51 protein-coding genes and 1 tRNA gene are annotated in these 54616 nt (G+C 69.5%); 25 read left to right on the top strand and 27 right to left on the bottom strand.

What is annotated here, in order from left to right:
* Positions 1–97: 97 nt before the first annotated feature.
* The 5 genes from ACFXI3_RS33155 to ACFXI3_RS33135 are packed head-to-tail and all read right to left on the bottom strand — an operon-like array spanning position 98 to position 4637.
* Positions 98–763 (bottom strand): GntR family transcriptional regulator, encoded by a 666-nt coding sequence (locus ACFXI3_RS33155; RefSeq protein WP_378404920.1) that lies wholly within the window; start codon positions 761–763, stop codon positions 98–100.
* A 39-nt stretch (positions 764–802) separates the two neighbouring features.
* Positions 803–1969, bottom strand: coding sequence for an NAD(P)/FAD-dependent oxidoreductase (locus ACFXI3_RS33150; protein WP_378404918.1), 1167 nt, complete (start codon positions 1967–1969; stop codon positions 803–805).
* A 32-nt stretch (positions 1970–2001) separates the two neighbouring features.
* Positions 2002–2787: an amino acid ABC transporter ATP-binding protein gene (locus ACFXI3_RS33145; protein ID WP_378404916.1), complete on the bottom strand. Its 786-nt coding sequence runs from the start codon at positions 2785–2787 to the stop codon at positions 2002–2004.
* Entirely contained in the window at positions 2784–3677 is an 894-nt protein-coding gene (locus ACFXI3_RS33140; RefSeq protein ID WP_378404914.1) for an amino acid ABC transporter permease, read from the bottom strand. The genes ACFXI3_RS33145 and ACFXI3_RS33140 overlap by 4 nt, the downstream gene beginning before the upstream one ends.
* Before the next feature lie 36 nt (positions 3678–3713).
* Entirely contained in the window at positions 3714–4637 is a 924-nt protein-coding gene (locus ACFXI3_RS33135) for an ABC transporter substrate-binding protein (RefSeq protein WP_378404912.1), read from the bottom strand.
* 224 nt (positions 4638–4861) lie between these two features.
* Here ACFXI3_RS33135 and ACFXI3_RS33130 point away from each other — a divergent pair, with 224 nt between their 5' ends.
* The 4 genes from ACFXI3_RS33130 to ACFXI3_RS33115 all read left to right on the top strand — a co-directional run bounded on the left by ACFXI3_RS33130 (position 4862) and on the right by ACFXI3_RS33115 (position 9467).
* On the top strand, positions 4862–5659 hold the full coding sequence (locus ACFXI3_RS33130; RefSeq protein WP_378404910.1) for a GAF domain-containing protein: 798 nt from the start codon (positions 4862–4864) through the stop codon (positions 5657–5659).
* Positions 5656–6726 carry a hypothetical protein gene (locus ACFXI3_RS33125; protein WP_378404908.1) on the top strand — a complete coding sequence of 357 codons (1071 nt, stop codon included), beginning with the start codon at positions 5656–5658 and terminating at the stop codon, positions 6724–6726. Before ACFXI3_RS33130 ends, ACFXI3_RS33125 begins: the two co-directional genes overlap by 4 nt.
* Complete coding sequence (locus ACFXI3_RS33120) at positions 6726–8123, top strand: RAD55 family ATPase (protein ID WP_378404906.1); 1398 nt, start codon at positions 6726–6728, stop codon at positions 8121–8123. The genes ACFXI3_RS33125 and ACFXI3_RS33120 overlap by 1 nt, the downstream gene beginning before the upstream one ends.
* A gap of 489 nt (positions 8124–8612) precedes the next feature.
* Complete coding sequence (locus ACFXI3_RS33115) at positions 8613–9467, top strand: hypothetical protein (protein ID WP_378404904.1); 855 nt, start codon at positions 8613–8615, stop codon at positions 9465–9467.
* Between the two features lie 10 nt (positions 9468–9477).
* On the opposite strand, the gene ACFXI3_RS33110 is transcribed toward ACFXI3_RS33115, so the two are convergent.
* Positions 9478–10383, bottom strand: coding sequence for a helix-turn-helix transcriptional regulator (locus tag ACFXI3_RS33110; RefSeq protein WP_378404903.1), 906 nt, complete (start codon positions 10381–10383; stop codon positions 9478–9480).
* A 136-nt stretch (positions 10384–10519) separates the two neighbouring features.
* Between ACFXI3_RS33110 and ACFXI3_RS33105 the strand changes: the two genes are divergently transcribed.
* From ACFXI3_RS33105 to ACFXI3_RS33090, 4 genes are all read left to right on the top strand, one after another.
* Positions 10520–11458 (top strand): aldo/keto reductase, encoded by a 939-nt coding sequence (locus ACFXI3_RS33105; RefSeq protein ID WP_378404901.1) that lies wholly within the window; start codon positions 10520–10522, stop codon positions 11456–11458.
* 91 nt (positions 11459–11549) lie between these two features.
* Positions 11550–11762, top strand: coding sequence for a hypothetical protein (locus ACFXI3_RS33100; RefSeq protein ID WP_378404899.1), 213 nt, complete (start codon positions 11550–11552; stop codon positions 11760–11762).
* A 75-nt stretch (positions 11763–11837) separates the two neighbouring features.
* Positions 11838–12899, top strand: coding sequence for a serine hydrolase domain-containing protein (locus tag ACFXI3_RS33095; protein ID WP_378404897.1), 1062 nt, complete (start codon positions 11838–11840; stop codon positions 12897–12899).
* A 137-nt stretch (positions 12900–13036) separates the two neighbouring features.
* Positions 13037–14260, top strand: a complete 1224-nt coding sequence (locus ACFXI3_RS33090) for an LppP/LprE family lipoprotein (RefSeq protein ID WP_378404896.1) — start codon at positions 13037–13039, stop codon at positions 14258–14260.
* 86 nt (positions 14261–14346) lie between these two features.
* Here ACFXI3_RS33090 and ACFXI3_RS33085 read toward each other — a convergent pair whose 3' ends face one another.
* The 5 genes from ACFXI3_RS33085 to ACFXI3_RS33065 all read right to left on the bottom strand — a co-directional run bounded on the left by ACFXI3_RS33085 (position 14347) and on the right by ACFXI3_RS33065 (position 18096).
* On the bottom strand, positions 14347–14967 hold the full coding sequence (locus ACFXI3_RS33085; protein WP_378404894.1) for a cupredoxin family copper-binding protein: 621 nt from the start codon (positions 14965–14967) through the stop codon (positions 14347–14349).
* Complete coding sequence (locus ACFXI3_RS33080; protein ID WP_378404892.1) at positions 14964–15464, bottom strand: hypothetical protein; 501 nt, start codon at positions 15462–15464, stop codon at positions 14964–14966. Before ACFXI3_RS33080 ends, ACFXI3_RS33085 begins: the two co-directional genes overlap by 4 nt.
* Before the next feature lie 70 nt (positions 15465–15534).
* Positions 15535–16536 carry a plastocyanin/azurin family copper-binding protein gene (locus ACFXI3_RS33075; RefSeq protein ID WP_378404891.1) on the bottom strand — a complete coding sequence of 334 codons (1002 nt, stop codon included), beginning with the start codon at positions 16534–16536 and terminating at the stop codon, positions 15535–15537.
* A 29-nt stretch (positions 16537–16565) separates the two neighbouring features.
* Complete coding sequence (locus ACFXI3_RS33070; RefSeq protein ID WP_378404889.1) at positions 16566–17480, bottom strand: copper resistance D family protein; 915 nt, start codon at positions 17478–17480, stop codon at positions 16566–16568.
* 4 nt (positions 17481–17484) lie between these two features.
* Positions 17485–18096: a hypothetical protein gene (locus ACFXI3_RS33065; protein WP_378404887.1), complete on the bottom strand. Its 612-nt coding sequence runs from the start codon at positions 18094–18096 to the stop codon at positions 17485–17487.
* Positions 18097–18200: 104 nt separating this feature from the next.
* On the opposite strand from ACFXI3_RS33065, the gene ACFXI3_RS33060 reads away from it, so the two are divergent.
* Both ACFXI3_RS33060 and ACFXI3_RS33055 read left to right on the top strand, forming a co-directional pair.
* Complete coding sequence (locus ACFXI3_RS33060; RefSeq protein ID WP_378404885.1) at positions 18201–18971, top strand: copper resistance protein CopC; 771 nt, start codon at positions 18201–18203, stop codon at positions 18969–18971.
* Between the two features lie 157 nt (positions 18972–19128).
* Positions 19129–19980, top strand: a complete 852-nt coding sequence (locus ACFXI3_RS33055) for a formate/nitrite transporter family protein (protein WP_378404883.1) — start codon at positions 19129–19131, stop codon at positions 19978–19980.
* Positions 19981–20046: 66 nt separating this feature from the next.
* Here the strand turns inward: ACFXI3_RS33055 and ACFXI3_RS33050 are convergent, their stop codons facing one another.
* Together ACFXI3_RS33050 and ACFXI3_RS33045 are read right to left on the bottom strand one after the other, a co-directional pair.
* Positions 20047–21417, bottom strand: a complete 1371-nt coding sequence (locus tag ACFXI3_RS33050; RefSeq protein WP_378404881.1) for an MFS transporter — start codon at positions 21415–21417, stop codon at positions 20047–20049.
* Between the two features lie 141 nt (positions 21418–21558).
* The gene (locus ACFXI3_RS33045; RefSeq protein ID WP_344284347.1) at positions 21559–22218 is read right to left on the bottom strand and encodes a TetR/AcrR family transcriptional regulator; all 660 of its coding nucleotides are present in this window, start codon (positions 22216–22218) and stop codon (positions 21559–21561) included.
* A 121-nt stretch (positions 22219–22339) separates the two neighbouring features.
* Between ACFXI3_RS33045 and ACFXI3_RS33040 the strand changes: the two genes are divergently transcribed.
* Together ACFXI3_RS33040 and ACFXI3_RS33035 are read left to right on the top strand one after the other, a co-directional pair.
* Entirely contained in the window at positions 22340–23239 is a 900-nt protein-coding gene (locus tag ACFXI3_RS33040; RefSeq protein ID WP_378404879.1) for a shikimate dehydrogenase, read from the top strand.
* On the top strand, positions 23229–25031 hold the full coding sequence (locus ACFXI3_RS33035) for a TIM barrel protein (RefSeq protein ID WP_378404877.1): 1803 nt from the start codon (positions 23229–23231) through the stop codon (positions 25029–25031). The genes ACFXI3_RS33040 and ACFXI3_RS33035 overlap by 11 nt, the downstream gene beginning before the upstream one ends.
* A 92-nt stretch (positions 25032–25123) precedes the next feature.
* On the opposite strand, the gene ACFXI3_RS33030 is transcribed toward ACFXI3_RS33035, so the two are convergent.
* Positions 25124–25990, bottom strand: a complete 867-nt coding sequence (locus ACFXI3_RS33030) for a LysR family transcriptional regulator (RefSeq protein ID WP_378404875.1) — start codon at positions 25988–25990, stop codon at positions 25124–25126.
* Between the two features lie 76 nt (positions 25991–26066).
* On the opposite strand from ACFXI3_RS33030, the gene ACFXI3_RS33025 reads away from it, so the two are divergent.
* Positions 26067–27245 (top strand): MFS transporter, encoded by a 1179-nt coding sequence (locus ACFXI3_RS33025; protein ID WP_378404874.1) that lies wholly within the window; start codon positions 26067–26069, stop codon positions 27243–27245.
* A 6-nt stretch (positions 27246–27251) separates the two neighbouring features.
* Here ACFXI3_RS33025 and ACFXI3_RS33020 read toward each other — a convergent pair whose 3' ends face one another.
* The 3 genes from ACFXI3_RS33020 to ACFXI3_RS33010 all read right to left on the bottom strand — a co-directional run bounded on the left by ACFXI3_RS33020 (position 27252) and on the right by ACFXI3_RS33010 (position 30559).
* Complete coding sequence (locus tag ACFXI3_RS33020; protein ID WP_378404872.1) at positions 27252–28865, bottom strand: DHA2 family efflux MFS transporter permease subunit; 1614 nt, start codon at positions 28863–28865, stop codon at positions 27252–27254.
* A 256-nt stretch (positions 28866–29121) separates the two neighbouring features.
* Positions 29122–29943, bottom strand: a complete 822-nt coding sequence (locus ACFXI3_RS33015; RefSeq protein WP_378404870.1) for a hydrolase — start codon at positions 29941–29943, stop codon at positions 29122–29124.
* Positions 29944–30169: 226 nt separating this feature from the next.
* Positions 30170–30559: a nuclear transport factor 2 family protein gene (locus tag ACFXI3_RS33010; RefSeq protein ID WP_378404868.1), complete on the bottom strand. Its 390-nt coding sequence runs from the start codon at positions 30557–30559 to the stop codon at positions 30170–30172.
* A gap of 68 nt (positions 30560–30627) precedes the next feature.
* On the opposite strand from ACFXI3_RS33010, the gene ACFXI3_RS33005 reads away from it, so the two are divergent.
* Both ACFXI3_RS33005 and ACFXI3_RS33000 read left to right on the top strand, forming a co-directional pair.
* Positions 30628–31203, top strand: a complete 576-nt coding sequence (locus tag ACFXI3_RS33005) for a PadR family transcriptional regulator (RefSeq protein WP_344284325.1) — start codon at positions 30628–30630, stop codon at positions 31201–31203.
* 84 nt (positions 31204–31287) lie between these two features.
* Positions 31288–32115 carry a DUF1932 domain-containing protein gene (locus tag ACFXI3_RS33000; protein ID WP_378404866.1) on the top strand — a complete coding sequence of 276 codons (828 nt, stop codon included), beginning with the start codon at positions 31288–31290 and terminating at the stop codon, positions 32113–32115.
* Between the two features lie 337 nt (positions 32116–32452).
* On the opposite strand, the gene ACFXI3_RS32995 is transcribed toward ACFXI3_RS33000, so the two are convergent.
* On the bottom strand, positions 32453–33424 hold the full coding sequence (locus ACFXI3_RS32995; protein ID WP_378404864.1) for an amidohydrolase family protein: 972 nt from the start codon (positions 33422–33424) through the stop codon (positions 32453–32455).
* Between the two features lie 25 nt (positions 33425–33449).
* A complete protein-coding gene (locus ACFXI3_RS32990; protein ID WP_378404862.1) occupies positions 33450–34061 on the bottom strand; it encodes a TetR/AcrR family transcriptional regulator in 612 nt (203 codons plus the stop codon).
* 172 nt (positions 34062–34233) lie between these two features.
* Here ACFXI3_RS32990 and ACFXI3_RS32985 point away from each other — a divergent pair, with 172 nt between their 5' ends.
* The 4 genes from ACFXI3_RS32985 to ACFXI3_RS32970 are packed head-to-tail and all read left to right on the top strand — an operon-like array spanning position 34234 to position 38828.
* Complete coding sequence (locus ACFXI3_RS32985) at positions 34234–35112, top strand: alpha/beta fold hydrolase (protein WP_378404860.1); 879 nt, start codon at positions 34234–34236, stop codon at positions 35110–35112.
* The gene (locus ACFXI3_RS32980; RefSeq protein WP_378404858.1) at positions 35109–36143 is read left to right on the top strand and encodes a VOC family protein; all 1035 of its coding nucleotides are present in this window, start codon (positions 35109–35111) and stop codon (positions 36141–36143) included. Before ACFXI3_RS32985 ends, ACFXI3_RS32980 begins: the two co-directional genes overlap by 4 nt.
* 30 nt (positions 36144–36173) lie before the next feature.
* On the top strand, positions 36174–37736 hold the full coding sequence (locus ACFXI3_RS32975) for a bifunctional 3-(3-hydroxy-phenyl)propionate/3-hydroxycinnamic acid hydroxylase (RefSeq protein WP_378404856.1): 1563 nt from the start codon (positions 36174–36176) through the stop codon (positions 37734–37736).
* Positions 37737–37754: 18 nt separating this feature from the next.
* The gene (locus ACFXI3_RS32970; protein WP_378404854.1) at positions 37755–38828 is read left to right on the top strand and encodes an amidohydrolase family protein; all 1074 of its coding nucleotides are present in this window, start codon (positions 37755–37757) and stop codon (positions 38826–38828) included.
* Position 38829: 1 nt separating this feature from the next.
* Here ACFXI3_RS32970 and ACFXI3_RS32965 read toward each other — a convergent pair whose 3' ends face one another.
* On the bottom strand, positions 38830–39489 hold the full coding sequence (locus ACFXI3_RS32965; protein WP_378404852.1) for a TetR/AcrR family transcriptional regulator: 660 nt from the start codon (positions 39487–39489) through the stop codon (positions 38830–38832).
* A gap of 109 nt (positions 39490–39598) precedes the next feature.
* Between ACFXI3_RS32965 and ACFXI3_RS32960 the strand changes: the two genes are divergently transcribed.
* Positions 39599–42310: an MMPL family transporter gene (locus tag ACFXI3_RS32960; protein ID WP_378404850.1), complete on the top strand. Its 2712-nt coding sequence runs from the start codon at positions 39599–39601 to the stop codon at positions 42308–42310.
* Complete coding sequence (locus tag ACFXI3_RS32955; protein WP_378404848.1) at positions 42310–44277, top strand: YhgE/Pip family protein; 1968 nt, start codon at positions 42310–42312, stop codon at positions 44275–44277. The genes ACFXI3_RS32960 and ACFXI3_RS32955 overlap by 1 nt, the downstream gene beginning before the upstream one ends.
* A gap of 415 nt (positions 44278–44692) precedes the next feature.
* Here the strand turns inward: ACFXI3_RS32955 and ACFXI3_RS32950 are convergent.
* Positions 44693–44766 (bottom strand) — tRNA-Ile (locus tag ACFXI3_RS32950).
* A 154-nt stretch (positions 44767–44920) separates the two neighbouring features.
* Here ACFXI3_RS32950 and ACFXI3_RS32945 point away from each other — a divergent pair.
* On the top strand, positions 44921–45181 hold the full coding sequence (locus ACFXI3_RS32945; protein ID WP_344284188.1) for a hypothetical protein: 261 nt from the start codon (positions 44921–44923) through the stop codon (positions 45179–45181).
* 17 nt (positions 45182–45198) lie between these two features.
* Here the strand turns inward: ACFXI3_RS32945 and ACFXI3_RS32940 are convergent, their stop codons facing one another.
* A complete protein-coding gene (locus ACFXI3_RS32940; RefSeq protein ID WP_378404846.1) occupies positions 45199–45807 on the bottom strand; it encodes a TetR/AcrR family transcriptional regulator in 609 nt (202 codons plus the stop codon).
* A gap of 45 nt (positions 45808–45852) precedes the next feature.
* On the opposite strand from ACFXI3_RS32940, the gene ACFXI3_RS32935 reads away from it, so the two are divergent.
* Complete coding sequence (locus tag ACFXI3_RS32935) at positions 45853–46302, top strand: SRPBCC family protein (RefSeq protein ID WP_378404844.1); 450 nt, start codon at positions 45853–45855, stop codon at positions 46300–46302.
* 52 nt (positions 46303–46354) lie between these two features.
* Here ACFXI3_RS32935 and infA read toward each other — a convergent pair whose 3' ends face one another.
* The 4 genes from infA to ACFXI3_RS32915 all read right to left on the bottom strand — a co-directional run bounded on the left by infA (position 46355) and on the right by ACFXI3_RS32915 (position 49099).
* Complete coding sequence (gene infA, locus ACFXI3_RS32930; protein ID WP_344284179.1) at positions 46355–46576, bottom strand: translation initiation factor IF-1; 222 nt, start codon at positions 46574–46576, stop codon at positions 46355–46357.
* A complete protein-coding gene (locus tag ACFXI3_RS32925; protein WP_378404842.1) occupies positions 46566–47351 on the bottom strand; it encodes a GNAT family N-acetyltransferase in 786 nt (261 codons plus the stop codon). The genes infA and ACFXI3_RS32925 overlap by 11 nt, the downstream gene beginning before the upstream one ends.
* A 180-nt stretch (positions 47352–47531) precedes the next feature.
* Positions 47532–48464 carry an NADP-dependent oxidoreductase gene (locus ACFXI3_RS32920; RefSeq protein WP_378404840.1) on the bottom strand — a complete coding sequence of 311 codons (933 nt, stop codon included), beginning with the start codon at positions 48462–48464 and terminating at the stop codon, positions 47532–47534.
* Entirely contained in the window at positions 48464–49099 is a 636-nt protein-coding gene (locus tag ACFXI3_RS32915) for a DsbA family protein (protein WP_378404838.1), read from the bottom strand. The genes ACFXI3_RS32920 and ACFXI3_RS32915 overlap by 1 nt, the downstream gene beginning before the upstream one ends.
* Positions 49100–49195: 96 nt before the next feature.
* Between ACFXI3_RS32915 and soxR the strand changes: the two genes are divergently transcribed.
* Positions 49196–49648, top strand: a complete 453-nt coding sequence (soxR, locus tag ACFXI3_RS32910; protein ID WP_344284167.1) for a redox-sensitive transcriptional activator SoxR — start codon at positions 49196–49198, stop codon at positions 49646–49648.
* Positions 49649–49918: 270 nt separating this feature from the next.
* Here the strand turns inward: soxR and ACFXI3_RS32905 are convergent, their stop codons facing one another.
* Complete coding sequence (locus ACFXI3_RS32905) at positions 49919–52171, bottom strand: ATP-binding cassette domain-containing protein (RefSeq protein WP_378404836.1); 2253 nt, start codon at positions 52169–52171, stop codon at positions 49919–49921.
* A 470-nt stretch (positions 52172–52641) separates the two neighbouring features.
* Here ACFXI3_RS32905 and ACFXI3_RS32900 point away from each other — a divergent pair, with 470 nt between their 5' ends.
* A complete protein-coding gene (locus tag ACFXI3_RS32900) occupies positions 52642–53748 on the top strand; it encodes an aldo/keto reductase (RefSeq protein WP_378404834.1) in 1107 nt (368 codons plus the stop codon).
* The last annotated feature ends 868 nt before the right edge of the window (positions 53749–54616 follow it).

Genomic DNA, 54616 nt, shown 5'->3' with positions numbered 1-54616 from the left:
CCCGCCTTGACAAGCACCCCCAGACCGTCAGCACAATCAAGCTTCGGGGTGCCCCACGCAACCACCACGGCAAGGTCGCCGCCAGGCGACGAGCCGCCTACCCACCAGCAGCCTCCGCCGCCACAACCTCCTCCGCATCCTCAAGCCGAGCAGCCAAATTAGCCCGAGCCCTCCCCACTTCCCCCGCCACCAGCAACTCCGCGAACTCCTTGTGCACAGCCAACCGTTCCTTGAGGTTCTCCCGAACCAACGCCTCCTGCTGCTCGGTAGCCGTGATCACCAACCGCAGCTTCTCCATCAAATGCCGATGCGCGTCAGTCAAATGCCGCGACCCCAGCAGCTCCACAACCTCGACATGACACCGAATATCAGCCTGCACAAACCCGGTCACATCATGCGCGTGGACAGTCTTCTCCAACTCCCGCACCGCATCGGCGACCCGCTCCAGCTGCTCAGCCGAAGCATGCGCGGCCGCCTCCACCCCGCCGAGCTCCAGGAACCGCCGAGCCCGATAGATGTCCCGGACTTCCTCAGGACTCAACGTGGTCACCTGAAGCACCCGAGTAGCCGGATGCCGGGTAAGCAAACCGTCGATCAGCAAGGTATTGAGCGCCTGCCGGATCGTCGCCCGCGAGGCCCCGAGATCCTCGGCGACCGCGTCCTCGGTCACCGGCGTCCCCGGGCTCAGCTCCCCGCCGAGAATGCGCTCCCGCAAAATCGCCGCACTCTTCTCGGCGACTGTCTCCCGCTGAATTCGGCCCATACCCCCCGGTTCCCTTCTCGAACAAACGTAGATTCGATCCTACTGCTCACCCGGCCGGCGAGGCGGCTGTGCGGGGGCGTGCCGGACCCCGGACGCGAGCAGCCGATCCGGCCGAAACTCCGCGAGCAGGTCCTGAACCACGCCGTCGTACACCTCCGCGGCCACCAAATCGCCCAGCAACGGCGCGAGCGTCACCCCGCTGTGCGTAGCGACCACGTAAAGCCACGGGCGGGAAGGCACCGGCCCGGCGACAGTAAGCCCGTCCGAGGGAAGCGCCCGCTGCCCGACGCGCAACTCCGACACCGTCGCGGCCCGGCTGTGCCGCAGCACGCCCGCGAGCCGGTCGAGCAGTTCCTCGGCAAGCGGCGAATCCGTCGCAGGGACAGCCCGGGGATCCGCGGTCTGATCCAGGTCGAGCGCCTGCAACTGCAACCGCCCCGCGCCGTCCGGACGGACGTTGAGCCGCGACGTAGTGAGCAATCCGGACAACGCCACCGGCACCGGACTGGTGACCGCGAGGTATCCGACCGTCGCATCCCCGGGACGGGTGAACGTCTCCATCGCCAGCGGAATCTCCGCCTGCGCCAGCAGCTCCCCGGTCCACCGCCCGACACAGCTGACCACCCGATCGCAGCCGAGCGCCGTGCCGTCGGCGAGGCGCAGCACCGGCCGTCCGGCGTCGAAATCGAACGCCTTCACCTGCGCCCCGCTGACCACCTGCACGCCAAGGTCCTCGGCCGCCGTGAGCAGATGAGCCAGGTAGAGCTGCGGGTAGCAATGCGCTTCGCTGGGGAAGTAAACGATCGGGCCGGCGTCGAGCGGAACCAGCAAGTCCGGGACAAGCTGCCGCGCACGTTCCGCGGTGACCTGTTCGACCGCGTAGCCGTGACCGGTCAACCGGGCCATCCGCTGTTCCAGCTCGGCCGCATGTGCCGGGTCGGTCGCGACCTCGAGGTGCCCGCCGGTGTTGAGCCAGCCGCCGCCGGTGGCTTCGGCGAGACGCCGGTGCGCCTCCATGCCCGCGAGGTTGAGGTCGTAGTAGGCCTGGGGTTCCTTCTTGTTCGCGTTGACCCAGGCATAGCTGGTCGACGACGTGCCCGCGCCGGGCACGTGCTGGTCCACGACGGTGACCCGGGCGCCGCGGCGGGCGAGCTCGGTGGCGACGGACAGGCCGATCACCCCGGCCCCGATGACGACGATCTGCACGGAACGCAGCCCCTTTCCAGGCGCGGAGGAATTCACAGGACTTTCCCGAGAAATGCTTTCGTCCGCGGATGTCGCGGATCCGTCAGCACCTGTGCCGGATTTCCGCTCTCGACCACGACCCCGCCGTCGATGAACACCGCGTGGTCGGCGACCTCCCGCGCGAAGCCGATCTCGTGAGTGACCACGACCATCGTCATGCCCGAGCGGGCGAGGTCCTTCATCACGTCGAGGACCTCGCCGACGAGTTCCGGGTCGAGCGCGGACGTCGGTTCGTCGAACAGCATCAGTTTCGGTCGCATGGCAAGGGCTCGCGCGATCGCGACCCGTTGCTGCTGGCCGCCCGAGAGCGCGCTGGGATACGACAAGGCCTTGTCGGCGAGCCCGACCCGGTCGAGCAATTCCAGCGCCCGTTTCCGGACGGCTTCCCGTTTCTCCCGCCGGACGCCGACCGGAGCCTCCATGACGTTCTGCAACGCGGTCATGTGCGCGAAAAGGTTGAACCGCTGGAACACCATGCCGATCTCGGCACGCCGCCGCTGGACCGCGGAAGGCGGCAGTTCGTGCAGCCGTCCGTTGCGCTCGCTGTAGCCGACCAGTTGGCCGTCGACGTACAGGCGGCCCGCGCTCAGCGTTTCCAGATGATTGATCAGCCGGAGAAAGGTGGATTTCCCGGATCCCGAAGGCCCCAGCAGCGTCATCACCTCGCCGCGGCGCACTTCGAGATCAATTCCCTTCAACACGGCGGCGGAACCGAAACTCTTGCAGACGTTCACCGCCTCGACCATCGGTGCTTCGCGGCTCGTCTCGACGGCGGTCATCGGCCCGCCGAAGGGATCTCAACCGCCGCGCGCCGGGACACGGCCCGCTCGCTGCGATTGAACCGGCGTTCCAGGAAATGCTGGCCGACGTTGAGCACCGACGTCATCAGCAGATACCACAGCGACGCGGTGATCAGCAGCGGAATAGTCTTGAAGTTCGTGGAATAGACGAGCTGCGCCGAGTACAGCAATTCCGGGAAGGCCAGCACGCTCACCAGGGACGTCGTTTTGAGCATGGTGATCACCTGGTTGCCGGTCGGCGGGATGATCACCCGCATCGCCTGCGGCAGCACGACGCGGCGCAAGGTGCGCAGCCGCGACATGCCGAGCGCCTGCGCCGCCTCGGTCTGGCCGCGATCGACCGACAGGATCCCCGCCCGGACGACCTCGGCCATGTAGGCGCCCTCGTTCAATCCCAGCCCCAGAATCGCCGCGATGAACGGCGTGATCAGGACATTGGTCGGCGCGGACACGAACTGCGGCCCGAACGGGATGCCGATCCCGAGCCGCGGGTACAGCGCCGAGGCATAGCCCCAGAACAGCAACTGGACGAACACCGGCGTGCCACGGAAGAACCAGATGTAAAGGGAGGCAAAGCCTTTCATCGCCGGATTCGCCGACAGCCGCAACACCGCGAGCACGACGCCGAGCACGATCCCGATCGCCATCGCGATCACCGTCAGCTCGATCGTTTTCCCCAGCCCGGCGAGGATTTCGCCGGACCCGAGGTAGTTCCCGACGACGTCCCAGCCGAAGTTCTTGTTGGTGAGCAGGGTGTGGACGAACATCGCCGCCAGCACCGCCGCGACCGCGTAGGTGACCCAGCGCCCGGGACGGCGCAGCGGCACTACCGGTTCTTCCTGGATCCGTGGCGCACTTATCGCTGTCATGTTCCCGTTTCCCTTCCGGGGTCGACGATTTCGCGGCTACGACTGCGCGCCGTTGATCTCCGACTTGTCGATCGCGATCTTCTCCAGGTTCCACTTCTTCAGAATCGCCTGGTAAGTGCCGTTCTTGAGCAGCACTCCGATCGCCTCGTGCACCGGTTCCACCAGCTTGCTCCCCTTGGGAAAGGCGACCCCGCCCGGATTCGGATTGCGGAAGAACGGCCCGGCGGTCTCGAAAACGTCCTTCTGCCGCGCCGCGACCTCCAGCAGCGGCGGAGCGTCCTCCATGACGCCGTCGATGCGCCCGCTCTGCAGCGCGAGCTGCGCCTGCGGCCCGTTCTGGTAGACCTCGACCTTCGCGGCCTGCTTCCCGGCAGCCGCGCACTTCGCCGCCTGCGACGGCAGGAAACTGGTCTGCTGCAGGGATCCCCGGATCACGCCGACGCGCGCGCCGCACACCTGGTCGGCCTTGAGCTGCGCCGGATTCCCGGATTTCACCAGCACCAGCGTGCCGTTCCAGTAGTAGGTGGCCAGGTCGATCGTGCGCTCGCGTTCTTTGGTGTCACCGATCGACGACATCGCGAGGTCGACCTTGTTCGACGTCAGCGACGGAATGATCGCGTCGAACGATGTGTTGACGAATTCCACCCGGACCCCCAGCACGCCGCCGATCGCGTTCGCCAGATCCGGGTCGAGCCCCACGACGTTGCCCGCCTGAACCGATTCGAACGGCGGATACGTCTCGTCCATCGCCACCCGGAGCGCCCCCGCGCTCCGGATCTCCGCGGGAAGCTTGGCCGCCAGCGCCGCGTCCTTGGTGACCGCCGGAATGGCGACCTCCGAAGACGACGCCGCCGGCCCGGCCGCGTCCCCGCCTGCCGAAGAACTCGCTCCGCACCCCGTCAGAGCAGCGCAAACAGCGACAGCGCCAGTGACGAGCAGGGCGACTCCACGTCGGTTCATACTGTCTCCTTGTCATTCTGTCTCACTGTCTGACAGGAGACTCTCCATGACGGGACCCCACGGGTCAAGAAGCAAAAAGTCGATCTGGGAACGCGGGATTCGCGCCGGAGACCGGTTCGAGGGCCGGAAGCCTCCCATTCCCGGGCACTGTTCCTCTGGCCACGATGGACGCCCGCTTCTAGCGTCGCGGTTCGTGCAATCCTCCGGAAGGAGTGACGCCGACTGTGGTGATCGAGCAGGAGCTGGCCAAGATCTACGAAGCGATCCGGACCCGCGCGCTGGCCGAGGGTTCGCCGGTGTCGTTGCGGCATGTCGCCCAGGTGTGCCGGGACGTGCTGGCGGCCGACGGGGTCGGGGTGCGGCTGGCCGACCGGCTCGGTCTCGGCGAACCCGCCTACGCCACCGACCCGCGCGCCGAACGGCTGCTCGAACTCCAAGTGACGGTGGGAGAAGGTCCGGGGCTGACGGCGCTGCGGCGCAGGTTCGCGGTGCTGTCCGCGGATCTGGACGAGCCGCGGCGTTTCCGGCAGTGGCCGATGTTCGCGCCCGCCGCGGTCGAGGAGGGACTGCGCGCGGTGTTCGCGTTCCCGCTGACCACCGGGGCGGCGTCGCTGGGGGTGCTGGAGTTCTACCGCGAGGCCGGGCGGTCCCTGTCCGACGCCGAACTCGACCTGGCGCTCACGATGGTCCAGATCATGACCGGCCATCTGCTCGCCCGGGTGGCGCTCGCGTCGTCGGGCGAGGCGGAGGCCATGGTCGACGAGGGGCTTTACCGCCGCTGGCGCGCCGTGCACAGCGCCACGGGAAGGGTTGCGGCGCAACTGGGCTGCCCGGTCACCGAGGCGTTGCTGCGGTTGCGGGCCTACGCGTATGTCAGCGGCCAGCGGTTGTCCAAGGCGGCCGACGACGTGAACGCGGGCGTGCTGCAGCTGCCCCCCGATCATCCGTCGTGGCGCCGCGACGACGACCGCGGGGACGAAGGCACCGGCCAGGACGGCGAAAGCGGGAGGCGGACGGAATGAACGAACTGAGCGGCGAGTGGGTCCCGATCCTGCTGGAGGCGGCCCGGACGGTGACCGCCCGGCGGGCCGGGCTGGACGCGGCCTACCTGCTCACCGGCATCTGCACCCGATTGCCCGGCGTGGACGAGGCGATCGTGCTGCTGCCCGACGGCCGCGGCCGCGGGATCCCGCTCGCCGGGACCGACTGGCCGCTGTTCGACGATCTGCTCGCTTTCCGGGCCGACGAGGACCTGTGCGGGGCGGCCGGGGAAGACGAAGAGAAAGCCACCGTTCACCTCGACCTCGCCGGTCAGGGCGGCCGGTGGCCAGGACTCGCGCGGTTCGCCGCCGCACACGGGATCGTCGCCGTGCACACGGTCCCGATGGAGGCGTTCGGCGCGGTCGTCGGAACGGTCGTGCTGACCAGCCGCGAGCAGCGGACGCTGTCCGCCGGAGAAATCGCGTTCGTACGAGGCTGCGCCGGGATCGCCGCGGCGGGCCTGCTGGCCGACGCCGTCGCCGAAACCCTGCCGTCCGCCGTCCTCCGGCTGACGCGCCACACCGCGCAGCAGGACCAGATCGCGGTCTGGCAGGCCGTCGGAATGCTCGCCACCCGCCGCGGCGTGGACCTCGCCGCGGCGGAGGCGATGCTGCGCGCGCACGCCCGGGGCCTGGCCGAGCCGCTCGTGCACAGCGCCGAGCGAGTGGCGGGCGGCGGCGCGGACGAGGTCGCCGGTCCCGGGCACGACACCCGGATCCTGGTGGTGGACCCGGACCGCTTCACGGTCAGCTGTTTGTCGGACGCATTGCGCGCGGCCGGATTCGACGTCACCGCAGTCGTTTCCGCGGCAGCGGCGCCAACCGCGGCTCCTCCTCCCGTGGCGATCATCGACCAGACGGCCGCAGGCGCGAGCGACTTGATCCGGTCGCTCTCCGAAGGACCGGGCACGCAGGTGATCGTGATCTCGCCGGCGGCGGTCCGGCAGACGCCGCCCGCCTCCGCCCGGCTGCTGCCCAAACCGGTCCACCCGTCGCAGGTACTGGCCCTGGTGCGCGATCTGCACCCCGCCGCCCGGCGAGCCGCGTGATGAAGCAGCGACTGGCCAGCGGTTGCGAACGGCTGGACACGATCCTGGGCGGCGGGCTGATCGACCCGTCGATCACGCTGCTGGCGGGAGCACCCGGGTCCGGCAAGACCGTGCTGGCCCAGCAGTACGCCTTCGCCAACGCCGACCCCGCCCGTCCCGTGGTGTACTTCAGCACCCTCACCGAGCCACTGACCAAGATCACCCAGTTCCTCGACGGTCTCGCGTTCTGCGCGCCGGACCGGATCGGGACCTCGGTGCTGTTCGAGGACCTCGGCGACGTGGTGACCGAGGGCGGGCTGAACGCCGGCCTCGCCCGGCTCGCCGAGGTCGCGACCCGCACCCGGTGCGGGATCCTGGTCGTCGACAGCATCAAAGCCCTTCGCTACGCCGCCCTGGACCAGGCCGCCTACACGCGGTTCCTCTACGAACTCGCCGGACGGCTCAGCGCGCTGGCGACCAGCACCCTGTGGCTCGCCGAATACGACAGCGCCGAACTGGCGTCCTCGGCGGAATTCACCATCGCCGACGCCACCATCGCGCTGTCCACCCAGGCCACCGGCCAGCGCACCAACCGCGCCCTGCAGGTGCTCAAGCTCCGCGGCAGCACGTTTCTGCCGGGCTGGCACACTTACCGGATTTCCGAAGACGGGCTGGACGCCTTTCCCCGGCTCAGCGATCCCGGCGACGGCGACGGCACCGTCGACCCGGCGAGCACCGCACGCGCGAGCTCGGGCATTCCCGGCCTCGACGCCATGCTGGGCGGTGGATTCTGGCCCGGTTCGAGCACCATCGTGGCCGGGCCGCCCGGCTCCGGGAAGACCGTGATCGGCCTGCACTTCGCGTTCCACGGCACGGAACTGGGCCAGCACAGCACTTTCACGACGCTGCAGGAAAACCCGCTCCAGCTCAACCGGGCCATCCGCAGCCTGGGCTGGGACCCGAGGTCCGAGGCCGTCGCGCTGCGCTGCGAATCCCCCAACGACATCTACATCGACCAGTGGTTCTACGACCTGCTGGACTCGCTGACCGCGAGCCAGACCCGCAGGCTGGTCATCGACAGCCTCACCGACCTCGCCGCGGCGTGCGACGACGACCAGCGGTTCAACGAGTTCCTGCACTCCCTGCTGGGCCGGTGCTCCCAGGTGGGCATCACGACGCTGCTCACCCTGGAGATCCCGGACCTGTACGGGCAGGCGGGCCTGTCCGGCACCGGGATCTCGCACCTGTCCGACAACGTGATCCTGCTGCAGTACCAGCGCACCGGGGCGCGCATCGACCGGGCGCTGACCGTGCTGAAAACCCGGGCCAGCCCGAACCTGCCCTACACCACCGCGTTCGAGGTCACCGGCCAGGGAATCGTCATGGACGGCAGGCCTGATCTGTCCGTGGCGCCTTAAGGCCGGTCGGCCTCGTCCGGCTGTGCGAGGGGTTCGGCCAGGTCCAGTTCGAGCCGGACGTTCGCGGGAATCCCTTCCGCTGTTGGAGATTCCGGTGCCCTCGGCTAGCTGTGCGGTGCCTGCCCTGAAGCGACCCGCAGATCGGATGCGCTGCTTCCACACCCCGGCAGTTCCCGGAACAGCAACGCATTCCGGCGAGTTCGCCGGAGGCCGCACCGCCTCCTGGACCGACCGGCGCGCCGTTCCGGCAACGGCGCGGTCCCGCCGGGCTCCCACTCGGCCGGTGCGGTACCCGGAGCTGATCGACCAGGTGGAGCTGTTGCGCGGTATCGCGGAAGGCCGCGGGGGTTCGGCTGGATCTGGACGTGCTGATGCGGGTGGACCAACTGCTGGGCAGCTTCGTGCAGACCGATCAGCGGCTGGGCCGGTTAACTGAATCGTGACAGGCGGTGCCGCCAGCGGTAAACGGGCGCCGCGACGCTGGCGGGCATGAAAGCAGCCGAGAGCCGGAAGCGTTCGGTCAACCGGGAACTGGTCGAACTGGCGGCGTTGTTCTTCGCCACCGGGATCGCCGATCTGTTCGTCAGCACTCTCTCGAACAACCGCGTCGGGCCCGCGCTGCTGTTCGCGTTGGGCGGGCTGTTCATCGTCTCCGCCACCTTGCGGCACCGCTGGAGCCACCGGCGGCCGCGGCGCGCCGCCGTGCCCGAACCGGCCGACGCGACGGAATGGCGTCTCCGCGCGACCGTGCGCGACGTGCCGGGAAGCCTGGCCGCCCTCACCGCGACCCTGGCCGCGCACCGCTACGACATCGCGGCCATGCAAGTCCTCGCCGTGCCCGACGGCGCCGTCGACGAATTCCTCCTCCGCGCCCCGGACGGCACGACCGGAGCCGACCTCGCCGAAGCGGCCCGGTCCGGCGGCGGCGACCACGTCTGGGTCGTGCGAGCGGACGTGCACGAACTCGTCGACCTCCCGACCCGGATGCTCGCCCTCGCCGGACAGGCGGCCGCCCCGGGAGCCGATCTCGCCCAGCTGATCGGCACGCTGCTCGGCCCGTCCTGCACGGTCCGGCGGAAAACCGGCCGCCGCGGACGGGACGAGCGCTTGACCGGCACCACCATGCTGCTGCACGGCGGCGCCGGCGAACTCCTCGAAGCGCACCGTCCTTCGCTGCCGTTCACCCCCGCCGAATTCGCCCGGGCCCAAGCTCTCGTCCGCGTGTTCCGCCAGTCTGTCTCCCGCGCCGAGGACGCTCCCCCGTCCGATGCAGACCCCTTGCCGCGCACAGGAAATCCCGCACCGATCGGCTGTCTCGCGCCGGGCCGCCCCGACGAGCAGTGACCGCGACGGATCAGAGTGACCGAGGCGAGTCGCGAGTGGGTTCTGCCGCCTGGGATTGCGTGGCTGCCCAGCTGGCGAGGAGTTTGAGCCGGTCCTCCGATTCGGTGCCGGGTTCGGCGGTGTAGGTGATCAGGTCGTGCTTGGCAGGGCCAGACAGGGGCAGGTCCAGGGATTGAAAGGTCAGCTCCAGGCGGCCGACCTCAGGGTGCTGAAGCCGTTTGACGCCGTCGTGGCGGATCAGGACGTCGTGCGCGGCCCATTGCTCGCGGAACTCGGGGCTGAGGGTGCACAACTCGCCGACGAGTTCGCGCAGTGCCCGGTCGCGGGGCTCGCGCCCGGCCTCGGCGCGCAGGAGAGCGGCGGTGGCGTTGCCGGCGGCCTCCCAGTCGACGAAGAGGTAGTGCACGCCGGAGTCGAGGAAGATGTAGCGGGCGATGTTGGGGCGGCCGCGCTGGTCGACGGTGGCACTGTCGAACATCGGCGCGTAAAGGGCTCGGGCCAGCGGGTTGCTAGCGACGAGGTCGGTGCGGCCGTTGCGCACGAACGCCGAGGACATGGTCATGGAGTCGAGCAGCCACTGGACCCGGGGCAGCACCTCGACGTCCTTGCGCCGCGACGGCGCGCGGCTCGCGGACCTGGCCAGATCGAACAGGTAGGTGCGTTCGTCGTCGTCCAGCCGCAGCGCGCGGGCGACCGCATCGAGGACGGCGTCGGACACGCCGCCGATGTGCCCCTTCTCCAGCCGGGTGTACCACTCCGTGCTCACGCCGGCCAGTACCGCGACCTCCTCGCGGCGCAGCCCGGGGACCCGGCGCCGGGCGCTGGTCGGCAGCCCGGCCTCCGCCGGGGTGATCTTGGCGCGCCGGCTGGCCAGGAAGTGCCGGATTTCGCCGCGGTTTCCGGGCTGCTGCTCCATGCCTTCCACGGTAACCGCCGGTCGCGGCGCGAAGGGGGTCGAAGTCCTACCCCCGATAAGCACGCCCTTCTCCGGCGACGGCCGGCGCAGTCTCCTGAAGCTCGAACGATCCCAGTAGCGAATGGAGTCAGCGGACATGACGAGCAAGACGGTGGCACTGGGCACGTGGGCCTGGGGAGACAGCGGAGAGACGGGCGACGGCTATTTCGGCAGCCAGCTGACCGCGTCCGGCCTGCGAGAGGTCGTCGAGAAGGCACACGCGAACGGCTTCACCCTGTGGGACACCGCGGTGGTCTACGGCATGGGCCGATCCGAGACGGTCCTCGCTCAGGCGCTGAAAGGCTACGCCCGCAGCGAGTACCAGCTGTCGACGAAGTTCACCCCGCAGATCGCGGGCGACAGCGACAACTCGGTCGCGGACATGCTGGAGCAAAGCCTCGACCGGCTGGGCACGGACTACGTGGATCTGTACTGGATCCACAATCCCGCCGACGTGGCCCGCTGGACGCCGCTGCTGGTCCCGCTGCTGCGGAGCGGCCGGGTCAAGCAGGTCGGCGTCTCCAACCACAACCTGAAGGAGATCGCGCTCGCCGACCAGATCCTCGGCGAAGCCGGCTTCCGGGTGGAGGCGGTCCAGAACCACTACAGCCTCCTGTACCGGAGCTCCGAGCGCGCGGGCATTCTCGAACACTGCCGCGAGCACGACGTGCGGTTCTTCTCCTACATGGTCCTCGAGCAAGGGGCGCTGACCGGCAAGTACAGCCCCACCCGTCCGTTGCCGGCGGGCAGCAGCCGGGCGGCTGTGTACAACGACCTCCTGCCGCAACTGCAGGCACTCACGGACCGAATGGGAGCGATCGGCGCGGACCGGGGCGCGTCGGCCGCCGACGTCGCCACCGCGTGGGCCATCGCCAAGGGGACCACGCCGATCATCGGGGTCACGAAGGCGGGTTACCTCGACGGACTGGTCCGCGCTCAAGGCATCGCGCTCGCCGACGAAGAGATCGCGGAACTGGAGTCGCTGGCCGATGCCGCGGACGTCGACACGCGCGGCAGCTGGGAGCACGACATGTAGGGAATGCGGCTTCACGGTAGCGCTGGCGCTACCGTGAAGCCGGGGGCTGAAGGCATGTTGGCGGGCGCCGCCGGTTTCTAGTGTCGTCGGCATGGAAACTTCCCGCAGCCGCCAAGCCGGCGGCCCGGCCGTCACGACCCTGCTCGGCCTGTTCTTCGTCGCCGGCGCCGCCACGAACTCGATCGGCGGCTTCACCGGGCTGGACCCCATGTTCCGGATGACTTCCGGTGCGATCGCGGTGGCTTGCCTGCTGATCCTGATCGTGCGCCTCGTCTTGCGCCGCAAGGACGAGCGCCGGTGTTGACCAAGGCGCCAGCCGCGTTGCCGCTGTCGCGTTCAAGTCTTTGCCGTTGAATGCCAACACTGAACGAGGAAACCCATGATCACCGCTGTGCCCTTCGTCCTGACCGCCGCACTGCTCGCGCCCGCCGCACCGGCCGCGGCTGACCCCGTTCGCGCCGTCGCGCAAGAAACGGTCTCGGCAGGCGCGACCGGAGTGCAGATCCGAACAGTCCACAACGGACACTCTCGCACCGTGACCGCCGGAGTGTCCGAACTGGACTCCCGGCGGCCGGTCTCGCCGACCGGCCGGTTCCGGATCGGCAGCACGACCAAGTCCTTCGTGGCCACTGTGGTCTTGCAACTCGTCGCTGAACACCGGATCGGGCTCGACACCTCCGTCGAGAAATACCTTCCCGGGCTCCTGCCGCACGGCAACGAAATCACCGTGCGGATGCTCCTGCAGCACACCAGCGGCCTCTACAACTATCTCCGGACGATCTCGCTGACGGGCGCCGAACTGGAGAAAATCCGCTACCAGCACCATTCGCCGGAGTCGCTGGTGGCCATCGCGACCGCGCGGCCGCTCGATTTCCCGCCGGGCAGCGAATTCTCGTATTCCAATACCAATTACCTCGTGCTCGGCATGCTCATCGAGCGAACCACCGGACATGCCTGGGGCGACGAGGCGGTCAAGCGGATCCTGCGCCCGCTCGGCATGCACCAGACGGTGATCCCCGGCGACCGCACCCGGATTCCCGGTCCGCACGCACACGGATACCAAGAGATGAACGAGAAGCTCGTCGACGTCACCGAACTGAACCCCAGCATCGCCGGCGCCTCGGGCGAGATGATCTCCACCACCGCGGATCTGGACAAATTCGTCCACGCACTCGCGCTGGGCCGGCTGGTGCCCCCGGCGCTGCTGGGGCAGATGACCACCCCGCGATCGGCGGCCGAGGAGTACGGGCTGGGATTGCAGACCCGGACCACTCCGTGCGGGATCCCGGTTTTCGGGCACACCGGCGGGATTCCCGGGTACGGAACGATCGCCTTCACCAGCGCCGACGGGAAGCACCGGGTGGAGGCTTCGCTGACGCTCGGGCGCGGGCCCTCGAATGACGCCTTCTACTCGTTGATCGACAAGGTGATCTGCGCCTGAGCCAGGCAGGGGGCATCGGTCTCGCTGGCATCGATCCGCGTCTCGGAGAAGAGATCGAACGGAACGAGTATTTCAACGCTCGGTAACGCGATCCGGGATCCCGCCGTCTGTCTTGGTACAGACGAGGAGTTCACGCGATGACCGATTCCCCTTCCGGCGGCCCCGCGCCGTGGCCGGGCGCTCCGCCCGCCGCGTTCCCGTGCCCGTACTGCGCGCAACCGGTCCCGGCGGGCACGGTGCTGTGCTGGCGATGCGGCAACCGGCTGGTTCCGGCGGCCGCCCCGGGCGACACCGTCCGGCGGTTCGCCGCCGCGACCGGGCTCGCCACGGGCGGCGTGCTGGTCGGCGTGTCGCCGGTCCTGCCGTGGTTTCAGGCGGTGCTGCTGGGGAACGCGAGCCTGTTCGACGTCGCTGGCCTGGCGAGCAGCCGGACCGTGCCGCTCGTCTTTCTTCCGGTGGCTCTGGCGGTCTGCGGGGCCGCCGCGATCGTCGCGGCTGTCGTGCTGCGGGAGGGCGTCGCGGCCCGAGCGACGGGCTTCGTCCTGTTCGGCGTCTCCGGAATCCTGGGCGGACTGCTCCTCGTCGGTCTGCTGAGCGGTGTCGCCAGCGCCGGCGGCCTCCTGCGCATCGGGCTGGGCCCCTGGGTCAGCGTCGCCGGCGCGCTCTTGATGCTCGTCGGCGCGATGGTGCCGCAGCCCGCCGCCCGACCGCCGAGCGCTTCCGGCCACGCCGTCTTCTCCAGCATCGCCTGCACGGTCGCTATCGTGGTCGCCGCGCTGGGATTGACTGCCGCCACCGGCATCGACAGAGCGACCCATGCCACCGCGGACAGCACGACAGAACCAGCCCTGACCACTCCTTCGTCGTCGGAACCCGCTCTCCCGGCACCGTCCACCAGCGACCCGCAGCCCAGCACCTCGACCTCCACCGCGACTTCCACCACGACCGAGGAATCAGAGCCGCCGGCCGCCCCGCGCACCACCCTCGCCGACGCCGAAGCGGTCGTCCAGGCGAAGGGATACCGCCCCTATCCAGGCACCTCCTGGGAATCGGCCGACGGACTGCAGGTCATCCTCGCCACCATCGCCGAGTCGGGCGACGGCTACGCGAACCGGGCCTTCTTCTTCCACGACGGCAAATACCTCGGCACCGACACCTCGGTCGACAGCGCCGGCATCCAAGAGGCGTGGTCCACCGACACCACCGTCGCCCTCTCCTACGAGCTCTACAACGCCGAAGACCCGCTGTGCTGCCCGACCGCCAACACGGCGACGGTCCGCTACCACTGGACCGGAACCCGCCTCGTCCCCCTCGACGCGATACCGTCCTCCGACCCCACCGCAAGCCCGAGCCGCCGCTGACCGCCGAGCTCAGCCATGAGCAGGCCCGCCGGATCCAGAAAACCCTGCGGGATACCTGGTCAAGACCGGCCCATTTCCCACTGCTGTCAGGCTTTCCGCGAACTCAAGAGCAGCAGGCAGCCGATCGCGACCGCCGTCACGAGACCGGCGACGAGCAGCTTGGGATCGAGGCTGGTGGTCGCGGCAGCCTGAGCGACCGGCGGTACCGCAGCCGACGTCGAAGGGACCGCCGACTGGCTTGACGCCGCTGAAGTGACCACTGTGGACGGTGGAGTCGTAGCGGTCGGCACAACCGGAGGCGCTGCCACAGCGGTACGGCTGGGAGCGGCACGCGAAGCAGGTGCGGGAGAAGGGGTTCGAGGAGGCGGGGAGGCCGCAGGCTGGACGATGACCTGCGCTCGCATGTCCGGGTGCACCGAGCAGTAGTACGAGTAAGTACCGGGCGTGCGAAAGGTGTAGTTCCAGCTTTGCCCCTGGGACAGCTGCGGGCTGCGGAACGCGACGGGCGCGCTGGTGGTGACCACGTCGTGCGGAGCGGTGTCGTGCTGGATCCAGGTCACAGTGTCGCCGACGTGCACGGTCAGCGACGCGGGCGAGTAGGCGTAGTCCTGCATCATCACGGTCTGAGCCGCCGCGGCCGACGCCGTCACCGGAGCCGCGAGCGTAAGCAGGACCACGGCGGCAAACAGAGCGAGAAAGCGTTTCATTGAACGAACTCCCCGGCGAACTCGACGCGGATCGGCAGCCGGACGAGCAGTCGCGCGAACCGGCCGGAAGTCCTCAGTGGACGTCGTGGCGGCGGCAAGGTCCCGCGCAGCCACAGGATGACGCGATCCGGTCCGGCCTCGCGAAGGTCGCCGCCGAGCACCAGATCGCGCGATGAGTCTCCGAAGTCGAGCCGTCCGGCGAATTCGACCGGCGGGCGTTCGGCGATTTCCTCGCCGGTGAAGTGCACCTCGCCCAGTTCCCGGGTGACCATTGAGGACGGAAGCGGGAAGGCGGACCGGAAGGACGAGCCGTCGATTTCCGCGGTGAGGCCGCTGCCTTCCGGGTCGCGGGCGAACGTGGCCCGGCGGACGGTCAATCGCCCGCGCAGCACGGGGATTCCGAGCAGCCGCTGGGTCAGTTCCAGGACGCAGCAGTCGGGCCGGATCCGGTGGACGGCGGGGTCGGCCGAGGGCAGGAACCGGGTGTCAGTGGGCACGAAGTCCTCCGGGGATCGAGGTGGTCCGGGGCGGGCGCGGCGGCCCGCCCCGGACCGGGTCGGGCACGCCTCAGCAGGACGCCTGGTTCAGCAGCGGCGTCAGGACGCTTTCGAGCCAGACGGTGTGCGTCTTGATGTACTGGTCCAGATTCAGCAGGTCAGTGACCTGCTGGCCGGGCGACTCCTCGAGATGCGCGGCCTTGATGTGCGCGATGATCGGCGCGAGCGTGTCGGTGACGACCTTGTCGGCCGAACCGTCGAGGACGGGCTTGAGCACGCTTTCCAGCCACACCGTGTGCGTCTTGATGTACTGGTCCAGATTCAGCAGATCGGTGACCTGCTGGCCCGGCGATTCCTCCAGGTGCGCGGCTTTGACGTGGTCGAGGATCGGCTGCAGCACGCCCTTGGGCACGCAGTTTCCGGGCGGGGTGTCGGTGGGCATCGGCATCGTGTGCGTCGGGCTGGACGGCGCGGTCGGCGTCGAGGACGACGACGGCGGGGCGGTCGGCGAGGACGGCGGCGGCGCGGGCGCGCCTTGGACGGTCACGGTCGCCTTCATGTCGGGATGGATCGAACAGTAGTAGGAGTAGGTGCCCGCCTTGGTGAAGGTGTGCGAGAAGGTGCCGCCGGTCTGCATGGTCGGCGACGTGAATTTCTCCGGCCCGTCGGTGACGACGACGTTGTGCGGCGCGGAATCGTGATTGGTCCACGTCACGGTGTCGCCCGCGGAGATCGTCAAGCTGGCCGGGGAGAACTTGTACCCGCTCATCTCGACCGACTTGGCGGAGCCGGCCGCGGCGGGCGCGGCGCCTCCTTGCTGCCGCGCCAGCCCTTGGTAGAGCGGCACGGCGAGCGGGCTCTGCTTCGCCAGCGCCGCGAGATCGACCCGCGGCGAGGCAGGCGCGGCGACCGGAGCCGTCTGCTGTCCCGTGCGCAGGGTGGTGAGACTGACCAGGGCCAGCGCCAGTGCGACGACCGCGGCCGCGATCGGCCACCGGCGCCGGCGAGCCGCCTCGGGCGGGGCTTCCGGCCGCGCTCCGGCGGCGGCAGAGGTGGGTTCCGGGTTGTCCATCAAGGAGATTCCTTTCCGGGGTGGGACGTTCACCGGCCGGGACTGGCGGTGACGAGGAGGCTCGCCGCGAACAGCACCACGACGACGAGCGTGGCTTCCGCGGCGACGGAATAGACGAACGGACGGACCGCGCCGGCGTCTCCGCGCAGCACCACCGCGAAGTCGAGCCGCCGCGCGACCCAGCTCTTGCTCGCCTGCGCGAACAGCAGCACCACGGCGAGCACCGCGAGTTTCGTCAGCAGGATCCGGCCGTAGCCAGTGGTGAACACCCGCCCGACGTCGCCGAGCGTCTCGATCGCGAGCACGGCGCCCGCGACGATCACCAGAAGCACCGACGTGAGGGCGAGTTTCGAATAACGGGGAACGACTTCGGCGAGTTCGCCGGGATCGCGCCGGGACAGCACGCCGAACAGCAGCATCGCGAGCCCGCCGATCCAGGCGCAAATTCCCGCCAGGTGCCCGAAATCCGCGAGCTGGCTCAGCAGCGGATGCGCGCTCTCCGCGGAGTGCCCGGTCAGGCCGGTCGTGCGCAGCAGCCCGGCGGCGACCACTCCCGCGCCGACCCGCCAGCCCAGCGAAACCGCGGCGCGACGGCCGCGTTGCAGCACATCGGCGAGCACCACTCCGGCCAGCACCCATCCGAGCGCCTTGGCGAACCAGATCCGGCCGAACTGGCTGTCGAGGACCTGCGCGAGCAGATCCGGATCGAGCAGATCAGCCGGGGACCGCTGGGCCACCCACGCGCCCTGCAACCCGAGCCCGGCCACCGTCCCGGCGAATCCGAGCACCCAGCCCGCCACCAGCACCCCGCGCGCCCGGCGATGGTCCGCTCCCGCAGGCCACAGCAGCGCGAGAAAGAGCAGCCCGCCGACGAACAACGCGAGCCCGGAGTAGTCCACGCAGCGCGCGAGGACGTACCAGAATTTCGCGGAACCGAGGTCCATGGGCTCAGCCGCCGCTCGACGGAATCGCCGGAGGCGCCGCGGGTTGCGCCGGCGCTGCCGGGCAGGAACCGATGATCGTCGAGAGGAGCCCGTCCGGCCCGGTCACCGCGAGCCCGGTCGTGAGACCGCCGACGAGCGGCAGCCCGCTCACTGTGTCGAGCACCGGCTGGACTGCGCTGGGCTGGCACGTCGGCGTCTCCGTCGGCGGAGGAGTTCCGGTCGGGGTCTGCGGCGGTGTTTCCGGCGGGGCGGGCGGCATCGGATCACCGGTCGGCTGCAGGATGTCCCCGGTCGGCGGCGGGATTTCGCCGGACGGCACGTCGGCCACCGGTTCCGCCGGCGGAGGCGCGTCGACCGGCGGGATCCCGCCGCCGGGCATCGGCGGCATCGGCTGCACCGCACCAGGAGGAGGCAGTTCGCCATTGGGCAGAACCGGTTGCGGTGCGGGCGCTGCCTGTGCAGGAGGCTGATCCGGAGCGACCGGACTGCTCGCCGCTGTCGTCTTCAACCCGATTCCCGAGGCGTACCCCACCACGACCACGACCGCGCCCGCCAGACAGGCCGCGACCACCTGGTCCCGCCGCGATCCGCGTCCCACTGAAGCCACCACAAGCATTTCCTTCCCCGACGCCTGCCGCCGACCCGGCCGGATCACGACGGGGAGCACCACATCAAACCGCGCGTTTCGGCGGACGACTGAATCATGACAGGAACGTAAAATTGATCTCCGAACAACAATCGGCAAACAGTGAATTCGCCACCGCGACCAGCGGTGCGAACTATTTAACCTTCCCGTTTCGCATTCGACCCGCCGCCGACCACACAGCACCGAAACCATCTCGCTCCGACACCTGTCCCTCCAGCAAAGCAGGGTTCATGCGACCATCCTCCGGAATTTCCGGCCCCGTCCGCCGCCAGCCGAGCCGGCGCGCGCTTCTTGTGCGCGCCCTCGCGGTTATCGCGTTCAGTCTCTTGGCAACGTTTTTCCCCACCTCGGCAGCCGAGGCGCACAGCTTCGTGGAATCGAGCACCCCCGCGAAGGATTCCGAACTCTCCTCCGCCCCCGAGAAAATTGTGCTCACCTTCAACGAACCCCTGGACCGCGGTTTCACCGAATTGGCGGTACTCGGACCGGACGGCGCGACACATTGGGAGTCGGCAGCCGTCGCAGTCACCGGCCCGACCCTTTCCGCGCCCGTGAAACCGCTCGGCCCGGCCGGGAAATACACCGTGGAATACCGGGTCGTGTCAGCCGACGGGCATCCGGTCTCCGGCTCCTATTCCTTCACCCTCACCAAGGCAGGCCCCGGCGTCGCACCAGTCGCCGCTCCCCCGTCCGCGGCGCAGGCCCCGCACGCCGCACCGGCCGCCACCGCCAACGACGCGAGCGGCGGGATACCGGTCTGGGTCTGGATCGCCGCGGCCGCGGTGCTGCTGATCGCGGGCGGAATCGTCGCGGCGCGGATCAGCCGGGCTCCCGAACGGGATTGAGCGACTGTCCGAAATGGTCCTCGGCGCGGCAATTCACCCGCGCGGGCCGCGGACTGTGCGCACTCGGATACCCGTTGCTGATCACCGCGCTACCGGAGCGAAGAATCCGCGCGGTCGAATGCCCGGGTACCTGACCTCACCGGAAGGCTTTTCTCCCATGCCGATTCCCGTGTCCGATGCCCTCGACCTGCAAGCAGACGTCGCCGACGGGAAGATCGACGACCTGCGCCGCCCTGGCCGCTACCTGGTGAGTTCGATGCTCGCCGGGGCCTTCATCGGGGTGGCGGTCGTACTGCTGCTTTCCGCGACCGGGCCGCTCAACGCGGCGAGTTCCCCCTGGACCAAGGTGGTCCAGGGGCTGGTGTTCGGGATCGCCCTGACCGCCGTCGTGTTCGCCGGCGCGGAACTGTCCACCGGCAACATGATGACCATGGTCCAAGGAGTCCTGGTCCGGCGGCGCGGCGCCGGCGCGGCGGCCGCGGTCATCGTGGTGTCGTTCGTCGGCAACCTGCTCGGTTCGATCGTGTTCGCGTGGCTGGTCCACGAAGGCGGGGTGCTGTCGATCGGCGGTGCCGGAGGCCACGCCGGGCCGGGAGCGGCCCTGCTCGCGAGCCTGGTCAAGACGAAGGCCGCGGAGTCTGCCAGTGCGCTGTTCTTCCGCGGCGTGCTGTGCAACTTCCTGGTGTGTCTCGCGGTGTGGATGGCCGCGCGCACGAAGTCGGACGGGGCCAAGCTGGCGCTGATCTTCTGGTGCCTGCTGGCCTTCATCAGCTCCGGGTTCGAGCACGTGGTCGCCAACATGACGACGTTCTCGCTCGGCCTGATGGACGGCGTCCCCGGTGCGACCGTCAGCGAATTCGGCCGCAACCTGCTGTTCGTGGGCCTGGGCAACCTGGTCGGCGGCGGCCTCCTGGTCGGGGCCGCCTACTCCCTGCTGGGCAAGCGCTCCCGCCCGGAACGCCCCGCCACGGCGCCCGCCCCGGAAGAACTCGCCACGGCTGGCAGCTGACTGAGCCGACTCCGACGCTGCGGCAGACGACGGGTCTGTCGCAGCGTCGGCGTTTCCGGAAACGCGTCAAGCCGCCACTGCCCGGCTTTCGCCCGCCGCACGCGGCGCGCGATGGCCCAGTTCTTCAAGCGGCGTCCGGTAAGTCTCGCGCATGGTCAGCACCGCGAGCCCCGCGACCACTGCCGCTCCGGCAGTCAGACCGGCGACCGGCAGCCAGTTCTTCAGGTCCGCTCCGGCAAGCGCCGCGGCGATGGACGGCGCGAAACCGCCGAGCGCGAAGCCCAGCTGTGTGCCGACGGCGACCCCGGACATCCGCACCTTCGTGCCGAACTGCTCAGTCCACAAGGCATACCCGACCCCGCCGTAGGCGCTGTACACGACTCCCGACAGCAGGATCCCGAACACGAACACCAGCACGACGTTCGTCTGGCTGATCGACCAGATGAACGGCCAGATCAGCACCGCGACGCCCAGCGAGGCGACAGCGAAGACGGGTTTGCGGCCGAACCGGTCGCCCGCCTTGCCCCACAACGGAATGGCCGCCAGCGCCACTACGTTGCTCAGCATGATCATCCACAGCATCGAACTGCGGGACAGACCGATCGTGGTCGCTCCGTAGGTGAGCGAGTAGATGCTGACGATCGTGCTGGTGACCGAAATCAGCGCGCTCACCACGATCTTGAGCACGTCGGGCGTGTGGTGCCGCACAAGCACCAGCAGCGGCGCCTTGGGAACGGTGTTCTGCTTGCGCGCGGCGGCGAATTCCGGGCTTTCCTGCAGCGAACGCCGGATCCACCAGCCGGCGACGGTGACCAGCGCGCTGAGCAGGAACGGGATCCGCCAGCCCCACGACAGCAACGCGGAGGTCGGCATCGAGGACAGCGGGAGGAACACCGCGGTCGCCAGGATCAGGCCGAATTGCGTGCCCGCCAAGGTAAAACTGGTGAAGTAGGCGCGCTTGCCGGGCGGCGCGTGTTCCAGCGTGGCGGACCCGGCGCTGGACTGTTCGCCGGCGACCGCGAGCCCTTGGACGAGGCGCAGCGCGACCAGCAGGATCGGGGCGGCGACGCCGATCGTGCCGTACCCGGGCAGGACGCCGATCAGGAATGTCGCCGCACCCATGCCGAGCAGGGTCAGCAGCAGCACGCGCTTGCGGCCCAGCGTGTCGCCGAGATGCCCGAGGATGAACGAACCGACGGGACGGGCGACGTAGGCGACCCCGAAGGTCGCGAGCGACGCGATCGTCGCGGTCGCGGCGTTGCCGGCCGGGAAGAACACCTTCGGGAAGATCAGCGCCGCGGCGGTGCCGTAGATGAAGAAGTCGTAGTACTCCAGCGCGCTGCCGATCCACGAGGACACCGCGGCCTGGCGCGGGGTGCGGCGGGCGGCGCCGGGCGATGCGGGATCGTGCTCCTGGCGCGGGACAGCGTCGTCCACGTCAGCCTCCTTGATGACCGCGGCGGCGGTCGACGGGGTCCGTCCGGCCGGAATGGACCGGCTGGTTATGTACCGGATAGTGAGTTAGCCGCCGCAGGCGTGTCAAGTCTTTCGGTGCGATCCGGATGCGATCCGGTCCGGTCAGGCCCGCCCGACGTGCGCGGTCAGGTACTCGAGGACCAGGTCTCCCAGCATCCGCCGGTAGTGGTCGCGACGGGAGGGATCCAGCAGGTCACGGTCGAAAATGACCTGGAAGGTGTGCTGGTTCGCGGTCCGGAAGACGCAGAACGCGCTGATCATCATGTGGATGTCGAGCGCGTCGACGTCGTCGCGGAACAGGCCGGCGGCGCGGCCGCGCTCGAGGATGCCGGCGAGCACGTCGACCGCGGGCGCGGCGAGGCCGGACAGGATCGGCGAGGTGCGCAGGTGCCGCGCGTGGTGGATGTTCTCGATGCCGACCAGCCGGATGAACGCGGGATGCGATTCGTGGTGGTCGAAGGTCAGCTCGGCGAGCGCCCGCATGGCGCGCGCGGGGTCGAGGTGATCGACGTCGAGCTGCTGTTCCAGCGCCCGGATCCCCTGGTAGGCGCGCTCCAGGACGGCGACGTACAGCCCTTCTTTGCTGCCGAAGTAGTAGTAGAGCATCCGCTTGGTGGTCCGGGTGCGGGCGGCGATCTCGTCGACGCGGGCGCCGTCGTAGCCGCGGTCGGCGAACTCGCCGGTCGCGACGTCGAGGATCTCGGCGCGGGTGCGTTCGGCGTCGCGCTGCCGCTCCGGCGCGTCGGAGGGTTCAGCGCTCACGGGATCGTCCTCGCTGTTCGGCTCACGTGGCCGAGGATATCCGGCTGCCGCTTCCCTTTCGCGTTCGGACACGGTACAAGTAACTAAATAGTACATTCATTGACTGCGAGGAGCCGTGCGCATGTCCCCCGACCGCACCGTGCCCGGCCGGCTGCTGACCGGCCTCGTCGGGACCGGGATCGGCCCGTCGCTCTCCCCCGCGCTGCACGAGCGCGAGGCGCGCGAACTCGGCCTCGAGTGCACCTACACCCGGTTCGACCTCGACGTGCTCGGCGTTCCGGCCGACGCCGTCGGCGAACTGCTGGAACAGGCGCGCGCGGAGGGTCTGGCCGGGGTCAACGTCACGCATCCGTGCAAGCAGCTGGTGATCCCGCACCTGGACGAGCTGTCGCCGGACGCGGCGGCGATCGGCGCGGTCAACACCGTCGTGTTCGACGGCCAGCGGACGGTCGGACACAACACCGACTGGTCCGGGTTCCGCGACGGTTTCGTCGCCGGACTGCCGGACGCGCCGCTCCGCCGAGTCGTGCTGCTGGGCGCGGGCGGAGCGGGCGCGGCCGCCGCGCACGCGCTGCTGACGCTCGACGCTGAATCGCTAGCCGTACTCGACACCGACACCACCCGCGCGGTCCGGCTCGCCGACGATCTCGCCACGCGGTTCGGACCCGGCCGGGTCTGGGCCGGACGCGGTCTTGAGCGGGAACTTTCCGAAGCCGGTGGTTTGGTGCACGCGACCCCCGTCGGCATGGTCGGCCATCCCGGCTTGCCGCTGCCGATGTCGTTGCTGCGCAAGGAACTTTGGGTAGCCGAGATCGTCTACCGGCCGTTGGAAACCCCGCTACTGCGCGCCGCCCGCGCGCTCGGCTGCCGCACCCTCGACGGCGGCCCGATGGCCGTGCACCAAGCCGCCGCGGCGCTGAAACTGTTCTGCGGCCGCGAACCCGATCCGGCGCGGATGCTGCGCCACCTCACCGAACTGATCGGTGCCGAAACCCCGGGAGGCACCAGCCGTGTCGCGTGAACCCCGCACCGGAATCGCCACCGTCTGCCTCTCCGGAACGCTCGACGACAAGCTTCGCGCCGCCGCGGCGGCCGGATTCGACGGCGTCGAGATCTTCGAGCCCGACCTCGTCGCCTCCCCCCTGCCGCCCGGCGAAGTACGGCTGCGCTGCGCGGACCTCGGCCTGTCGATCGACCTCTATCAGCCCTTCCGCGACCTGGACTCCACCGACCCGGACCGGTTCGCGGCGAACCTGCGCCGCGCGGAACGCAAGTTCGACCTCATGGAAGAGCTCGGCGCCGACACCATCCTGGTCTGCTCCTCGGTGGCCGACGACGCGGTCGCCGACCTCGACCGGCTCGCCGAGCAGCTGCACGCCCTCGGCGAACGAGCCGGCGCCCGCGGGCTGCGGATCGCTTACGAGGCACTGGCTTGGGGCAAGGAAGTGTCCACTTACGACCGTTCCTGGGACGCCGTGCGCCGCGCCGATCACCCGGCGCTCGGCCTGTGCCTGGACAGCTTCCACATCCTCTCGCGCGGCTCGAACCCCGCCGCCATCGCCGACATCCCCGGGGACAAGCTGTTCTTCCTCCAACTCGCCGACGCGCCGCACCTGTCGATGGATGTGCTGCAGTGGAGCCGCCACCACCGGCTCTTCCCCGGACAAGGCGCGTTCGACCTGCCCGGCTTCCTCGCTCCGGTGCTCGCCGCCGGATACGCCGGACCGCTGTCGCTCGAAGTGTTCAACGACGTCTTCCGCCAAGCCGATCCGGACCGCGCCGCGATCGACGCACACCGGTCCCTGCTCGCGCTGGCCGAAGCGACCAGCCCCGTCGCGCAGCCCGCACCGGAAGTCCGCGGACCGGCCTTCGTCGAACTCTCCGCAGGCGACTCGCTGGCCCCGGTCCTGTCCGCACTCGGCTTCGCCCGCACCGGAATCCACCGCACGAAACCCGTGGAACGCTGGGAACAAGGCACCGCACGGATCCTCGTCAACCGCTCCGGCGGCCCGGCAGCCGTCGCCGCCCTCGCCGTCGAATCCGCCGACCCCGCTGCCGCCGCCCGCCGGGCCGTCCGGCTCGACGCGAAACGCCTGCCACGAGAACACGGCCCCGCCGAAGCGGATCTCGCCGCCGTCACCGCGCCGGACGGAACAGCGTTGTTCTTCTGCCGCACCGGAAACGACGACTGGACCGGCGATTTCGTGCCCACCGGCGAATCCGCCGACGGCATCGGGATCACCGGCATCGACCACATTGGACTAGCGCAGCCCTTCGACCACTTCGACGAAGCCGCCCTCTTCTACCGCACCGTACTCGGCCTAGAACCCGCCGCGACCGGCGAATTCGCCGCCCCCTTCGGCCTGGTCCGCAGCCGAGCCGTCGCCGACCCGCACCGCCGGATCCGCCTCGCACTCACAGTTTCCCTGCTGCGCCGCGGCGAATGGGCACCCGGAGTGTCCGAACCGCAGTACATCGCGCTCGCTGTCGACGACATTCTCACCGCGACCCAGGCGGCCCGCGCCGCCGGCGCTCCCCTGCTGGCCATCCCGGACAACTACTACGCCGACCTAGACGCCCGCCTGGACCTGCCCGCAGACCAGCTCGCCGCCTACCGGGACCTCGGTGTACTGCACGAACGCACCCCGGAAGGCGACTACCTGCAAACCTGCACCGAAGTCCTCGGCGGCCGAGTGTTCCTCGCCCTGGTCCAACGCCTCGGCAACCACGACGGCTACGGCTGGAGCGACGCCCCAGTCCGCATGGCCGCACACCGCCGCCGCCGGATCGCCCGGGCGCACGTGCCGGCCTGAACGCGAGCTGTTCCTGGGTTGAGCTCGCCGAGCCGGAGACTTGGGGCAGCAGATCTTCGCCGGTAGATCCACAGTAGACCGTCCTGCCACAATCACGGGCGAGGAAGCAGGGCGAGGAACGCCGCCGCGGCGGGAGTCGGCGGCCGGGTGGCCGCGTGGACCGCGACGACCTCGCGCTCGATGCTCGGGTCGGTGGCCAGCGTGCGGACTTCGGGATGGTGCCGCACCGTTTCCGGCGGGACGAGCGCGATGCCGATTCCCTCGCCGACGACGTCCAGGAGGTCGTGGACGGTGTCGACCTCGCAGACGCTGCGCCGGGACAGTCCGATGTGGTCATAAGCGGCGTCGATCCGGTTGCGCAGAGCCGAATCCGCGCGGTATTCGACAAAGTCGCGATCGGACAGTTCCGCGAGGGCGACGCGATCGCGTCCGGCGAGCGGGTCGGCGGCCTTGACCGCCAGCACCAGCGATTGGGCGGCCAGCGCGCGGTGCTCGACATGCCGGGTGTCGAAGGGGCGGTCCACGAAGGCGAGGTCGAGTTCGCCGTCCACGACGTCGCGGATCAGCCGGGGCACCGAATCGTGGCGCAGGTGGAGGTGCACTGCCGGGTGGCGGGCGTGGAAGCGGGCCAGCAGACGGGGCAAGGGCACGCCGCCCATCGCTTGGACGGCGCCGACCCGCACTCGGCCGCGCAGCACTCCGAGGACGGCGGCCACCGCGTCCTCGCCCTCTTCGGCCGCGGCCACCGCTCGGCGCGCGGACGGCAGCAGGGCACGGCCGGCTTCGGTCAGCTCCACCTTGCGCCGGGAGCGGGTGAACAGTGCGGCGCCCAGTTCGCGTTCCAGCGCGGCGATCGAACTGGACAGGCTCGACTGCACCAGGTGGGCGCGGGCCGCGGCGCGGGTGAAATGCAGTTCGTCGGCGAGCACGAGGAAGTGTCCGAGCTGGCGCAACTCCATGGATCGACTGTATCGATCGATGGCACGGGAAGCATCTGTTGGACTGGTCGCGGGCTCCCGGGCGAGGCTGGACGGCATGAAAGTTCAGCAGGCAGTGGGTTTCTGGGGCGTGGCGTTCGCCTTCGGGGTGACGATGGCGGGCACGACGTTGCCGACGCCGCTGTATCCGTTGCTACAGCGGGAGTTCGGGTTCGGCGAGCTCGCGAGCACGCTGCTTTACGCCGTCTACGCGGGCGGGGTGATCGCGGCGCTGGTGCTGTTCGGCCGTGCCTCGGACGTGCTCGGCCGGCGGCGGGTGCTGCTCGCGGGAGCGGCCTGCGCCGCGTTGTCGGCAGCCGCTTTCCTGAGCGGTGCCGGGATCGCAGCGCTGCTGGCCGGTCGCGTGCTGTCCGGGTTCTCGGCCGGGCTGGTCACCGGCACGGCGACCGCGGCGCTCGGCGAACTGCACCCGCGCGGGAACCAGGCGCACGCCGGGCTGGTCGCGACCGTCGCCAACATGCTCGGGCTGGGGTGCGGGCCGCTGCTCAGCGGGGTGCTGGCCGCCGTCGCGCCCGCGCCGCTGCAGCTATCTTTTCTCGTGCACCTCGCGCTGCTGGCACCCGCCGCAGGCATCGTGTGGCGGACGCGCGAACCGCGGCCCGCCGAGGCCGGGGCGCGATTCCGGATCGTGCGGCCGGTGCTGCCCGCCGAGGTCCGGCCGGTGTTCCTGCCCGCGGCCACCGCGATGTTCTCCGCGTTCGCGGTGTTCGGTCTCGTCGCCGCCGTCGAGCCCTCGATGCTGGTGCGGCTGCTCGACGTGCACAGCCCGGTGGCGCCGGGACTGGTCGTGTTCGCGATGTTCGCCGCGTCGGCCGGCGGGCAGATCGTCTCCCGGCGCGTCCCCGCCGCCCGCGCGTTGCCGATCGGCTGCGCGGTGGTGCTGGCCGGGGTCGCCGGGCTGGCCGCCGCGATCGGCATGGAATCCGCGGCCGTGCTGGCGGCCGCGACGATCGTGATCGGCGCCGGGCAGGGAGTGGCGTTCCGCGGCGCGGTGGCCGCTGTCGGCTCGCGCACCCCCGATGACCAGCGAGCCGGGACGATGTCCAGCTTCTTCCTGGTGGTCTACCTCGGCATCTCGGTCCCGGTGGTGCTGGCCGGCGCCGCCTCCGCCCGGTGGGGCCTGCGCGCCTCGGCGCTGGCCTTCGCCGGAGTCGTCGCCGTCCTTCTCGTGGCAGCGCTGCTCGCGACGGGTTCCCGCGCCCGCAGTGCGGCTTGAAGCGCTTCACCCGGCCGCGGACGTGCCGGCATCGGCTGGTTCTCGCACCTGATCGGTCGCGCGGCGCCGGACCAGAAGGCACGAGACGGCGCCAACCGCGATCACCGCGACAGGCAGCGCCAAGGTCGGCCGCATCGCGTCGACCACCCCCTGCCCGAACACCGAGGCGGCAGCCTGCTGAACGTCGTGGACCACCGAGGCCGGCGTCCCCGGCGGCAGCGGGACCGCGGCGCCGGACTGCCCAGTGCCGATGTCCGTCCCGCTCCGGGCCGCGTGCTCGAACGCCGCCGTGAAGCGGTCGCGGACGGTCTCCGGAAGAGCGGCGGCCCGCGCGGCTGCCTCTTCCCGGAGCGAGACGGCGAGCCGGTTCTGCAGCACCGCACCGACCGCCGCGCTGCCGATGACCGTGCCGATCTGCCGGATCGAATTCAGCACGCCGGAAGCGGCTCCGGCCATCGCGGGCTCGACGCGGTACATCGCGACCGTGACCATCGGACCGAACAGGCCGCCGATGCCCACCCCGACGACGAGCAGCGCGGGCTGGAACTCCCACCACGCGCGCCCGACGCCGGCCGCGGCCGCCAGCCACGCCATTCCGGCCGCGAACAGAGCCAGGCCGGTCATCAGGACGTACTTGCCGCCGAGCCGGTCGGCCAGCCTGCCCGCGACCGGGGACAGCACCGCCGAGACCACCATCGCCGGAGCCATCACCAGCCCGGCCTCGACCGCGCTGAAGCGCAGCACGGACTGCAAGTAGATCATCACCGGCAGGAACAGGCCGATCATTCCCACTTGGACAGTCGCGGACACGAAACTCATCACCGCGAAACCGCGGTCGCGGAACAGCACGAACGGCAGCAGCGGGTCGGCGTGCTGCCGGTTCCGTTGCTGCACAAGGAATACCGCCAGCAGCAGCACGCCCGCGCCCAGCAGGCACCAGATCGTCGCGTTCCACTCGTACCGCTGCCCCTCGGTGAGCGCGAACGTCAGGCACGCGAGCGCGGCCGCCGCGAACACGACGCCCAGCACGTCCACCCGACGGCGGGCGCCGTGCCGCAGATCCGGCACCAGCAGCAGGGCCAGCACGAGCACGAGCAGGCCGATCGGAACGTTGACGACGAAGATCCACCGCCATCCGGCCGAGCTGACCAGCAGCCCGCCCAAGGTCGGCCCCGCGATCGTGGCCACCCCGGCCACCGCTCCCCACACGCCGAGCGCCGTGCCGCGGCGGGCAGGCGGGAACGTGCCGATGATGATCGTCATCGTCTGCGGCGCCAGCGCGGCGGCCCCCAGCCCCTGCACCGCCCGGGCCGCGATGAGCTGCGCCGGATCCCCCGACAGCGCACACAGGACGGACGCCGCCGTGAACACCGCGGTGCCCGCGACGAACATGGCGCGCGGCCCGAACACGTCCCCCAGCCTGCCGAACGCGATCAGCAGCGCGGCGAGGACGAGGATGTAGACGTTGATCACCCACAAGACCTCGTCCAGCGAGGCGCCCATGGTCTCGATCATGCTGGGGATCGCGACGTTGACCGCCGTCAAATCCAGCAGGGTCAGGAAAAATCCCAGGCTGAGCGTCACCAGCACCGCCCAGGGATTGCCGCGCCAGCGGTTCATTCGCGTTCCTCCCAGAAATCCGCGTCCCGCCTGAGCCGCCCGGCGGAAACCGGTCGCCGGGAGCTGACTCAGGTCGTCTCGCTAGAATGCTAGCATCCTAATAAGCTAAGCGGCCTCGGAGACGGGTGCGGGATCCGGCGGCAGAGCGTCCGACCGGATCGGAGAGGACGGCAGCGGTCGCTGTGCCCCTGCCGAAGCAGGCGTCACCGGAGGGCGGCGCGCAGCTGGCGACGACGCGCCCGCCCTCCGGTACAGGTCAGGTCAAATGGTCGAATTCCCCGCTGACCCAACGAATGTGCGCCTCAGCGGAGCGCTGCACGACGGCCTTGGCGTCCGCGTCGACGGTGTCGCCGCCGAGCGTGTACAACCGGTCGTAGGACCAGCCGTCGAGCCGGTCCACGATCCGCTGGACCACCGCGGCGGACAGCGGGATGTGCTTCGGGAAATTGCGCTGGAACGACACCCAGTTCGGCGCCAGGCCGCCGCTGATCGTGTCGCCGGAAAGGAGCGTGCCGTCCGGGGTGCGCAGCACCGCACTGCCCAGCATGTGGCCGCCGACCTCGATCAGCTCGACCCCGGGCACCGGCTCGGCGTGCTCCGTCCAGAACTCGAGCACCGGGTCGGTGCGGCCCAGCCATTCCCGGCCCGCGGCGTTGACCAGCACCGGAACCCGCCCGAACGCGTGGCTCCAGCTGACCTGGGCGGCGAACATGTGCGGATGGCTGGTCGCCACCGCCGCGACCTCGCCAAGCGCCCTAACCGCAGCGAGCGTGTCCGGCTCGATGGAGGTCGGCGGATCCCACAGGACGTTCCCCCGCGCGGTCCGCACGACGAACGACCACTGCCCGATGCCTACCACCGGTTCCCGCCGCAGGCTGTGCACTCCGCGGCCGTGGTCCCGCTGCCACACCGTGTGCGCTTCGGCGGCGAGTTGTTCGTGAGTACGCCAACTCCCGGAATGCGGGCCCAGATCACCGCGCTCCTCGATGCCGACTTCGCCGCGGTCCATCACACAGTGCGGGGGCTCGGGGGAACCGGGCTGCTCGATGCCGCATCGGTCGCAGATCCATAATGTCATGATCGCGATTCTCAAACCTCGACGTTGGTAGAGGTCAACCATTCGCCGGGAGCCGTGCCACCGGCGCGAGGCGGCTTCGCCCGAGCCCGTGGAACCAGACCCGGCATCCGCGGGTGTCGAGCGGACGCCCGCGCGGCCTCACTTCACGACGGGGCCGATCGGCCCCGCCTCAGTCCGGACCTCTTCCTCTAGCGAGCCGATCGGCGAACCGGTCCGTAACGAACGGTCACGCACCGGCCTCCTGTTTGATCTGCTCGAACCGGGCGGCCATCGCTTCGCCGAGCGCCGTCGCCGCGGAGAGCGGGCGCACCATCACCGTGAAGTCGTCGATCAGCCCGTTTTCGTTGGTGTGCAGGAAATCGCAGCCGTTGATCTCCTTGTCCCCGACCTTCGCAGTGAAGATCAGCGCGTGGTCGCGGCCGTCGGCACTGGAGATCTCCCGGACGTAGCGGAAGTCGGCGAAGACCCCGCTCACGGCGCGCAGAATGGCCGCGGTGATCGGCTTGCCGGGGTACGGCCGGTAAGCGACCGGACTGGTGAAGGTCACGTCGTCGGCGAGCAGGGCTTCGACAGCGGCGTGGTCGTTGTTCTCGACGGCCTCGCGGAGCGGGTGCATGCAGCCTCCTAGTAACTTTTTTGATTAGGTGCTGATGAGATTAATCGCCGCAATGCTACGGTGTCCAGGTGTCCTTGAAGTTCGCGATCCTCGCGGCCCTGCTGGAGGGCGAGTTTTCCGGCTATGACCTGGCCAAGTCGTTCGACGCGTCGGTCGCCAACTTCTGGCAGACGACCCCGCAGCAGCTCTACCGCGAACTCGAACGGCTCTCGGCCGACGGCATGATCGCGGCGCGCGTCGTCGAGCAGGAACGCCGGCCCAACAAGCGGATGTTCAGCCTCACTCCCGCCGGACGGCACGCCCTGCACGAGTTCACCGCGACGCCGGTCCAGCCCACCACGATCCGGGACGACCTCCTGGTCAAGGTGCAGGGCAGCGACGCGGGCGACGTCGAAGCGGTGATCACCGCCGTCGAGGAACGCATGGAGTGGAGCCGAGCCAAGCTCGCCCGCTTCGAACGGCTGCGCGAGCGCATGCTGGACGGCCGGACGGAAAGCGGCTATCTGCGCGACAACGACCGGGTCGGACCCTATCTGACGCTGCTGCGCGGCATCTCGTTCGAGCAGGAGAACCTGCGGTGGGGCGAGCACGCCGCGCGGATCCTCAGGCAGCGCGCCAAATCTGGCGTTTCCAGGCCCGCCTAGCGCGAAACGGCCGAGCCCGCGGCGATCGTCGCCGGCGACCGGCCGAGGTGGCGGAACCGTCCCGGTTGACGTATACCCCTTGCTGTGGCGGCTTCGACGATTGGACTGTTGCATCCGGGCCGGATGGGTTCGGCCATCGCGGCGCAACTGATCGCGGGCGGGCACCAGGTGCTGTGGTGCCCGGCCGGACGGTCCGCGGGAACGGCGCGCCGAGCCGCGGAGACCGGGTTGACGGCGGTGGAAACGGTTCCGCGGCTCCTCGACCGGAGCGCGGTCGTGTTCTCGATCTGCCCGCCCGCCGCGGCCGAGGAGGTCGCCGAGGACATCGGGGACTACAGCGGGATCTACGTCGAGGCGAACGCGATCAGTCCACAAAGGATGATCGCGATCGCCGACCGGCTCCGCGCGACCGTGGTGGACGGATCGATCATCGGGCCGCCCCCGGACGAGCATTCGACCGCGCGGGTCTACCTGTCCGGTCCGGAGAACGCCGTCGAACGGGTACGGGGCCTGCTGACCGCCGGGAACGCCGAACCGGTGCCGCTGGCAAACCGCGTCGGCGCGGCGAGCGCGCTGAAGATGGCCTATGGCTCGTTCCAGAAGACCTCGCGTGCGCTGGCCGCGGTCAGCCATGCGATCGCCGGCGACTACGGCGTCGGCGAACACCTGCTCAGGGAGGCAGCTGCCTTCGACGGCAACGCACTGGCGGATCCGGACGGGCTGCCGTCCACTGCCGCGCGCGCTTGGCGCTGGGCGCCGGAAATGCTGGAGGTCGCGGAAACCGCGCGGGAGCTCGGCCTTCCGGAAGCCCTCGCCACCGCCTCGGCCGAGGTACTGTCGCGCTGGGCGGACGACAAGGACGACTTCGACCTCGACCTTCCGGCGACGCTGCGCCACCTGCATCGCGAATAGCTCTTCGCCTTTGCCCGTCGGCGCAGAACCGCCCGCGGGAGTGCTGACGGGGTCAGATGCCCTCGACCACAGTCTCCTCGCGACGAAGCGTGCCGTCGTGAAGCCACCCGCTCGCCAGCCCTCCCGAACTGCTTACCCGGCACCTGGCCGACACCGCACTAGCCCAACTCGTGGACCACGCCGGCAAGAGCCGCCCTGCCCACGAACTCCTGGGCTCGCTCCCCGGATACTCCGAACCACGCGCAGTCGGTCGGGGGTGGCGCACCTACGACCTGCCATCCCGCATCCCTCTCCCGAACACCAACCGGCGACCCCAACGCCGGCCCTACGGGCCCAGTCAGCCTTTAAGACGAGGGAACAACTTCTCCGAATTCCCACGGTCGATCGCCGCCCGCAGGCCGTCGCCCAAGGGATAGCGTTCGAAGGTCTTGTTCATGAAGCCGACGGCTACCGCGGGAGCGAACGGGAAATCGCTGCCGTAAGTGATGCGGTCCGGATCCGCCACCTCCAGAAGGCTCGGCAAGGCCGAAGGCGACGCCGAAAGAGCGATGTCGTAGTAGAACTGCCGCAGGACGGCGAGCTGCTTGGGAACCTGATGCTTCTGGTCGAGCAGCGCCCACGCTTGCTGTGCCTTGTTCTTCGTGTTCAGCATCGTGAGCAGGATGCGGTAAGAAATGTAGGGCACGAACCCGCCCGCGTGGGCGAGGATGAATTTGATTCCCGGGTACTTTTCCATCGATCCCGACAGGATCAGGCTGATCGCGGTGCGCGTGGTGTCGAGCAGGAAGTCCGCGGTGAAGGTGGGGATTCCGGGGACCTCCGGGCCGGGTAGTTCGCCTGGGTGGACGAAGACCGGCGTCTGGCGTTCGTGGAGGAATTGCAGCAGCGGCTCGAATCCGGGGTCGCCGAGGTAGCGGCCGTCGTTGTTGGCCAGCAGGACGATTCCGTCGGCGTGCAGTGTGTCGAGTGCGTACTCGGCCTCGGCGAGTGCGCCTTCGACGTCGGGCAGGGTGAGGGTGGCGAAGAATCCGAATCGATCCGGGCGGTCGGTGACGACTTCGGCGGTGTACTCGTTGACGTCGCGCGCCCAGCGGCGGGCCTCCGGGACGTCTCCGAAGTAGACCCCGGGCGTGGAAAGGGACAGGATTCCGGTGGCGATTCCGTGGCCGTCCATGAACTTCAGCGCGGCTGAAGGCGACCAGGACGGCAGGTCGACGCCGCCGGGGCGAATTCCCTTGTCCCCCATCCACTTCGCGTAGCGGGGCGGAACCAGGTGCTGGTGGGTGTCGATGCGCTGGGCACGGCTCATCGGGGGCATCCTTTCTCGGGGCGGATCAGCGAAGCCGGGCAGCGAGGTCGAATACCGCCTGGGCGTGCAGCTCGAACAGGCGCATCAGGTCGACGCTGTCGCCGCCGATTTCCTTCGCGACGAACAGTCCGTCAGCGCCGGCCATGGCGTACGTCGTGAGCAGTTCGACGGAGGCGGAGTCCAGTTCCGGCATGAATTCGGCGATCATGGTCGCGACGCGTTCGTGCGCGACTCCGCGCACTTGCAGGAACATCGTGCGGGCACTGGGTTCTTCGGGGCGGCGTTCGAGGGTGAGCATGAGGCCGAGGCGCAAGAAGTCCGGAGCATCGAGCAGCGCCTTCGCGACCTGCTGCGCCAGCCCGGTCATGCGCGCCAGCGGCGTTCCGTCTTCCTCCGGCAGGGACAACGCGGCGAGCCAGCTGTCGAAACTGCGCTCGATGACCGCGGCGATCAGGTCGTCTTTGTCCTTGAAATGCCAGTAAATCGAGCTCGCCGGGAGCCCGCATTTCTTGCTCACCAGCGCGATGCTGGTGCCCTCGTAACCACGTTCCCCGGCGACCTCGACGGTCGCGTCGAGGATCTTCCGGCGCGACTCCTCGCCGTTCGCTCGACGGCGTCGCGTACCTCGTTCGTTCACACTCGCACCTTACCGTATCGGTCACTACAGGAAGGGGTTGACCACGCTGCCGGCTCAGCTTACCGTATCGATCGATCCAATTGTAGTGATGACTCCAGGAACACTGTTCCCGACTCGACGTGGAGGCCCCGTGCCGTCGACCGGCTCACCAACGTCCGCTGCGCCCACAAGCATGGTGCGGCGCACTGAGAGCACTGTCCGGGTCGGCGCCCGCGACATCTTCCTCACCGAGATCACCGCCGCGGCGAACCCAGCGAAAGCGACGCCGGTGGTCCTGCTCCACGGCGGTGGCCCGGGCGCGACGGGCGCGTCCAACTACGCCCGCAACGCCGACGCGCTCGCGGCGGCCGGCAACCGCGTGCTGGTTCCGGACATGCCCGGATACGGGCAGTCATCGAAGGAACTGGACCATGCCGACCCGTTCGGCGACCTCGCGATCTTCGTGCGCGGATTGCTCGACGCGCGGGACATCGAGAAGGCGCATGTGGTCGGCAACTCCTACGGCGGGGCGGCGGCGCTGCGGCTGGCGCTCGACCGCCCGGACCGGGTGGAGACGCTCGTGCTGATGGGGCCCGGCGGCATCGGCACGACCCGTCGACCCCCGACCAGGGGGCTGAACGCGTTGCTGGGTTACTACGGCGGCGAGGGCCCGTCCCGGGCGAAGTTGACCTCGTTCATCCGCGAGCACTTGGTCTTCGACGCGTCCGAAGTGCCGGAAGAACTGATCGAACTGCGCTATCAGGCCAGCATCGACCCGGAAGTGGTGGCGAATCCGCCCCTGCGCCGCCCGTCCGGGCGCGGAGCGCTGCGCACGTTGTGGCGCATGGACTTCACTCGCGACCGCGACCGGCTCGCGCGCTGCCAGGTGCCCACGCTGGTCGTGTGGGGCACCCACGACAAGGTCAACCGCCCGTCCGGCGGACCGTGGCTGGCGCGCACCATGCCGCGCTGCGATCTGCATCTGTTTGCCCGCACCGGCCACTGGGCGCAATACGAGCAGGCGCCACGGTTCAACCGGTTGCTGCTCGACTGGCTCGAGGAGGCCAGGTGACCATTGTGGACACTGAGATCCGCCCGGACGTCTTCGGTGCCGCGCGGTTGGGGTACGTCGTCGTCGAGTCGCGGCGGCTGACCGACTGGAACCGTTTCGGGGCCGACGCGATCGGCTTGCACGTCGACGAACTCACCCGCGACACTCTGCGTTTCCGCCTCGACGACCGCGAATGCCGGTTCCTCGTCCAGCGCGGCCCGGCCGAGGACGTCATCGCCGCAGGCTGGGAAATCGACGACCACGAGACCTTCGAGGTCGTGCTGGGACGGGTCGCCGCCGCCGGGCTTCCCGTCGTCGAAGGCTCCCCGGAGGAGGCCACCCTGCGCGGGGTCGAACGGCTGTGGCGATTCCCCGGTCCGAAAGGCATCGCCACCGAGGTCTTCACCCGGGCCCGCACCACCGCCGCGCCGTTGCGGATGCGCAACACCGCGTTCGTCACCGGCCGTTCCGGCATGGGTCACCTGGCGATCACCACCACCCGGCCCGAGCAGTTGCACACCTACTGGAACAACCTGCTGGACCTGCGCCTGTCGGACCGGATCGTCGAACGCGTCGGCCCGGCGAAACTGAACATCCGGTTCCTGCGCAGCGGGCAGCGCCACCATTCCATCGCGCTCGCCAACGTCGCCGGGCTGGCGCTCGACCCGGTCCGCACCTCCGTGCAGCACGTCAACATCGAGATCGCCACCCTGGAAGACCTCCTCGCCGGCTTTCACCGGGTCACCGAACTCGGCTTCGCCATGGCCTGGTCGATCGGCCAGCACACCAACGATCGCGAGCTGTCCTACTACTGCGTCACGCCGTCCGGGTTCGAACTCGAGGTCGGCTGGAACCCGGTCGTCGTCACCCCCGAACGGGAGGAGACCTGGGAACCCACCACGTACCAAGGCATTTCGCTTTGGGGGCACACCACGGCCGGTGCCGGCGTCGCCGCCCTCATGTCGCGTTTCCAAGCCGCGGTCCGGTCGCTGCGCGAGCAGGAGGAGACCGTCCCGGCGCTGTCCTCCACCGCGTTGGGCACCCATCGCTGACATCCGTCTCAGCCAAGGAGGCACACGGAAGTGTCCGAAATCCCCCGCTACGACGTGGCCGTGATCGGGTACGGCCCCACCGGGGTCACTGCCGCCAATCTGCTTGGCGCGCAAGGCTTGAAGGTGGTCGTCGTCGAACGCGACGCCGAGGTCTATACCCGCGCCCGCGCCATCTCCACCGACGAGGAGGTGCTGCGCGTCTGGCAACAGGTCGGCCTCGCCGACGAGCTGCGGCGCGACATGCTGGCCGGGCTGCCGATCGACTTCGTCGATCACCGCGGGCGGTCGTTCCTGTCCGCGTCCTTCGACTCGGCAGGCCATGGCTACCCGCCTCAGCTGTTCATCTACCAACCGGTCCTGGAAGCCACCCTGCGCAAGGGCGTCACGAGGTTCCCGAACGTCGACCTGCTGCTGGCCCACGAATGCCTCCGGGTACGCCAGGACACCGGCGGCGCCGAACTGCTGCTGGCCGAGGACGGCGGCGAGCACCTCAAACGGGTGCGCGCCTCCTGGGTCATCGCCGCGGACGGCGGTTCCAGCCCCACCCGCGGCCAGCTCGGCGTCGGTTTCGACGGCCGCACCTACGAAACCCGCTGGGTGGTCATCGACACCGAGGTCAAGCGCGAGTGGCCCGGTCACGACCGGCTGCGCTTCCACTGCGACCCGCTCCGCCCCGCCGTGGACTGCCCCACCCCGCTGGGACACCACCGCTGGGAATTCCCCGTCCTTCCCGGCGACGACGAAAACGAACTCGTCACCGACGCGGCGGTCTGGCGTCTGCTGAGCCGCCAAGGGATCACTCGCGACGAAGTGACCGTGCTGCGGGCGGTGGTCTACAGCCACCACGTCCGCTCCGCAGCCCGCTGGCGCGTCGGCCGCGTCTTCCTCGCCGGCGACGCGGCCCACGCCATGCCGCCGTGGATCGGCCAGGGCATGGCTGCCGGGGTGCGCGACGCGGCCAACCTGTGCTGGAAGCTCGCCGCCGTCATCCGCGGCGAATTGCCCGAGACCGTGCTGGATTCCTACGAGACCGAGCGCAAACCGCATGTGCGCGAGGTGACGCGCCGCGCGGTACTGGTGGGCCGGATCATCACCGAACGCCGTCGCCGGATCTGCCAGATCCGCGACACGCTGGTGCGTCCTCTATCGCGGCTGTCGCCGGTCCGGCGACTCCTCGTCAAGCTGTCCTGGCTGCCCGCGGCGCGCTACCCACGCGGATTCCTCGGCAGCGGCGCCCCCGCTGTCGGCCACAAGGTGCCCCAGCCGTGGGTACTCGACAGCGACGGTGCCCGCAGCAGGCTCGACGACGTCCTCGACGGCAAGTGGACCGTGCTGAGCACCTGCGCCGCCGTCCCGGACCCGGCGTGGACCGCCGCCGCCCGCCTGACGGTCCTCCCGTCCGGAGCACAGCCGGAAAACGGATGCGTGGTCGACATCGACAACGCCCTTCTTGCCTGGATGCGGACGCATCGGGCGCACACCTTGGCCCTGCGTCCAGACGGCTTCGTCTACGCCGCCGCAGACGCCACGACCGCACTCTCCCCGCCGCCAGCGGGACTCCGGCCGCTCGACGCTGACCGCCTGCTGTCCTGAGTTGGAAGGACCACCGCCATGAACCGAAAGTTCACCCGTCGCCACGCTGTCACGAGCGCCGCGGCACTAGTTGGCGCCGGCTTGTTCAGCACGGCGGCCGGGGTGCCTTCCGGCGCTTATCGGATCGACCTGCACGCACACTTCCTGCCGCCTGGCTACCGGGCTTCCTTGCTGAGCCACGGCTATTTCACCATCGGCGGCTACCCCACCCCCGACTGGTCGCCGGAGGCGGCGCTGGACTTCATGGACCGCTACGGGATCGCCGCCCAAGCACTGTCCATTTCGGACCCCGGCGTGTCGTTCCTCCGAGGTGCGGAGGCGCGGGACATGGCCCGGTACTGCAACACCTACGCCGCCGGGTTGTTCAAGTCCCATCCGACTCGCTTCGGCGGCTTCGCGGTGCTGCCCATGCCTGACGTGGCAGCGTCGATCGCCGAACTCGAATACGCGCTGACCGTGTTGAAACTGGACGGCGTCGTGCTGTTGTCCTCGTACGACGGCGTGTATCTCGGCGACCCGCGCTTCGAGCCGCTGATGGCCGCTCTCGACCGGCACAACGCGTACGTTTTCGTCCATCCCGCGTCAGTGTCCCAGGACTCGAAGCCGGAACTGCCCCTCCCGGATTTCCTCTACGAGTTCACCTTCGACACCACCCGCGCCGCGACAATGCTGATGTACACCGGAACGATGCGCCGCTATCCCCGCATCAGGTTCCAGCTCGCGCACGCCGGCGGCACGATCCCCTTCCTGACCTACCGCTTGGGCGTGCTCTCGAAAACCGGGGCCGCGGATTTGTTCCCGCCCGGCGTGCCGCGGCCGTCGGCGTTCGATGTCGCCGAATTGGTCAAGACTTTCTTCTACGACACCGCGTTGAGCCCGGCCGCGACGGACCTGCGCAGCGTGCTCGCGGCCGGGCAGCAATCCCGCGTCGTTTTCGGCAGCGACTGGCCGTTCTCCCAGTTGACCCTCACCGGTTCCGGAGATCCGCAGCCCGAACTCGATCAGACCTTCACGACCAGCGACCGGCTTCAGATCGAACGAGCCAACAGCTTGCGCGAACTCCCCCGGCTGGCGCAGGCTGTCGGGTCCTGAGTCACCGGCCCGCGGTCGTCAGCGCCGTGAACAGCCGAGGGAGCACGTCGGTCAGATAACGGCTGTCGGCCTTGTCGGGGAGTTCGTCGAGGATCGCGCGTTCGAGCATGGTCTCGTAGAGCGCCACGATCGCGACGACGGCACTGTGCGGATCGACGGTCAGCCGCATCTCCAGGCGGTCGAGCAGGTTGTGCAGGATGTCGGCGAGAGTCTCGTGGAAGCGGCGCTCGGCGGCCGCGACCGGCGCGCGCAGGTCCGGCTGGCGGAGCGCCTGTGCCCGGAACTCGGCGTTGAGCAGGTACCACGTCTCGTCCGCCGCGAGGGACTCCATGAAAAGCAGACCGGCTTTTCGCAGCACCTCGTCGACGGAACCGGGCGCGGCCCGGCCGGCTGCCTCTTCGACGGCCGCGCGCAGCCGCTCGGCGCGCTCCCGCATCTCCACCTCGTAGATCGCCAGGAACAGTTCTTCCTTGCTGGCGAAGTTCGAGTAGAAGGCGCCGCGGGTGAACCCGGCTCGTTCGCAGATCAGCTCGACGGGAGCGTCCCGGATGCCCGTCTCGGCGAACACCTCGTAGGCGGCGGCCATGACTCGCCGCCGCGTTTCCGCACGCCGGCGGGTCATGCGCTTCGGGGTTTCCAGGCTCACGCCGGTCGTCGCCATGTCGCTCACCCTATCTCCGCCGCTCCCCCGACCAGGTGATCGGATACACGTTGCATCGGATGCACACTGCATTACGATACACGTTGTATCCGACCTGTTGGGAGCACCCGTGTCGTCCTTCCTCTACCGGCTGGGCCGCACCGCCGCCCGGGCCCGCGTACTCGTGGTGGCGCTGTGGGTCGTGATCCTGGCCGCGGCCGGCGGCGCGGCGCTCGTGGCCAATCAAGGCACCGACGACGCCTTCGCCATTCCAGGTTCGGAGTCCCAAGACGCCCTCGACCACCTCGGCCGCGTCTTTCCGGAGGTCAGCGGCACGTCCGCGCAACTGGTGCTCGTGGCGCCGGAGGGCGCGAAGGCCGATACCCCGCGGATCCGGGCCGCGGTCGCCCAAGCGGTGAGCCGGATCGGGAAGCTGGACCAGGTCGCCACGGTCGTGAACCCGTTCGACAAAGGCGTCAACGGCGCTGTGTCGAAGGACGGCCGGGCCGCGCTGATCGCCGTGCCGCTGAAAGTGCAGCTCGCCGAAGTCGCCCCGACCACCAAGACGCAGGTCTCCGGGATCGCCGCCGACCTCGCGAAGGCAACCGGCGCGGAGGTCCACACCGGCGGCGACGCGTTTTCCGACCGGGTCCCGAAGCTCAGCCCGACCGAGGGCATCGGCCTGGTCATCGCCTTGCTGGTGCTGGTGCTGATGTTCCGGTCGCTGATCGCCGCGGCGATGCCGCTGGCCACCGCGGTCCTCGGCGTCGGCGTCGCGGGCGGCCTGATCTTCCTGGCCACGCTGGTCACTCCGATCTCCTCGACCGCGCCGATGCTGGCGGTGATGATCGGGCTCGCTGTCGGGATCGACTACGCCCTGTTCCTGCTCTCCCGGCATCGCGACCAGCTGGCGGAAGGCCTCGGCGTCGAAGAGTCGATCGCCCGGGCCACGGCCACCGCCGGGTCGGCAGTGATCTTCGCCGGGCTGACCGTGGTCATCGCCCTGCTCGGGCTGGCGGTCGCGGGAATACCTTTCCTGACCACCATGGGCGTTGCCGCCGCCGTCGCGGTCGCGCTGGCCGTCGCCATCGCCGTCACGCTGGTGCCGGCTCTGATGTCCGTTGCCGGCAAGCGGTTGCGGCCGCGGGTCAAGAAACCGCGGCGGCGGACCCGGCAGCGTCAGAAGCCGCAGATCGCGCGCGGGTGGGTCCGGCTCGCGACCAAGGCGCCGCTGGTCACCGTGCTGGTCGTGGTGGCCGGTCTGGCGGTCTGCGCGATCCCGGCCCTGTCGTTGCGCTTGGCGTTGCCGGACAGCGGAACCGAGGAGCACGGCAGCCCCGCGCGCGACACCTACGACGTCGTCAGCGAACATTTCGGCCCCGGCTACAACGGCCCGCTGATCGTCACGGCGGACATCATCACCAGCACCGATCCGATCGGGCTGATGAACAAGCTCGCCGAGGAGATCCGGCACGTGCCCGGCGTCGCCTCGGTGCCGCTGGCCACGCCGAATCCCAAGGGCGACACCGGCATCGTGCAGGTCATCCCCGCGACCGCGCCGGACTCCGTGCAGACCGACGACCTCGTCGCCCGGCTGCGCGGGATGGAGCCGCACTTCCGGGAAACCTACGGCGCGCAGACCGCGGTCACCGGGATCACCGCGGTCGGGATCGACGTGTCCGCGCAACTCGGCGACGCCCTGGTGCCGTTCGGGATCCTGGTGGTCGGTCTCTCGCTGATCCTGCTGGCCATGGTGTTCCGGTCGATCTGGGTTCCGATCAAAGCGACCGCGGGCTATCTGCTTTCCGTCGCCGCGGCTTTCGGCGCGACGTCGTTCGTGTTCGTGCAGGGACATCTCGCGGACGTCCTCAACGTGACTCACGTCGGCAGCGTGATCAGCTTTCTGCCGATCATCCTCATGGGTGTCCTTTTCGGACTGGCCATGGACTACGAGGTCTTCCTCGTCTCGCGAATCCGCGAGGACTACGTCCACCAGGGCGATCCGCACCACGCCATCGAATCCGGGTTCGTTTCCGCGTCGCGGGTGGTCGTCGCGGCCGCGGTGATCATGCTCGCGGTCTTCGCCGCGTTCGTGCCCGACGGCAGCGCCACGATCAAGCCGATCGCGTTCAGTCTCGCGGTCGGAGTGTTCATCGACGCCTTCGTCGTGCGCATGACCCTGGTGCCCGCGGTCCTCGCGCTGCTGGGCCGCCGCGCCTGGGGATTACCTCCGAAGCTCGACCGCGCCCTGCCGGTATTCGACGCGGAAGGCGACGCGCTCGTCCACGAACTGCGCCTGGCCGACTGGCCCGAGCAGGGCAGCACCGAGGCGGTCAGCGCCCGTGCGCTCCGGCTCGAAGACGACCGGGGCGCTCCGGTCTACTCAGGAATCGAGCTGCACCTCCAAGGCGGAGAAGTCCTTGTGCTGCACGGCCCGGGCGCATGCGGCAAAACAGCATTGCTGTACACGCTCGCCGGACGGGTCACGAAGTTCACCGGCGACCTGAAGGTGCTCGGGCGCGTCCTGCCGCAGCACGCACACGCCCTTCGCCGGGACGTCGCCGTCGTTCCCTGCCGCGAGGAGGAAAACCCGGCGCGCCAGATCGCTGAAGCTCTTCGGAGCGACGCCGGGCTCATCGTCGTCGACGACGTCGATCTCGTGCTCCGCACGGATGTCCGAGACCAGGTGCGCGCTCTGCTCGGCGATCGCCGCACCCGCTCCGGCGAAGCCGCCACCTTCGTGCTCACTTGCCAGGATCCCGACCGCATCCGGGACCTGCTGCCCGCTGGAGCCACCCGCCTGCACGGTCTCACCGCCGCCAAGCCCGCCGAGGTCCGCTGATGCTGAAGCCGTTCGCCAACTCCGCCCGCGCTCTGGCCGCCGGGCCGCTGACCTGGCGCACCTGGGCCGGTCTGATCGCCGTGCCGCTGATCGTCATGGGCTTGCTCACCTGGGCGTTCTGGACGCCGGACGCCAATCACGGCACCGCGAAAGCGGCCGTGGTGAACAACGACGAACCGGTGCAGGTCAACGGCCAGACCATCCCGCTCGGCCGTCAGCTCGCCGGATACCTGACCCACAGCGAGGATTCCGCGTACACCTGGGTGCTCACCGATGCCGACGACGCCGCCTCCGGTCTGGCCGACGGCAGCTACGCGGCCACCGTCACGATCCCGAAGGACTTCTCGGCCCACGCCACCTCCAGCGCCACCGGCAAACCGCTCGACGCGCGGCAGGCACGGCTGCAGGTGCAGACGTCCGACGCCGCCGGGGTCACCGATCCCAGCCTGGCGACGCACATCGCCAAGGCCACCCAGCAAACTCTCAATCAGCAAGTCGTGGAAACCTACCTGGACAACGTGTATGTCGGGTTCACGACGCTGCACAAGCAGGTCGGACAGGCGGCCGACGGGGCAGCCCAGCTTGCCGACGGAAACCGGCAACTGGCCGAGGCCGCCGGACAGCTCAACGACGGCGCCGGCCAGCTCGCCAACGGGACCGAACAACTCACCGCCGGATCCGGCAAGCTCTCCTCCGGGCTCACCCAAGCCGAACGGGACACCGCGCAACTGCCCTCACTGACCCGGCAACTAGCCGCTGGGGCTGATCAGGTCGCCGACGGCAACGAGCAACTCGCCGCCGTGGTCGTACCGCTGGCCAACCGGATCATCGCCGCCATCGACGCCCTCCCGTCGGCTGGCAACGCCGCGCAGCAGTTCCGGCAGCTAGCCGACCAGTGCCCCGCCAACGGCGGCTCGCCCTCCTTCTGCAACGACCTGAGCCAGACCGCAGACCGGTTCACAACCGACGCACAGAAGATCGACGATGCGAAGGCCGCCGTCCGCGCGAACGCCGTCAAGGCTCGCGACTCCATCCAGGCCTTGGCCACCGGAGCCCGCAAGGTCGCCGACGGAAATGCCCAGCTGGCCGAGAAATCCGAACAGCTCGCCGCCGGAATCGCGTCCGCCGCGGACGGCGCCCGCCAGCTCGACACCGGTGTCCGGCAAGCAAATTCCGGTGCCCACAAGCTCGCTACCGGCACCGGACAACTGACCGACGGCGCCAAGAAAGCCGACCACGGCGCCCACGAACTGGCCACCCAGCTCGACAAGGGCCGCGACCAAGTGCCCAGCTACACCGACGCTGAACGCGCACATCTCAAGACCGTCGCCGCCGCCCCGAGCACCTCAGCCGCCGACGGAACCCCGACCGGAACCTTGGCCCTGACGCTGTTCGCCGCTTTGGGCCTGTGGGCGCTGGCACTGGCGACCTACCTCATCACCCGCGCCGTTCCCGACGCAGTCCTCACCGCCCGCGAACCCACCTGGCGAATCATCCTGCGCGCCGCCATCCCCGGCGCGACCGCCGCCGCCCTCGCCGCCGTCGCCATCACCGCCATCGCAGTCCCCGTGCTCAAACTCGGCCTCGGCAGCACCGTCGGGTTCTTGCTGATCGCACTGCTGGCCGCGTCGGCGTTCGTGGCCCTCAACCAGGCAGCGACGGCAATCTTCGGCCGGGCCGGCCGGATAGCCTCACTCGCGGTACTTGTCCTGGCCGGAGCAACCGGTGTGGTCTCGACACTTCCCGGACCGCTGTACGCACTCGCCGACTACCTGCCGACCCACGGCGCGGTGCTCGCGTTGCGCGCCGCCGCCACCGACGGGACCGGGCTGGCCACGGGTGTCGCCCAGCTCGCGGCGTGGCTGCTGGTCGGCGGTCTGGTTTCGATTCTGGTCACCGATCGCCGCCGGTACCTTTCCGCCAGAAGCATCCGCCTCCGGCGGACTCGTGCGCTGTCCGCCACTTGATCGGGAGACGGCGACCTCGCGCCCATTCCCCGCTCGTTGAGCAACCAACTGCTGCCCGGACCCGGACCGAACTACGATGTCGTCAGACAGCACCAAAGATGACCGTCCGGTCCCGCAGCTCGACAAATTTATTTTCTCCTTTGTGGCGACCAGCGTCTTCAGTTCATTTCCACCCAATACCGCCGGAGAATTGTCCGGAACGGCGACAGCTCGGCGCCACCATCGAAGTCGAGGCAGCCTTCGACCGTTGAGTCGGCCGATGGGCGCCTCAACGGCGGTCAGGAAAACAGGCTTGCTCGAACAATCCCTTGGGCTACCGGCGCCGTACTCGTTCCCAGCGCCTCCGGGAAGCCTCGAGCCAAGAGTGTTTTGACACTGTTTTCGCAGGTCAGACCCTATACAAAGAGGGGCAGAGTGGGCCGGGTCGGGCTCGAACCGACGGCCAAGGGATTATGAGTCCCCTGCTCTAACCAACTGAGCTACCGGCCCCTGGGTTCGCTTCCGCAGGTCGATCCCCCCAGTTCAGGTCAACTTAGCACAGGGCCCGCGCGGGCCGGGGAGCGTAGGCCGATCGGGTCGGGAACCCTCGCGCGGGCCGTCAGTCGCCTAGATTGCTGGGGGTCGGGTCCGAGAGGAGACCGCCATGCCCATCCCAGCACGGGTTCCGCTCGCGCTTCTCGATGCTCTCGCCGCCGGGCTCGGGCTGGGCTACCTCGCTCGCGACTACCGGGACACCCTCGTCTCGCACGGGGCGGTCCTGTCAGTCGCCGCAGTCGTGGGGGTTGCGGTAATCGTGGTGGCATACCGGGGATACCGTGCACTTCGCAGTGCGAACACCCGCCTGGACGCGATAATCGCGGACGAGCTGTCACGGCGCAAGCCGTCGCCGCGGCCGCGGCGGTAACGCGGATTCCGTTGCGGTTACGTGGGAAAATGAGCAACGCCGCCCAACCCGGCAATGGCGCCGTACAAACCAGGCGCGAGTGCCTCGGCGAGACCGCCGGGCGGCACTGCTTCCCGCAAAAGGTGCAGCCACGCGAAGACGGAACCGAGCAGCATCGCGTGCACTACGGGCACTTCGGGGCGGCGAAGCAGCTCGCCGCGGTCGACTGCGCGGTCTAGCACCTCCACCAGGTAAGCCCGTTCCCGCACCAGGAACAATTCGCCGAGCCGGGCCGTGGGTGCGTCTTCGGCGCGGAGGTCGGCAAGCAGGCCAGGCAACGCGTTTCGCACTTGTGGTCCGTCCAAAGCGGACTGAATGTCGGCGAGAACGCCCGCCACGTCACCGCGCAGAGTGCCGGTGTCGGGCGGAGCTGCCAGTGCGTCGTCGTGCACGACGGCAGCGAAGACGAGTTCCGCCTTCGACTTCCAGCGCCGGTAGAGCGCCGCCTTGCCGACGCCGGCACGCGCGGCGATCGCGTCGACCGTGCATCGCTGGTAGCCGACCTCCTCCAGCAGTTCGTTGACCGCGGCCCGCACCGCCTCGTCGATTCCCTGCTCTCGCGGCCGTCCGCGCCGGTTGTGCGTCATGGCGCACAGTTTACGAGACTGGCAGTTCCGTATATCTTCGGGGGCATGACCTGGGACAAAACCTCCACCCGGACCCTCGCCGTCGACCCGGCCGCGCTCTGGGACGTCCTCGCCGACGTCGAGAACTGGCCGCGCTGGGACCCGGACGTCGCGCGCGTCGAACTGCACGGGCCGATCACCGCCGGATCGACCGGATTCCTTTACCCCAGCGGCGGATTCCGCGGCAGCGTGCACGCGAAAATCGCGAAGGACTTCACCTTCACGGCCTGGCGGCCCGGACACGAGTTCACGCTCCGCCAGCCCGTTCCGCTCGGCCGGATGGACCTCCGGCTGAGCGTCGCGGCCGTCCCCGGCGGGGCCGAGCTGACCCAGCGCGTCGTCCTCGACACGCCGCTGCGGGCGGTCATGGTGCGGATCATCGGCGCGGACATCGTGGCGAACTTCGGCCGGAAATGCGACGCGCTGACCCGGCTCGCCACCGCGAACGCGACCTGACCGCCCCCGCGGTCCCGGCCGGAGCACCAGGACCGCGGGCGGGCGGACCGGACTAGTTCCGGTACCGGAACAGGATCCGGCCCCGGTCGAGGTCGTACGGGCTCAGCTCCACCAAAACCCGGTCATACGGCACGATCTTGATGAAGTTCTTCCTGATCTTGCCGCTGATGTGGGCCAGCACGTGGTGCCCGTTCGGCAATTCGACGGTGAACCGGGCGTCGCGCAGGCACTCGACCACGGTTCCCTCGACTTCGATCCCGCCCTTACCGGCCATGGCGCATCAACTCCACCGTGCTGTTCGCCCGCCGCGCGCCGATGCCCTCGAACAGCGCCGTCGCCGCCGTGTTGGCCTCGTTCACCTCGGCGGACGCCGTCTTGATCCCTGCTCGGTGCAGGACGTCGAGTGTGTGAATCAACAGCCCGCGCGCGATGCCCCGGCGTTGCCGGTCAGCGCGGACGGCGACGAGCCCGATCCGGGGCAGGCGCGTCACCTGAACCACGCGAATCAGACCCACGTATTCGCCGTCCTCGACAGCCACGGCGTACTTCGACGGATCCACGACAGTGTCGCCAGCCGGGTGCGGCAACACCTCGGCCGGCATCTCCGACCAGCCGACAGTCGCCTCGACCTCGGCGCGAACGACGCGGTCCAGCTCGCGCAACGGACCCTCTTCAGAGGACCCGGCGGGCACGATCGCGACGCCCGGCGGCGGGACAACCGGCCCGGCAGCGCGCGTGGGCACGACGTACTCCCATTCTCGGCGGCGGATCGTCAGACCGGCCTGCTGCCAGCCGTCCAGCAGTTCGCGGTCGGTTTCGTCGACCACGGTGTGGACGGGGTCCGGCAGGGTCGCCAGCATTTCGCGGGCGAGCTGGTCGAAGACGGAGCGGTGCCAGGCGTCGACGCTCAGGAAAACCCGCCCGTCGGGCCGGGTGGTGGCCTCGCCGCGACCGGCCGGCCTGCCGTCGTCCGACGCTTGCCACAGTCCGGGTTCGACCCGGGTGATGCTCACCGCGGGTTCGCCCTCGGTGAAACGCACAGTGTCCATGATGGTCACCTTTCGGAGTGCCTTCAGCTCAAGGCGCTCCTGGCAACCCCTACGTCAGTCGCCCGACCGTGACGACACGGGGAGCACCCACATCGAAACAGCGTTCATGGGGCTCACCTCCTGGCGTCGAGTCACGGTCGAAGCGAACCATAACGGCACCTGATGACCCCGTCCACCGATTTAATTCGCCCGCAGCACTACCTTGCCGCGACCATGTCCGACAGCCACCTCGCGATGGGCGCTCGCGGCGTCGTCGAGCGGGTACTCCGCCCGGACGGTCACCCGCAGTTCGCCTCGCGCGCACAGGTCGAGCAGCTCGCCGAGCCGCCGGGCGGACCGGTCGCTGGTGATCCACTGTCCGCCGAGTTCGGCGGCCAATGCTGGCTCCACAATGGATCCGATCCGGCCGCGATCGGCCACGATCTCCGCCGCAGTGCGAAGGTTTCCGTGCCCGGCGGTATCGAGAGCGAGGTCTATACCAGCTGAGGCGGCTTTACGGAGGCGTTCGATTTCGCCTTCGCCGTAGGTCACTGGTATCGCACCAAGCGCGCGGAGATATTCCTGGTTCTGCGCGCTGCCGGTCCCGATCACGCGCAGCCCGCGATAGCGCGCCAACTGGACCGCCATCGAGCCGACGCCGCCAGCCGCCCCGTGGATCAGGATCGTCTCGCCGGAGCGTGCACCGAGCCGCTCCAACGCGGTGTGCGCCGTCTGTCCAGAAGCAGACAGCGCTCCTGCCGTCAGCCAATCGACCTTCTCCGGTTTGAGAGTTACTTGGCTGGCTGGCGCGCTGACGTACTCGGCATAGCAGCCCAGCACCCGGAACCCGGAAACCTGTTGTCCGGTCTCGAATTCGGTCACCCCGGCACCGACCTGGACGATCGTCCCCGCGAACTCGTTGCCCAGAACCTGCGGAAACTCGATGGTCGCGCCCGGCGGCGTCCAGCCGTCCCGGATCGCGACGTCGGTCGGCTGAACGCCAGCAGCCTCGACGCGCACCAGCACCTCCCCGGGTCCCGCGGCCGGCGTCGGCAACCGGTGAAGGGTCAGCCGTTCGGCAGGTCCGAACTCGTCGATCGCGGCAGCACGCATCACCGTCGGGATCTCGGACATCACGCCACCGCCTTCGCTGCCGACCGGACGAATTCCGTCAGCTCCTGGACGCTGCTCGCCCCGGCGAAAAGGCGGTCGCCATGCACGATCGTCGGCACAGAACGGATCCCCAGCGACCGTCCTTCTTCGTGATCCGCCAGCACTTCCGCCGCGTAGTCCTCGTTCTCGCCGAGCGCGAGCACCTCGTCGCGCTGCAGCCCGGTCTTCAAGTCCGCCAGCACGTTCCAATCCGCCAGATCGAGGTTGTCCCGCAGATGCGCGGCGAACATCGCCTCCCACGCAACGGTTTCGGCGAGTCCCCGCGCGGCGGCCAGCTTGAGCACCCGATGGGCGGGCCGGGAATCGAGCGCCCACGCGGTGTCCATGCGAATCGTCAGCCCGTCCGCGCGCCCAGTCTGCTCGATCCGGTCCCGGCGGCGTTCCCATTCCGTCTCGCTGATCCCCCATTCGACCGCGGCGACCTCGCCGATCCGCCGCCGCCGCGGACCAGGACCTTCCGGAGCCAGAAGAAAACTCCGATGCTCGACGCGGGCCGGGACACCCGACTCCGCAATCGCTTGCGCGAGGCGGCGATGTCCCATCCAGCACCACGGACACAGCACGTCGGCCCATACCCGCAGGGTCGTAGTCGTCACAAAATCCCCTTCACGCGCGATCACCGCCGCCGTCCGGGCGGTGCCTACAGTGGACTTCATCAAGCAGACTTGATGTCAAGCACGGAAAGAGCTGCCATGCCCCAGATCACGCGCGAGGTCGTCTGGCTGAAGCCGGGACAGATCGCCGAACGCGCCGGCGTGAGCGTCCCGACGCTGCACTATTACGAGAGCCGCGGGCTCATCGCGAGCAGGCGTACGAGCGGCAACCGGCGCGAGTACCGCCGCGACACGCTGCGCATGATCGCCTTCATCCGTACCGCGCAGCGCGTCGGGGTGTCGCTGGAGGAGATCAAGGACGCGCTCGCCGAACTGCCGGACCAGCGCATCCCGACCAAACGAGACTGGGAGCGCATCTCCCGCCGCTGGCACGACCGCCTCACCGCCCGGATCGAGGAACTGACCGCGCTGCGCGACCGCTTCACCGACTGCATCGGCTGCGGCTGCCTGTCGCTGAAATCCTGCCCGTACTCGAATCCGGACGACGTCCTCGGCCAGGGCGGTGCGGGGGCGCGCCGGTTTCCGCATTAGGCGCCCGCGCGCTCCGCGTGCCTCCCGCCTTCCCGCCTTCCCGCGCGCTCTCCGCTTCGCGGGTCGCGGGTCGTGAGGGTTCCCCTCACGGACCCAGAGTCCGTGAAGGTGGCCCTCACGGACTCCGACGGGTCCTGAGCAGAGACTCCGACGGACTCTGAGTCGGTGAGGGGTCCCCTCACCGGAACCGAACTGCCGTAAAAGTGGCTCTCACGGAATCAGCGGGCCGGAGCAGCGCGCCAGCAACGGGCCGCGCACAGCGGGTCGCCGCTAGCCGCCGAGCGCCGCCCGGAAATACCGCCCCGTCGCGCCGTCATGCTCGGCGAGTCCCTTCGGCGTGCCGGTGTAGAGCACCTGGCCGCCGTTCTCGCCCGCGCCGGGGCCGAGGTCGAGCACCCAGTCCGCGGCGGCGACCACGTGCAGCGAATGCTCGACCACGACGAGCGTCCGGCCTTCGTCGACGAGCCGGTCCAGCAGCGCCACCATCCGCGTGGTGTCGCTGGGATGCAGGCCCGCGGTGGGTTCGTCGACGAGCAGGTCGTCGCTGGTCGAGTCGAGCTGCCGGGCGAGTTTCAGCCGTTGCCGCTCGCCGCCGGAGAGCGTGTCGAGCGTGCGGCCGCTCGCCAGGTGCCCCAGCCCCAGTTCGCCGAGCAGCGCGGCCAGCCGGACCACGTCCGGATGCGGCACGTACCGGGCCAGCGCCGACATCGGCGTGCCCAGCACCTCCAGCACCGTCCGCCCTTCGAGCCGCGTTTCCAGCGCCTCAGCACGGAATCCGGTCGCGTCGCACTCCTCGCACGGCGTGTCGACATCCTCCAGGAACGCCAGGTCCGTCCGCCGGACGCCGGTGCCTCGACACGCCGGGCACCCGCCCTGCGAACGCGGGTTGAACAGCTTCGGCGACTCCCCGCTCACCTCCGCGAACGCGCGCTGCACCGGGTCGGCCAGCCCGAGCCAGGTGCCAACCGTCGATCGCGACGTCGCGACGATCTGGCTCTGATCGACCACCGTGAACCGCGGGTGCCGCTCGGCGAGTTCGCCCGCCAGCGTCGACTTCCCGGACCCGGCCACCCCGGTGATCACCGTGAGGACGCCCGTCGGCACATCGACGTCGATGTCGCGCAGCGTATGCCGGTCCAGCCCGCGCAACGGCAGCCAGCCGGTCGGTTCCCGCAGCGTGTCCTTGAGCCGGACGCCCGTGCGCAACGCCCGCGCGGTCGTCGTGTCCGCCTTCCGCAACTCCGCCGGCGGGCCGTGGAACACCACGCGTCCGCCAGCTTCCCCCGCTCCCGGCCCCAGGTCGATCACGTGGTCCGCTGCGACCATCACCGCTTCGTGGTGATCCACTACCAGCACCGTGTTGCCATGATCACGCAACCGCCGGAGTACATCAACGAGGGACGCGACGTCGGCCGGATGCAGCCCGTCTGTCGGCTCGTCGAGCACGTACGTGAGGTCGGTGAGGCTCGATCCCAAGTGCCGCACCAATTTCAGCCGCTGCGATTCGCCGCCGGACAACGTCGGCGTGGCGCGGTAGCAGTGCAGGTGACCGAGGCCGAGCGTGATCATCGATTCCAGCCGCAACCGCAGCGCCGCCACCAGCGGACGCGCCCACTCGTGCTCGAGCCCGGCGCAGAATTCCAGCAATCCGGCCGCGTCGCGATACCCGAGGTCCACAATGGACACTCCGTTGATCCGGCTCTCCCGCGCGGCCGGCGCGAGCCTGCTGCCGCCGCAGTCCGGACACGGCCGCTGCCGGGTCACGTCGGCGAGCGCCGCCCGCACCGCCGGCCCCATCTTGGCCTCGCGTTCGACGAACAACCGCCGGATCCGCGGCACCATCGACTGGTATTTCGCGCTGGCCGGAAAGCGAGGCAACGGATTCGGCGGCTTCTGCGTCGGGCCGTGCAGCAGGAACTGCACCAGTTCCTCAGGCCACTCCCGCAACGGCAGATCGTTGTCGAAGAATCCCGAGTAGACATAGCGCTTCCAGATCCAGCTGTCGACCGCGAAGCTGGGGAAGACCATCGCCCCTTCGTTGAGCGAACGGCCGCGGTCGATCATCCGCTCGCCGTCGATGTCGGTGACCGTGCCGAGCCCCGCGCAAGCCGGGCACATGCCGGACGGATCGTTGAACGAGTAGGCGGGCGAGTACCCCGCGGACGGTTCGCCCAGGCGGGAGAACAACATCCGCAGCATCGTCCACACCTCGGTGGCGGTGCCGACCGTCGACCGCGAATTCGTGCCGAGCGGCCGCTGATCGACCACGACGACGGTGGTCAACCCGCTGAGCGAACTGGCCTCGGGAGCCGGATCGTGCGGCAGTTTGGTCCGCACGAACGCGGGCATCGTCGAGTACAACTGCCGCCGCGACTCGGCCGCGAGCGTCGCGAACGCCAGCGACGATTTGCCGGACCCGGAAACGCCGGTGACCGCGACCAGCTGGTGCTTGGGAATGTCGACGTCCACGTCGGCGAGGTTGTGCGTGCGCACACCGCGGAGGCTGATCATGTTCGACGGCATGTCCCGCAGCCTACGTCCCGGCGGGGGTTCGGGTGGGGTGGGTTGAGCTGCGCTGGGGCGGGGTGAGCTGGGGTGCGGCGGGGCAAGCCGGGCGAGGCACGGGTCGGCCGAGCGAGACACGACTGGGCGAGGCGGCGGGTCGTAGTTGGACGAGGCGCGGTTCGACCGAGCGAGACCACAACTGGGCGGGACGGCGGGCCGCGGCCGGGCGAGGCACAGATCGGCTGGACGAGGCACGGGTCGGCGGGGCGCGGCCGGACGGACCGCAGCTGAGCAAGTAGCGGCTGGGGCAGGTCGAAGTTCGCCGGGTTGCGGCGAGGCCAGCTTGTTCGCGGCCAGCCCAACCGTTCCCGCCCACCCGACGCCCTCCCCCAGTTTCTGGACTTGCTGGTCCATTTTTCCGAAGGCACCCTGGCCGAGCCAGGCGGGCGCGGCCCGCGCGTGTTTTCGGGAACGGAGCGGTGACCCCGATGCCTCTTGATCAGTATTACCTGCTCGGCCGGTCCGGATTGCGGGTCAGCAGGCTCGCGCTCGGCACGATGAATTTCGGCACCGACGGGTTCCACGCCGCCTACGGGAAGTCCGAGGAACAGGCGTGGCCGATCTTCCGCAAGTACGTCGAGGAAGGCGGCAATTTCGTCGACACTGCGGACTTCTACACCGCCGGGGAGAGCGAGCGGCTGCTCGGCAAGTTCATCGCCGAGACGGGCGAGCGGGACCGGCTGGTGCTGACGTCGAAGTTCACCAACAGCGTCGACCCGGGCGATCCGAACGCGGGCGGCAACGGCCGCAAGCACATGATCCGGTCGGTGGAGGCGTCGCTGCGCCGGCTGGGCACCGATTATCTCGACCTGTTCCTGCTGCACACCTGGGACCGGATCACGCCGGTCGAGGAAGTGCTGCGGACGTTCGACGATCTGGTGCGGGCGGGGAAGATCCGGTACGCCGGGCTGTCCGACGTGCCCGCGTGGTACGCGAGCCGCGCGCAGACTCTCGCCGACGCGCATTCGCTGCCGCCGATGATCAGCCTTCAGCTGCCGTATTCGCTGATCGAGCGGACGATCGAGACCGAGCACGTCCCGGCGGGGCAGGAGCTGGGACTGGGAATCACCGCGTGGAGCCCGCTCGGCGGCGGGTTCCTGAGCGGCAAATACCGCAGTTCGTCGGCTGGGCTGAGCGGCGAAGGACGGCTGACCGGCGACGGTGCCGCTGGGACCTGGACGGCGCAGCAGTGGGAACTGCTGAAGACGCTCGAGACGGTCGCCGACGAGCTGAACGTCACGATGGCGCAGGTCGCGATCAACTGGGTGGCGACCCAGCCGGGCATCGCGTCGGCGATCGTCGGGGCGAGCAGCGCGGACCAACTGGACGCGACCATGCACGCGCTCGACTTCACTCTGCCCGCCGACCTGCGCGACGCCCTGGACCGCGCGAGCGAGGTGCCGCCGGCCGGGCCGTACCGGATGTTCACGCCGGAGTACCAGTCGTGGCTGATCAACCCGGGCGCGAAGGTGGGCGATAAGCCGGAGGGCTATCGGCCGGTGATGCGCAACTGGGTGCCGGCGAAGCAGCCGTGAACCGCGCGGGATTCCGCGTATTGTGAAAGATGATTTCCCTCGCCCTTTCTAAGATATAGCGCACCCCGGGGCTTGCCGCAAGCCCCGGGGGATGCCGCAGAATCGCTGCTCGATCACGAAAATCGAGCTGCGGGGAGCGGGCGTGCGATTGTCGCGGGCAAGGTCGAGGGTTGAGGTGTGCGGGGAAGTCGTGCCGTCGGCGGTGAGCCCGGTGCGACAGTTGGGGGCGCGTTCCCGTGGCTCCTTAAGCCTCCATTCATTCGGAGCGAGCGCACGGCCGCCACCGACGAGCGGCGTAAAACTCCGCGAGCCGACCGGGACTCGTCCGCTCGGCAGCGCGGAGTACGCCCGGAAATGCCTGGCCCGCCTGGCAATTGGCCACTCCGCTCGGCTCGAGCAGACCTAGTCCGCCTTGGCCTGGCCCGATTCACCTGGCCAACCGCGGTGACCCGGAGCGTTCGCCGTCGGCCGGCCTGCCGTCGCCAGGCGAGTGAACGACGCCGCCAAGCGTGCGACACCGGGGCCTGGCCGACCGCGACTGGACCCGCCCAGTCGTCCCGGCTCAAGGCTCTGCCCGCTACGCCATGGCCCGGGTGCGCCGCCGGACCCGACTCGGCTGCCGCGATTCGACCCGCTCCCCCGCTGTGCCACGCCCAGGGGAACCTGAGGGCTCGGTTCAGCCAGCCTCAACCGACCCCGGCGCGTGTGGCCATCCGGCAAACCTGGCACCCGGGCTCGCGTCGAGCCACCGCCCGGCCACGCGCGACGGCTCGGCTCGGCTCGGCTCGGCTCGGCTCGGCTCGGCTCGGCTCGGCTCGGCTCGGCTCGGCTCGGCTCGGCTCGGCTCGGCTCGGCTCGGCTCGGCTCG

Source organism: Amycolatopsis sp. NPDC059235, assembly GCF_042754125.1.
GTDB lineage: Bacteria > Actinomycetota > Actinomycetes > Mycobacteriales > Pseudonocardiaceae > Amycolatopsis > Amycolatopsis albidoflava.
This window is presented reverse-complemented; position numbering and strand designations above follow the sequence as displayed.

Excerpts from the sequence above, each read along its gene's own strand:
- ACFXI3_RS33155 (WP_378404920.1), bottom strand. The coding sequence starts at position 763 with ATGGGCCGAATTCAGCGGGAGACAGTCGCCGAGAAGAGTGCGGCGATT.
- ACFXI3_RS33145 (WP_378404916.1), bottom strand. The coding sequence starts at position 2,787 with ATGACCGCCGTCGAGACGAGCCGCGAAGCACCGATGGTCGAGGCGGTG.
- ACFXI3_RS33140 (WP_378404914.1), bottom strand. The coding sequence starts at position 3,677 with ATGACAGCGATAAGTGCGCCACGGATCCAGGAAGAACCGGTAGTGCCG.
- ACFXI3_RS33135 (WP_378404912.1), bottom strand. The coding sequence starts at position 4,637 with ATGAACCGACGTGGAGTCGCCCTGCTCGTCACTGGCGCTGTCGCTGTT.
- ACFXI3_RS33125 (WP_378404908.1), top strand. The coding sequence starts at position 5,656 with ATGAACGAACTGAGCGGCGAGTGGGTCCCGATCCTGCTGGAGGCGGCC.
- ACFXI3_RS33120 (WP_378404906.1), top strand. The coding sequence starts at position 6,726 with ATGAAGCAGCGACTGGCCAGCGGTTGCGAACGGCTGGACACGATCCTG.
- ACFXI3_RS33115 (WP_378404904.1), top strand. The coding sequence starts at position 8,613 with ATGAAAGCAGCCGAGAGCCGGAAGCGTTCGGTCAACCGGGAACTGGTC.
- ACFXI3_RS33110 (WP_378404903.1), bottom strand. The coding sequence starts at position 10,383 with ATGGAGCAGCAGCCCGGAAACCGCGGCGAAATCCGGCACTTCCTGGCC.
- ACFXI3_RS33105 (WP_378404901.1), top strand. The coding sequence starts at position 10,520 with ATGACGAGCAAGACGGTGGCACTGGGCACGTGGGCCTGGGGAGACAGC.
- ACFXI3_RS33100 (WP_378404899.1), top strand. The coding sequence starts at position 11,550 with ATGGAAACTTCCCGCAGCCGCCAAGCCGGCGGCCCGGCCGTCACGACC.
- ACFXI3_RS33095 (WP_378404897.1), top strand. The coding sequence starts at position 11,838 with ATGATCACCGCTGTGCCCTTCGTCCTGACCGCCGCACTGCTCGCGCCC.
- ACFXI3_RS33090 (WP_378404896.1), top strand. The coding sequence starts at position 13,037 with ATGACCGATTCCCCTTCCGGCGGCCCCGCGCCGTGGCCGGGCGCTCCG.
- ACFXI3_RS33085 (WP_378404894.1), bottom strand. The coding sequence starts at position 14,967 with ATGAAACGCTTTCTCGCTCTGTTTGCCGCCGTGGTCCTGCTTACGCTC.
- ACFXI3_RS33075 (WP_378404891.1), bottom strand. The coding sequence starts at position 16,536 with ATGGACAACCCGGAACCCACCTCTGCCGCCGCCGGAGCGCGGCCGGAA.
- ACFXI3_RS33070 (WP_378404889.1), bottom strand. The coding sequence starts at position 17,480 with ATGGACCTCGGTTCCGCGAAATTCTGGTACGTCCTCGCGCGCTGCGTG.
- ACFXI3_RS33065 (WP_378404887.1), bottom strand. The coding sequence starts at position 18,096 with ATGCTTGTGGTGGCTTCAGTGGGACGCGGATCGCGGCGGGACCAGGTG.
- ACFXI3_RS33055 (WP_378404883.1), top strand. The coding sequence starts at position 19,129 with ATGCCGATTCCCGTGTCCGATGCCCTCGACCTGCAAGCAGACGTCGCC.
- ACFXI3_RS33040 (WP_378404879.1), top strand. The coding sequence starts at position 22,340 with ATGTCCCCCGACCGCACCGTGCCCGGCCGGCTGCTGACCGGCCTCGTC.
- ACFXI3_RS33030 (WP_378404875.1), bottom strand. The coding sequence starts at position 25,990 with ATGGAGTTGCGCCAGCTCGGACACTTCCTCGTGCTCGCCGACGAACTG.
- ACFXI3_RS33025 (WP_378404874.1), top strand. The coding sequence starts at position 26,067 with ATGAAAGTTCAGCAGGCAGTGGGTTTCTGGGGCGTGGCGTTCGCCTTC.
- ACFXI3_RS33020 (WP_378404872.1), bottom strand. The coding sequence starts at position 28,865 with ATGAACCGCTGGCGCGGCAATCCCTGGGCGGTGCTGGTGACGCTCAGC.
- ACFXI3_RS33015 (WP_378404870.1), bottom strand. The coding sequence starts at position 29,943 with ATGACATTATGGATCTGCGACCGATGCGGCATCGAGCAGCCCGGTTCC.
- ACFXI3_RS33010 (WP_378404868.1), bottom strand. The coding sequence starts at position 30,559 with ATGCACCCGCTCCGCGAGGCCGTCGAGAACAACGACCACGCCGCTGTC.
- ACFXI3_RS32995 (WP_378404864.1), bottom strand. The coding sequence starts at position 33,424 with ATGAGCCGTGCCCAGCGCATCGACACCCACCAGCACCTGGTTCCGCCC.
- ACFXI3_RS32985 (WP_378404860.1), top strand. The coding sequence starts at position 34,234 with ATGGTGCGGCGCACTGAGAGCACTGTCCGGGTCGGCGCCCGCGACATC.
- ACFXI3_RS32970 (WP_378404854.1), top strand. The coding sequence starts at position 37,755 with ATGAACCGAAAGTTCACCCGTCGCCACGCTGTCACGAGCGCCGCGGCA.
- ACFXI3_RS32965 (WP_378404852.1), bottom strand. The coding sequence starts at position 39,489 with ATGGCGACGACCGGCGTGAGCCTGGAAACCCCGAAGCGCATGACCCGC.
- ACFXI3_RS32955 (WP_378404848.1), top strand. The coding sequence starts at position 42,310 with ATGCTGAAGCCGTTCGCCAACTCCGCCCGCGCTCTGGCCGCCGGGCCG.
- ACFXI3_RS32945 (WP_344284188.1), top strand. The coding sequence starts at position 44,921 with ATGCCCATCCCAGCACGGGTTCCGCTCGCGCTTCTCGATGCTCTCGCC.
- ACFXI3_RS32940 (WP_378404846.1), bottom strand. The coding sequence starts at position 45,807 with ATGACGCACAACCGGCGCGGACGGCCGCGAGAGCAGGGAATCGACGAG.
- ACFXI3_RS32935 (WP_378404844.1), top strand. The coding sequence starts at position 45,853 with ATGACCTGGGACAAAACCTCCACCCGGACCCTCGCCGTCGACCCGGCC.
- infA (WP_344284179.1), bottom strand. The coding sequence starts at position 46,576 with ATGGCCGGTAAGGGCGGGATCGAAGTCGAGGGAACCGTGGTCGAGTGC.
- ACFXI3_RS32925 (WP_378404842.1), bottom strand. The coding sequence starts at position 47,351 with ATGGACACTGTGCGTTTCACCGAGGGCGAACCCGCGGTGAGCATCACC.
- ACFXI3_RS32920 (WP_378404840.1), bottom strand. The coding sequence starts at position 48,464 with ATGTCCGAGATCCCGACGGTGATGCGTGCTGCCGCGATCGACGAGTTC.
- soxR (WP_344284167.1), top strand. The coding sequence starts at position 49,196 with ATGCCCCAGATCACGCGCGAGGTCGTCTGGCTGAAGCCGGGACAGATC.
- ACFXI3_RS32905 (WP_378404836.1), bottom strand. The coding sequence starts at position 52,171 with ATGCCGTCGAACATGATCAGCCTCCGCGGTGTGCGCACGCACAACCTC.
- ACFXI3_RS32900 (WP_378404834.1), top strand. The coding sequence starts at position 52,642 with ATGCCTCTTGATCAGTATTACCTGCTCGGCCGGTCCGGATTGCGGGTC.